The 57,355-nt window shown below is 71.4% G+C and carries 48 protein-coding genes (2 of these 48 running past the window's edge); 19 read left to right on the top strand and 29 right to left on the bottom strand.

The genetic code is table 11. The features are described 5' to 3' along the window. Together G6045_RS02790 and G6045_RS02785 are read left to right on the top strand one after the other, a co-directional pair. Positions 1-702: the 3' portion of an ABC transporter permease gene (locus G6045_RS02790; protein WP_165330127.1), read on the top strand. The gene continues 399 nt to the left of window position 1, outside the view; 702 of the gene's 1,101 nt are visible here — the last part of the coding sequence; the start codon falls outside the window, past its left edge; its stop codon occupies positions 700-702. 94 nt (positions 703-796) lie between these two features. Beyond that, positions 797-1,195 (top strand): putative quinol monooxygenase, encoded by a 399-nt coding sequence (locus G6045_RS02785; protein WP_165330126.1) that lies wholly within the window; start codon positions 797-799, stop codon positions 1,193-1,195. Positions 1,196-1,223: 28 nt separating this feature from the next. On the opposite strand, the gene G6045_RS02780 is transcribed toward G6045_RS02785, so the two are convergent. The 6 genes from G6045_RS02780 to G6045_RS02755 form a co-directional block, all read right to left on the bottom strand. After that, positions 1,224-1,541 carry a hypothetical protein gene (locus tag G6045_RS02780; protein ID WP_165330125.1) on the bottom strand — a complete coding sequence of 106 codons (318 nt, stop codon included), beginning with the start codon at positions 1,539-1,541 and terminating at the stop codon, positions 1,224-1,226. Continuing rightward, positions 1,538-2,926, bottom strand: coding sequence for a hypothetical protein (locus tag G6045_RS02775; RefSeq protein ID WP_328707632.1), 1,389 nt, complete (start codon positions 2,924-2,926; stop codon positions 1,538-1,540). The genes G6045_RS02780 and G6045_RS02775 overlap by 4 nt, the downstream gene beginning before the upstream one ends. 15 nt (positions 2,927-2,941) lie before the next feature. Beyond that, a complete protein-coding gene (locus tag G6045_RS41160) occupies positions 2,942-3,406 on the bottom strand; it encodes a hypothetical protein (protein ID WP_235967479.1) in 465 nt (154 codons plus the stop codon). A 129-nt stretch (positions 3,407-3,535) separates the two neighbouring features. Beyond that, the gene (locus G6045_RS02765; protein ID WP_165330124.1) at positions 3,536-3,754 is read right to left on the bottom strand and encodes a hypothetical protein; all 219 of its coding nucleotides are present in this window, start codon (positions 3,752-3,754) and stop codon (positions 3,536-3,538) included. Between the two features lie 212 nt (positions 3,755-3,966). Then, positions 3,967-5,598: an alpha-L-fucosidase gene (locus tag G6045_RS02760; RefSeq protein ID WP_165330123.1), complete on the bottom strand. Its 1,632-nt coding sequence runs from the start codon at positions 5,596-5,598 to the stop codon at positions 3,967-3,969. 18 nt (positions 5,599-5,616) lie between these two features. Continuing rightward, positions 5,617-7,461, bottom strand: coding sequence for a family 20 glycosylhydrolase (locus G6045_RS02755; protein ID WP_165330176.1), 1,845 nt, complete (start codon positions 7,459-7,461; stop codon positions 5,617-5,619). A gap of 406 nt (positions 7,462-7,867) precedes the next feature. On the opposite strand from G6045_RS02755, the gene G6045_RS02750 reads away from it, so the two are divergent. Then, a complete protein-coding gene (locus G6045_RS02750; protein ID WP_165330122.1) occupies positions 7,868-8,710 on the top strand; it encodes a hypothetical protein in 843 nt (280 codons plus the stop codon). Positions 8,711-8,725: 15 nt separating this feature from the next. On the opposite strand, the gene G6045_RS42120 is transcribed toward G6045_RS02750, so the two are convergent. Then, the gene (locus tag G6045_RS42120; protein WP_165330121.1) at positions 8,726-9,967 is read right to left on the bottom strand and encodes a PucR family transcriptional regulator; all 1,242 of its coding nucleotides are present in this window, start codon (positions 9,965-9,967) and stop codon (positions 8,726-8,728) included. Between the two features lie 178 nt (positions 9,968-10,145). Here G6045_RS42120 and G6045_RS02740 point away from each other — a divergent pair, with 178 nt between their 5' ends. The 3 genes from G6045_RS02740 (at position 10,146) to G6045_RS02730 (ending at position 12,892) form a co-directional block, all read left to right on the top strand. Continuing rightward, positions 10,146-11,021, top strand: coding sequence for an SGNH/GDSL hydrolase family protein (locus G6045_RS02740; protein ID WP_206343194.1), 876 nt, complete (start codon positions 10,146-10,148; stop codon positions 11,019-11,021). Between the two features lie 142 nt (positions 11,022-11,163). Then, the gene (locus G6045_RS02735; protein ID WP_165330120.1) at positions 11,164-12,051 is read left to right on the top strand and encodes a bile acid:sodium symporter family protein; all 888 of its coding nucleotides are present in this window, start codon (positions 11,164-11,166) and stop codon (positions 12,049-12,051) included. A gap of 121 nt (positions 12,052-12,172) precedes the next feature. Beyond that, positions 12,173-12,892 (top strand): hypothetical protein, encoded by a 720-nt coding sequence (locus G6045_RS02730; RefSeq protein ID WP_165330119.1) that lies wholly within the window; start codon positions 12,173-12,175, stop codon positions 12,890-12,892. 24 nt (positions 12,893-12,916) lie between these two features. Here the strand turns inward: G6045_RS02730 and G6045_RS02725 are convergent, their stop codons facing one another. From G6045_RS02725 to G6045_RS02665, 14 genes are all read right to left on the bottom strand, one after another. After that, on the bottom strand, positions 12,917-13,744 hold the full coding sequence (locus G6045_RS02725) for a class I SAM-dependent methyltransferase (protein ID WP_165330118.1): 828 nt from the start codon (positions 13,742-13,744) through the stop codon (positions 12,917-12,919). A gap of 89 nt (positions 13,745-13,833) precedes the next feature. Further along, positions 13,834-15,093, bottom strand: a complete 1,260-nt coding sequence (locus G6045_RS02720; RefSeq protein ID WP_165330117.1) for a GTP-binding protein — start codon at positions 15,091-15,093, stop codon at positions 13,834-13,836. A 5-nt stretch (positions 15,094-15,098) separates the two neighbouring features. After that, positions 15,099-15,269: a 50S ribosomal protein L32 gene (gene rpmF / locus G6045_RS02715; protein ID WP_165330116.1), complete on the bottom strand. Its 171-nt coding sequence runs from the start codon at positions 15,267-15,269 to the stop codon at positions 15,099-15,101. 102 nt (positions 15,270-15,371) lie between these two features. Further along, positions 15,372-17,123: an ABC transporter ATP-binding protein gene (locus G6045_RS02710; protein ID WP_165330115.1), complete on the bottom strand. Its 1,752-nt coding sequence runs from the start codon at positions 17,121-17,123 to the stop codon at positions 15,372-15,374. A gap of 34 nt (positions 17,124-17,157) precedes the next feature. Further along, entirely contained in the window at positions 17,158-18,897 is a 1,740-nt protein-coding gene (locus tag G6045_RS02705) for an ABC transporter ATP-binding protein/permease (protein WP_165330114.1), read from the bottom strand. Continuing rightward, positions 18,898-20,028 (bottom strand): nitroreductase family protein, encoded by a 1,131-nt coding sequence (locus tag G6045_RS02700; RefSeq protein ID WP_165330113.1) that lies wholly within the window; start codon positions 20,026-20,028, stop codon positions 18,898-18,900. It abuts the gene before it with no gap. 8 nt (positions 20,029-20,036) lie between these two features. Then, positions 20,037-21,416 carry a YcaO-like family protein gene (locus G6045_RS02695; protein WP_165330112.1) on the bottom strand — a complete coding sequence of 460 codons (1,380 nt, stop codon included), beginning with the start codon at positions 21,414-21,416 and terminating at the stop codon, positions 20,037-20,039. Further along, a complete protein-coding gene (locus G6045_RS02690; RefSeq protein ID WP_165330111.1) occupies positions 21,413-22,894 on the bottom strand; it encodes a CocE/NonD family hydrolase in 1,482 nt (493 codons plus the stop codon). The genes G6045_RS02695 and G6045_RS02690 overlap by 4 nt, the downstream gene beginning before the upstream one ends. Then, complete coding sequence (locus G6045_RS02685; RefSeq protein WP_165330110.1) at positions 22,891-23,760, bottom strand: hypothetical protein; 870 nt, start codon at positions 23,758-23,760, stop codon at positions 22,891-22,893. Before G6045_RS02685 ends, G6045_RS02690 begins: the two co-directional genes overlap by 4 nt. 101 nt (positions 23,761-23,861) lie before the next feature. Beyond that, complete coding sequence (gene amiA / locus G6045_RS41940) at positions 23,862-23,975, bottom strand: streptamidine family RiPP (RefSeq protein ID WP_268978362.1); 114 nt, start codon at positions 23,973-23,975, stop codon at positions 23,862-23,864. Positions 23,976-24,048: 73 nt separating this feature from the next. Continuing rightward, positions 24,049-24,852: an ABC transporter ATP-binding protein gene (locus G6045_RS02680; protein WP_165330109.1), complete on the bottom strand. Its 804-nt coding sequence runs from the start codon at positions 24,850-24,852 to the stop codon at positions 24,049-24,051. A gap of 102 nt (positions 24,853-24,954) precedes the next feature. Next, positions 24,955-25,962, bottom strand: a complete 1,008-nt coding sequence (locus tag G6045_RS02675; protein WP_235967489.1) for a FecCD family ABC transporter permease — start codon at positions 25,960-25,962, stop codon at positions 24,955-24,957. A gap of 104 nt (positions 25,963-26,066) precedes the next feature. Next, positions 26,067-26,987, bottom strand: coding sequence for a FecCD family ABC transporter permease (locus tag G6045_RS02670; RefSeq protein ID WP_165330173.1), 921 nt, complete (start codon positions 26,985-26,987; stop codon positions 26,067-26,069). A 113-nt stretch (positions 26,988-27,100) separates the two neighbouring features. Beyond that, positions 27,101-28,075 (bottom strand): ABC transporter substrate-binding protein, encoded by a 975-nt coding sequence (locus G6045_RS02665; protein WP_165330108.1) that lies wholly within the window; start codon positions 28,073-28,075, stop codon positions 27,101-27,103. A gap of 141 nt (positions 28,076-28,216) precedes the next feature. On the opposite strand from G6045_RS02665, the gene G6045_RS02660 reads away from it, so the two are divergent. Next, a complete protein-coding gene (locus tag G6045_RS02660) occupies positions 28,217-29,413 on the top strand; it encodes a hypothetical protein (RefSeq protein ID WP_165330107.1) in 1,197 nt (398 codons plus the stop codon). Positions 29,414-29,555: 142 nt separating this feature from the next. Here the strand turns inward: G6045_RS02660 and G6045_RS02655 are convergent, their stop codons facing one another. Next, entirely contained in the window at positions 29,556-30,386 is an 831-nt protein-coding gene (locus G6045_RS02655; protein WP_165330106.1) for a DUF4253 domain-containing protein, read from the bottom strand. Positions 30,387-30,450: 64 nt separating this feature from the next. Continuing rightward, entirely contained in the window at positions 30,451-31,245 is a 795-nt protein-coding gene (locus G6045_RS02650; protein WP_165330105.1) for an SDR family NAD(P)-dependent oxidoreductase, read from the bottom strand. 372 nt (positions 31,246-31,617) lie between these two features. Here G6045_RS02650 and G6045_RS02645 point away from each other — a divergent pair, with 372 nt between their 5' ends. Together G6045_RS02645 and G6045_RS02640 are read left to right on the top strand one after the other, a co-directional pair. Further along, on the top strand, positions 31,618-34,071 hold the full coding sequence (locus tag G6045_RS02645) for a carbohydrate-binding protein (protein ID WP_165330104.1): 2,454 nt from the start codon (positions 31,618-31,620) through the stop codon (positions 34,069-34,071). A gap of 2 nt (positions 34,072-34,073) precedes the next feature. Beyond that, positions 34,074-36,233: a ThuA domain-containing protein gene (locus G6045_RS02640; RefSeq protein ID WP_165330103.1), complete on the top strand. Its 2,160-nt coding sequence runs from the start codon at positions 34,074-34,076 to the stop codon at positions 36,231-36,233. A gap of 315 nt (positions 36,234-36,548) precedes the next feature. Here G6045_RS02640 and G6045_RS02635 read toward each other — a convergent pair whose 3' ends face one another. Further along, positions 36,549-37,187 carry a response regulator gene (locus tag G6045_RS02635; RefSeq protein ID WP_165330102.1) on the bottom strand — a complete coding sequence of 213 codons (639 nt, stop codon included), beginning with the start codon at positions 37,185-37,187 and terminating at the stop codon, positions 36,549-36,551. A gap of 112 nt (positions 37,188-37,299) precedes the next feature. On the opposite strand from G6045_RS02635, the gene G6045_RS02630 reads away from it, so the two are divergent. Together G6045_RS02630 and G6045_RS02625 are read left to right on the top strand one after the other, a co-directional pair. Then, the gene (locus G6045_RS02630; RefSeq protein ID WP_165330101.1) at positions 37,300-38,475 is read left to right on the top strand and encodes a sensor histidine kinase; all 1,176 of its coding nucleotides are present in this window, start codon (positions 37,300-37,302) and stop codon (positions 38,473-38,475) included. After that, the gene (locus G6045_RS02625; protein WP_165330100.1) at positions 38,472-39,128 is read left to right on the top strand and encodes a response regulator; all 657 of its coding nucleotides are present in this window, start codon (positions 38,472-38,474) and stop codon (positions 39,126-39,128) included. Before G6045_RS02630 ends, G6045_RS02625 begins: the two co-directional genes overlap by 4 nt. 30 nt (positions 39,129-39,158) lie before the next feature. Here G6045_RS02625 and G6045_RS02620 read toward each other — a convergent pair whose 3' ends face one another. After that, positions 39,159-39,797: a GntR family transcriptional regulator gene (locus G6045_RS02620; RefSeq protein WP_165330099.1), complete on the bottom strand. Its 639-nt coding sequence runs from the start codon at positions 39,795-39,797 to the stop codon at positions 39,159-39,161. Between the two features lie 504 nt (positions 39,798-40,301). On the opposite strand from G6045_RS02620, the gene G6045_RS02615 reads away from it, so the two are divergent. From G6045_RS02615 to G6045_RS02590, 6 genes are all read left to right on the top strand, one after another. Then, a complete protein-coding gene (locus G6045_RS02615; RefSeq protein WP_165330098.1) occupies positions 40,302-41,021 on the top strand; it encodes an MHYT domain-containing protein in 720 nt (239 codons plus the stop codon). A 75-nt stretch (positions 41,022-41,096) separates the two neighbouring features. Next, a complete protein-coding gene (locus tag G6045_RS02610; RefSeq protein ID WP_165330097.1) occupies positions 41,097-42,914 on the top strand; it encodes a sensor histidine kinase in 1,818 nt (605 codons plus the stop codon). 500 nt (positions 42,915-43,414) lie between these two features. After that, a complete protein-coding gene (locus G6045_RS02605; protein WP_165330096.1) occupies positions 43,415-43,828 on the top strand; it encodes a roadblock/LC7 domain-containing protein in 414 nt (137 codons plus the stop codon). After that, the gene (locus G6045_RS02600) at positions 43,825-44,193 is read left to right on the top strand and encodes a DUF742 domain-containing protein (protein ID WP_165330095.1); all 369 of its coding nucleotides are present in this window, start codon (positions 43,825-43,827) and stop codon (positions 44,191-44,193) included. Before G6045_RS02605 ends, G6045_RS02600 begins: the two co-directional genes overlap by 4 nt. Beyond that, positions 44,174-44,806, top strand: coding sequence for a GTP-binding protein (locus tag G6045_RS02595; RefSeq protein WP_165330094.1), 633 nt, complete (start codon positions 44,174-44,176; stop codon positions 44,804-44,806). The genes G6045_RS02600 and G6045_RS02595 overlap by 20 nt, the downstream gene beginning before the upstream one ends. A gap of 161 nt (positions 44,807-44,967) precedes the next feature. Continuing rightward, positions 44,968-45,516 carry a tellurite resistance TerB family protein gene (locus G6045_RS02590; protein WP_165330093.1) on the top strand — a complete coding sequence of 183 codons (549 nt, stop codon included), beginning with the start codon at positions 44,968-44,970 and terminating at the stop codon, positions 45,514-45,516. A 119-nt stretch (positions 45,517-45,635) separates the two neighbouring features. On the opposite strand, the gene G6045_RS02585 is transcribed toward G6045_RS02590, so the two are convergent. Continuing rightward, positions 45,636-46,001, bottom strand: a complete 366-nt coding sequence (locus G6045_RS02585; RefSeq protein WP_165330092.1) for a YybH family protein — start codon at positions 45,999-46,001, stop codon at positions 45,636-45,638. A 149-nt stretch (positions 46,002-46,150) separates the two neighbouring features. On the opposite strand from G6045_RS02585, the gene G6045_RS02580 reads away from it, so the two are divergent. Beyond that, entirely contained in the window at positions 46,151-47,041 is an 891-nt protein-coding gene (locus tag G6045_RS02580; RefSeq protein WP_165330091.1) for a LysR family transcriptional regulator, read from the top strand. 22 nt (positions 47,042-47,063) lie between these two features. On the opposite strand, the gene G6045_RS02575 is transcribed toward G6045_RS02580, so the two are convergent. The 3 genes from G6045_RS02575 to G6045_RS02565 all read right to left on the bottom strand — a co-directional run bounded on the left by G6045_RS02575 (position 47,064) and on the right by G6045_RS02565 (position 56,452). Next, complete coding sequence (locus G6045_RS02575; protein WP_165330090.1) at positions 47,064-50,297, bottom strand: family 78 glycoside hydrolase catalytic domain; 3,234 nt, start codon at positions 50,295-50,297, stop codon at positions 47,064-47,066. Between the two features lie 72 nt (positions 50,298-50,369). Continuing rightward, positions 50,370-53,825, bottom strand: coding sequence for a glycosyl hydrolase (locus G6045_RS02570; RefSeq protein ID WP_165330089.1), 3,456 nt, complete (start codon positions 53,823-53,825; stop codon positions 50,370-50,372). A gap of 35 nt (positions 53,826-53,860) precedes the next feature. Next, the gene (locus G6045_RS02565) at positions 53,861-56,452 is read right to left on the bottom strand and encodes a glycoside hydrolase family 127 protein (protein ID WP_165330088.1); all 2,592 of its coding nucleotides are present in this window, start codon (positions 56,450-56,452) and stop codon (positions 53,861-53,863) included. A gap of 329 nt (positions 56,453-56,781) precedes the next feature. Between G6045_RS02565 and G6045_RS02560 the strand changes: the two genes are divergently transcribed. After that, positions 56,782-57,355: the start of a glycosyl hydrolase gene (locus G6045_RS02560; RefSeq protein WP_235967477.1), read on the top strand. The gene runs 2,366 nt beyond the window's last position; only the first 574 of its 2,940 coding nucleotides appear in the window; its start codon is at positions 56,782-56,784; the stop codon falls past the right edge of the window.

The following is a 57,355-nucleotide window of genomic DNA, read 5'->3' as shown; positions in this document are numbered from 1 at the left end:
GACGTCGCCGGCGCCTCCGGCTCTTCCGTGGCCCAACTGCTCCAGCAGGCCGCGCCGAAGGTCGGCAAGCAGGTCGGCGTGCCCGTCACCGTGCGGGACATCAAACCGATGCAGCCCGGCGACCCGCGCGGCCTCGCGATCTTCTACATCTCGCTCGCGGCCGTGATCATCGGCTTCGTCGGCGCGATCCAACTGAGCGTGCATGCCCGCGATCTCAACCCCACGGAACGCATCGGCTTCACCGCCGCCTACGCCCTCCTGGGCGGATTCACCATCGCGGCCGTCGTGGACTGGCTGCTCGACGCGGTGGACCTGCCCTTTGTGCAGTCGTGGCTGATCCTCGCGCTGACGATGTTCACGTCCGGCATGGTCTTCACGATGTTCAACACCCTCTTCGGCAGGTGGGCGATGATCCCGACGTGGGGCCTGATGGTGCTGATCGGCAACCCCTCGTCGGGCGGGGCCGTCTCCTGGCCCCTCCTCCCGTCTCCGCTGGGCATCCTCGGCCAGTGGCTGCCACCGGGCGCCTCCGTCAACGCCCAGCACACGGCCGTCTACTTCGCCGGCCACCAGCACGTATTCCCCTACCTCGTGCTCGGTGCCTGGGCCGTGGTCTCCAGCGCCGTGTTCTGGACCTGGCGCCACCGACACCCCGGCGGCAGATCGCCGACCGCGGCTCACGCGGCGGTGGCCGCGGGCTGACCCTCGGCCACCGCCGCGTGAGCCGACGTTTGTGTGGGAGGGGCTCGGGCAACCGACACCCGGTCCGCTCACCACGACGAAGAAGGGACTGAGTATGTCCGAACCGGAAATCACCCGTCGTGAAGCGCTCCAGCTGAGCGTCGATCTGAGCGACCAGGCCGAACGGGAGCACCGCACCCCGTACGCGCTCTACGTCGTCTTCGAACTCCGCTCCCAAGCGGCCGCGGAGGCCTTCGACAAGCTCGTCGCCGACGCCCTCGTCGGAATCGAAGGCGAGACGGGCACACTCGTGTACACCGTGCACACGCCTGAAGGAGGGCCGCTGACCCGGGTGTTCTACGAGCTGTACGCCGACCGCGACGCGTTCCTCGAGCACGAGGCGCAGCCGCACACGCGTCACATGCTCCAGGCCCGTGAGCAGTACCTGACCTCCGCCCCGAAGGTCGTCTTCCTCCACCAGCACCAGGGCAAGCTGCCGCACGGTCCGCTGTAGACCGCGCGGCGCGTGAGGCGGGCCCCGGTCAGACCGGATAGGCGTACTCGACGTGGATCAGACGCGCGACGCCGGCCAGCAGGAACACCGCCGGCAGCAGCAGCCACCAGCGGGCGAGGGTGCCGCGTCGTACCGGTACGTACGTCAGGAGAAGGGTGAGCGTGCCGAGAACGCACAGGAAGACGGCGGCCGCGGCGATCCCGTCGATCGCGGCCGTATCCCAGCCGCCTTCGGGCCGGATGAACAGGGCACCGTAGCCGACATAGCAGCTGAGCAGATTCGCCAGGACGAGTACGACCGTCCACGATCCGCGCGCCGCACCGGTCACACGTCCTGCCTCGCTCACTTGATGGCGCCCCTCGCGTCGTCCAGGTTCCGGTCGAAGCCCCGGCCATAGGCCTGGGCCTGGTCATTCTGCCAATACGGCCCGCCGTTGTAGCGGGCGGCCAGTTCCTGGCGCTGTTCGCGGGTCATCTCCTCGGCCGGAACGTCCGCGAAGCCGCTCTCCTCCTTGAGCATCTTCAGATACTCGCCGGCGATGAACATGTTCTGGCCCGGGTCCTGAAGGGCGGCCTCGATGGTGTCGCGCTGGCCCTCGGTCAGGTTCTCGGGGTCGTAGCCGAGCACCTCCGCGCCGCGGCGCACCTGCATCGCGATCGGACCGAAGGATGTCTCGTCGGGCGGGCTGGCGAGCCGGTCGATCGGCAGATTCTCCGGCGTCCAGGGAAGCCAGCCGCTGTCCGAGATCTCCCGGATCGTGTCGACGCCGTCGTCCATCCACCCCCACTGCCCGCCGATTTCCTGCCACGCGATGCCCGCGACCATGTCCGCCGGCAGTCCGGAACGTTCGGCGGCCGCCTTGATGATCTCCTTGTTCGCGGCGATCCACTCGCGCCTGTCCTGTTCATCGGACGGCACCGACCAGTACGCGTCCTCGGCCTCCGGCAACTGGGTGAGCCGCATCCGGATGTCGCGCAGCGCAGGCGACTCGTCCTCCGTGCCCACCCGTTGCGTGAACTCGGCCTTCGGACCGCTGCCCGCCAGCTTCGCCAGCGGGTCGTTCCTGGCCTGCGCCGCCTCGGCCCGCAGCGCCGGTATCGAGGAGAGCAGGTCCTTGGCGTCCCCGAAACCTCCGCCACGGAAGTCGGGCAGCGCCTTGTACGCGGCGTCCATCGACGCCGTACAGCTGTCCCTGGCCTCCTTCTCGACGCGCTTCGCCCGGCCGAACGCGGCGCTCGCGTCGTCGTGCGCGCGGTTCGCCTCGTCCTCGATGTCGTCGATGTCGACGGTCACTTCCGCCATCCAGTCCAGGAAGCCCGTGGTGCCGCGCAGGTCTTCCCACTGCCGCATCGGCTCGGCGCGCTGCGCCGTCTCCGTGACCGCCTCCCCCACCTGAGCGACCAGGCCCTTCAGCGTCGACTCCGCGCGCAGCCCGTCCGAGTAGTGCGACTTGGCTATCTCCAGTGCGCGCGCGTAGTGCAACAGCGCGCTCTGTGCCTTGTCGTAGCCGTCGGACAGATGCGTGACCAGCTCGTTCGCTTCGCGCAGCCGGTCGTCGTACGGCTTGCGGTTCTCACTCACCCAGTCCGTCTTCTTCGCCGCCCTGGACGCCGACGGCTCGATGCTCAGCAACAGATCGCGCAACCGCCGGAATTCATCGGCGTTCCGCTCGACGAGCGCCGCATTGCACCCTTCGAGGAACTCCACATCGGCACGGTAGGTATAGGCCACGGGTATCCCTCTCCCTCACCGCTTCTCGGGCGGCACGTACACGCCCGTTTCCAGCAGGGCGTTCATCATTCCGCCCGCCACTTCGCCGTCGTACGACACGTAGTTGCTCTTGGTGTCCCGCAGCCGCGTCGACAGCGCGGCAAGCAGCGAGGTCAGATCCTGGTACTGGTCGTCCGCGAAGCGCGCGAACCGGTCCACCTTCTCGGCCACATCCGGATGCGAACGGGGTGCGCGCGCCGTCGTGCACAGGTCCCCGTCCGGACGGCCCTCGTAGAGCAGCCCGGCCAGCTCGATCAGCAGATGCGAACTGCCGTCGAGCGACTGATGCTTCACACGGAACCCGTCGCCGGGACCAAGGCCACCGGCCCCGCCGCCTCCCGGCTCCGGCGCCACCTGATTCAGCCGCATCCCGGATGCCGCGGCGGCCGCATGCCGCTCGGCCGCGGCAGCCTTCAGCTGCTCCCACTCTTCCCACGCCAAAGCGAGCCCCCGTTGCCCTCTGTCGAACTCTCAAGCGATCAAGGGTACTTGATCGAACAGGGGCGGCCTCAGCCGCGAGGGGGCCGATCGGCGCGCCGGCCGCACGGTGCCGGGCCGGCGCTCCCGAGCTCAGCGGCTCTCGAACGTCCAGCCCTGGTAGTTGTACGCCGAGGCGCTGTCGCGGACGGCGCCGACAATGGAGTCGCACATCTTCGCCGCGACGTCGCCGGACTCGCCCCGGGTGAGGACGATGCCGTACACCACGCCCCGCATCTCCTCGAGCGAGCCCACCGTCACACCCTGCCCGGTGCTCGCGTTCGTGCACTTGATCTGCATGCTGTTACCCACTCTCGTCAGGGCATCGGAAGGGCGTGTGCCTCGGCTGCGAACGTCGCAGCCGAGGCACACGCGACCATGTCCCATAACGTGGCGTCACCGCCGCGGTGCCGCATCCGCTGGTCGCCCAAACGGAGGCCGGTGGTCCCGCGACGACCCCAGCCGCGGCCCACCCCTTCAGCCCATTCCTCCGATGTCTGGCCGTTCAGGATCAGTGCCCGTCGTCACACGCGCGAGTGGTGGAGCTCGAAGGCGGCGATCGAGGCCGCCTCGCGGGATGCGACGATGCGCAGCCGCCACTGACGGGCCGTCACCACGGCGGGCAGGGCGAGGATCCGGGAGGCACCGATCGTGCCGACCGTCGCCACGTGATGCCAGCCCCCGGCCGTGCGTGCCTCGACGACCGCCGATTCGACCTGCTGGCCCTGGCGGATGTCCTCGGCGAGCCGGATCCGGTCGACCGCTTGCTCCCGGCCGAGGTCCAGCGTGAGTGTGCCCTCGGACGGCGCGGGCGACGTCCACGCGGTGTCCGGGTCGCCGTCCACCGCATGGCCGGGTCGGCGGCCGTCGCCCCGGGCCCGGGAGTCGCGGGCGAGATCCTCCGGCAGCTCGCGTGCCAGCCGCTCACGGAACTCCCTGAGGACGGCGACGTCGGCGTCGGGCAGGCGGCCCTGCTGGTCCGGGGGGATGTTCAGGAGCAGCACGGAGTTGCGTCCGACGGAGCGGAACCAGAGGTCGGTCAGCTGCTCCACCGACTTGGGCTGCTGGTCCGCGTGGTAGAACCACCCGGGCCTGATCGAGACGTCGCACTCCGCCGGCCACCACTGCAGGTGCTGGGCCAGCGGCTGCGCCTCCACCAGCGCCGCACGGCTGCCCTGGTCGGCGGCCTCGTAGTGGAGGGCATAGTCGGTGCGGCCGTAGTCCTTCTCCCGCACCGGGACGACGCTCCACTCGTCCTCGCGCGCGAGCCCGCCCTCGTTGCCGACCCAGCGGACGTCGGGACCCGACACGGCGATGGAGGCGTCCGGCGCGAGGGTGCGGATCAGCTCGTACCAGCTGTCCCAGTCGTAGCGCTCCACCTTGTCCGGGGGGATACGGCCCTGGGCGCCGTCGAACCACACCTCGTCGACGGGGCCGTACTCCGTGAGCACCTCGTAGAGCTGATTGAGCATGTACGCGCCGTAGTCGGTGGCCTGGAGGTCGAAGGTGCGCGGTTCCTCGCCCGCCCGGTCGTCGCCGTCGGTGAGCGTGGGCACGGTGTGCGTGGTGCGGGCGCTGCCGTTGGCGTAGACGCCGTGCAGGTACTGGTTCTCGTCGGCCGGGGAGATATAGACCCCGACCTTGATGCCGTGGCCGCGCATCGAGTCGGCGAAGGAGCGCAGCACGTCGCCGTGGCCGCCCTGCCAACTGCTGGAGACGACGCTGTGCCGGGTGTAGCGGGAGGGATAGAGGACGAAGCCGTCGTGGTGCTTGACGGTGAGGATGGCGAGCTCGAAGCCGCCGTCGCGCAGGGCCCGTGCCCACTGGTCGGTGTCCAGGCCGACGGGCTGGAAGACATCCGGGTCCTCGTCGCCGGTACCCCACTCGAGGCCGGTGAAGGTGTTGACGCCGAAGTGCAGGAAGGCGGTCTTCTCCAGGCGCTGCCAGGTGATCTGACGCTCCGTGGGCCGCACGCGGGCCGCTTTGGCGACGAGCTGCTCGGGTGTGTCGTCCGTGCTGATCGGTATGCGGTAGTGCGGCTCGACGGTCGCCGCCGAAGGGCCGGCGGACGCAGGGGATGCCGCGCCCACGGTGAGCGCGTACGAGGTGCTCGACGCGGCGACCGCGCCGACGAAGAGACGTCTGCTGATGGCCATGTGGGTCCTCCGGGACGGTCAGTGGGCGGCGAGGCGCCAGACGGCGGGCGGCTGTTGGTCGGCCGGGTACTGGAGCAGCCGGCCGTCCGCGGTGACGTGGAGGGCCATCTGCGTGATCGCGTTGGTGAGGCGGTAGCCGCCGCGGACCTTGGTGAGCTGCCAGCGCTGCAGGGTGTTCGTCGCCGAGCAGGTCTCCTGGGTGACCGGAGTGCCGGGCTGCAGCGGGGTGTTGAGGGTGAGCTTGCCGCTGCGCGTCTCGGCGCACCGTCCGGTCGCCGCAGAGGTCAGCGTGGCGTAGCCGTCGGGGGTGCGGCTGATCCGCCAGTCGGCCGGGGCGGCCCTGCCCTGGGTGTCGCGCAGGGTGTACGTGCCTTCGGCCACGGGCAGCCGGGTCAGGTCGCGGTGGCCCGGAGCGTGCCCCACGGTCTTGGCGCGGGCGGCGAACGCCTCGTAGGTGGCGTCGGGGTGGGGCACGCCCCACGTGGTCTGGGCCACGTAACGCAGCGGCAGGTCCATGGCCTCGGCGACTTCGTTCTCGGTCTCGCCGCGACCGTTGTCCGGCCAGAGGCTGATCTTCGCGCCGGTGATGCCCTCGCGTGAGGCCACCTTCTCTCCTTCGAAGCTGCGCGGGTCCCACCGCTGCTCGTACAGCGACTTGGTGTTCATGTGGAAGCCGCCGCGGACGAGGTAGAGCGAGTAGGAGGCGTTGAGCAACGGGTAGCCCTGGGCGAGGAGTTCGCTGGGTTTCGTCCGTACGTTCAGCCAGTGCTCGACGGTCGTACCGGGCTCGACGGGGACGGTGTTGTCGCCGGTGAGCCCGTCGTTCCAGATCCGCAGCCGCTTGCCCTTGGCCGCGGCGTAGTCATGGACCCGGTTGACGAAGTCGATGAACGCGTCCTGCGGGGTGGCGCCCGGCCCGTACTTCTTCCTCGCGTACTCCAGGACGTGCGGGTACTTGGCGAAGTCCGAGCCGAGCATGTATTCGTCGGCGCCCATGTGCCAGGAGTCGGCCGTGAACACCTCGCCGTACTCGTCGATCAGCGACGTGTAGTAGGCGAACGCCTCGGGTGAGGTGACGTCGAGCCGGGACGGCTGCGGCTTCCCGTCGCTGTCGGTGAGCTGGAGTTCGGGCCGGTTCTCGATCCAGGGGTCCATGTGCCCAGGGGAGTTGATCTCCGGGATGATGGTGACGTGGTACTTCTCGCCCAGTGCGACGAGCCGCCGGATCTCGTCCTTGGTGTAGTAGCCCCAGCTGTTGGCCTCGGGGTGGGCGTCGCTCTTCACCTTGAGTTCGAGCAGCAGCTGGTTGAGCTTGTGGTACGCCATGTCGCGTACGAGGTTCTCCAGCCACTGCGTGGTGATGTGGATGTAGCAGGCGCAGACCCCGACGCCGCGCTCGGCGTACTGCGGGACGTCGACGGTCCGCCCGGCCGGTATCCGGTGGCCCCCGGCCAGGAGTTGGAGCAGGGTGCGGGTGCCGTAGAAGGCCCCGGCCTCGGTGGCGCCGGTGATGGTGAGGGTGCGTCCCGCCGTGAGGGCGTACCCCTCCTTGCCCAGAGCACCCTCGCGGGCAGGGTCGACGCGCACGACCACATCACCGCCGCGGACGGCTCCTTGGCCGCTGTCCGCGACGGGTACGGCGCCGTGGCCGGCCTGGCGGAGGTCCTCGGCGAGGGTGGCGGCGACGTCGCGCGCCTCCTTGTCGTGGACGTCCACGACCAGGCGCGTGTGCCGCCCGAAGGAGTAACTCCCTTCCTGGGGCGTCCAGTCCGACAGGGCAGGCACGGTGACGGGCGGCGCGGCCGCGGCGACCGAGGCGGCGGAGGCCGAAGCGGCGGCGCCGGGCAGGGGGGCCGCGATCATCAGCAGGGCACCCGCCAGCGTGGCAAGCAACCAGGGGATCGATCGTCTGCGTAGCACTGCGACTCCTGTCGAAGTGTGAGGTACAGGGGCGGATTCATCGGATCTCTGCCCGCCGATCCAAGCCAGCGACGCAGAGTCGGTCAACATCCCGTACGGAAGAAGCGCAGAACATCCAATTCCGCTTGGACTTTCGGGCCGTACGTCGACCACGAGACGACGAGCCAGGTGTCTCCACCAGGCCTGCCGGGCCATTGCGTCGGGGCCGGTACGGGTGTTCGCTGCCCATGGCACCTGTGCCTCCGGGCGGCCACACGCCGGGCCCGGCACCGGGATCGCCGCTCACGCACACCTCAGTGGTATGTGGCGTCCGAAGGGACAGAGCATGCTCAGGTTCGACTTTCCCCGAGTGACGCGGCCTCCCGCCCCCAGGCGGCTGCTGCGGACCTCCGACGGCGACACCCCCGTCATCGACCAGCCGGTGCGCATGGTGTCGGTGGACACACCCGAGAAGGCGCACTACGCCGGGCTGCCCGCCACCGCCCAGATGAAGCTGGACCGTTGCCGGTCCCGCCTGAGCGACGGCACCTTCGACGCCTTCCTTCCCGAAAGGCTGCGCGCGTACCTGGCCGGCCGGCTGACCCCGACAGCCGCCGAACGGCACATCGCCGCGGGCAATCGCGCGAGTGCCGAGTTCGACGCCCTCCTTGACCGGCGGCTCACCCGACCGTCCGGGCCGCGGCGCAGAGCGGCGATCATCCCGACCGGCGAGATCCTCGACCGGTACGGCCGGCTCCTCGCCTACCTGGCACCCTGGTTCGACGCGGACGCCTCGGATCCCCTGCCACCCAGGGACCACCCCGACCGCCGTACGTTCAACCTGGACATGGTCGCCTCCGGCTGGGGCGCCATGTTCCTCGTCCACCCCTCACTCCCCCACAACACCGACCTGAACCGGCTCGTCACCGAGGCCGACCGGGCGTGGAGCGAACGGCGGGGCGCGTGGGCCGAGTTCGGCGAGGATCTACTGCTCGCGTACGAGTTCCGCGCCTGCGTCAAGCTGGGTTCCGAGAAGCTGGACGACCCCAAGGCGGCGGTCGACGACGCCTATCAACGCGTCTGTGTCGACCTGCGCGACCTGCGCGTCGTAGGACTGCACGGCTATCACGAAGTGCCGCCGTCACACCGCCTGTTCATCTGGGCCGACGAACTCGAGCAGGCTCGAAAGGACCTCGACCTGCCCGGCCATTGAAGGTGCTGCCCTACGTCAGTTCCCGAGGGTGTGGCAGGTGAGGGCGGCGTGCAGGGTGGGCAGGTCGGTGGGGCGTGTGGCGTCGAGTCCGGTGAGGGCGGTGATCTTGCGGAGTCGGTAGAGAACGGTGTTGGGGTGGACGTTGAGGGCTTGGGCGGTCGCGCGACGGTCCAAGTCGTGGCGCAGGAAAGCCGTCAGCGTGAGCAGAAGGTCGGCGTGCGCGTCCAGCGGGTCGAGGAGACCGGCGACGTGGGCGTGGGCGGGGCCGGGACGTGAGAGCTGGTACTCGAGGGCGAGGTCTTCAAGGCGGTAAAGGCCCGGTGGGCGTGCCGAGGCGGCGGCGATACGGGCCAGTTCGGTGGCGACGGGCCACACCTGGGCGACGTCGCCGGGCCGGGCCGGCACCGCCGCGGCGAGGACGGTGGCGCCCGCGGCGCGCTGCAGACGGGTCAGGAGTTGTGTGGTGCCGTCCCAATGAGCCGGGGTGAGTTCGGCGGGGTCGGTCTCGCTGGGCAGGAGCACCAGGCCGCCGGTGGTGGTCAGTGAGGTGAGGGCGGTTCCGCGGGTGTGCAGGGCGAGTTCCGTGTGCAGGCGCCTGAGTTTGCGCTGGGCCGCGGCGTTCGTGTCGACACCGGGAGCGTGTTCATCGGCGTGCGGCCCGGTGACCAGCGCGAGAACGAGGTAGCCGGCAGGGAGCGTGAGCCCCGCTTCCTTGGCCGCCTCCTCGTCGACGCGTCCTTCGCGCAGGGCGGTCAGCAGCAGTTGGCGGGCGCTGTGCCGTTCGCCGACGGTGGTCTGCATCTGGTGCACGTAGCCGGCGGTGACGGCGGTGGTGACGTGCTGAAGGTATGCGACGAGCAGGCTGTACATGGCGGTGAGGGCCGGAAGGTCTTCGGGCCGGGCCGCCGCGGCGAAGTCGTCCGCGCAGGTCCTGGCCCCGAGGAAGTAGGCGGAGACGATGGCTTCGGCCGGCAGCCCTTCCTCCGCCCGGCGGGTGGCCGAGCCGGTCAGCAGGGCGAGTTGCTCGGGACCTGGCATGGAGCCGCTTTCCATTACCCGCGCGAAGTCGTCGAGGCCCCGGCGGATCATGCGCGCCACATCGCCGGAGAGCTGTTCGGTGGGCAGCTTCCGGTAGACGGGGAGTTCCGCGGTCAGTCGCTCCAGGATCGCCGCCTCCAGCCGGTGGGCGGATCCGCGCAGGTACTGCTGCACAACCTCGCCGGCGCCGCCCGTCGTCTCGGCGTTGTACGCGGACACAAATCACCCCTCGGAATGCTGTTTCCCGGACCGGAAGCACGCCGAGCGTGTGCCGTCATGATGTATCGCACCACAAACTTACCGGCCGGTAAACAGTGCTGTCCGCCTGCCGGCCCGCCCCCGATCCCTGGCATTGCGGTGCGTTCGCGCGCACCGCCCTGAGTCGAAGGAGCCGCACGTGAACGTCAGCCTGCGCACGGCACTGGCCGCCACCGTGGCCGCCACAGCCCTGGCAACGACCCTGGTCTCACCGGCTGTCGCTGCCGAGAGCACCGAGCCCCTCGAGTACGTGGCCCTGGGCGACTCATACGCCGCCGCCCCTCTCGTACCGCCGATCGACCCCTCGAACCTGTTGTGCCTGCGCTCGTTGGCTGACTACCCGCACATCGCGGCCAAAGCGCTGGGTGCCGAGCTCACCGATGTCAGCTGCTCCGGTGCGACCGCCGAGCACTTCACCGCCTCCCAATACCCGGGAACCAAGCCTCAGTTGGACGCCCTCACCAAAGAGACGGACGTCGTCAGCATCACCATCGGCGGCAACGACGCGGGACTTGTCCCCGCCGCCCTGGGATGCGTCAACCTGCTGGCCAAGCCCCTCGGCAGCAGCTGCGCGGCCAGGAACACCAAAGGCGGCGTCGACATCGTGAAGGCAGGTATCGACGCCTGGGCCCCGAAGTTCGCCACCACCCTGGACCAGGTCCGGCAGCGAGCCCCGCACGCCGAGGTGTTCGTCATCGGGTACGGCAACTACATCCGCCCCGGCGGCTGCTTCCCCACCCAGCCCATCTGGGACGTCGACGCGACCTACATCCAGGGCGCCACCTCCCACCTCAGCGCCGTGCTCAGGACGACGGCCGAGCAGAGCGGCGCGACCTTCGTGGACACCTACTCCCTCGGCATCGGTCACGACTCGTGCGCGGCACCCGCCGACCGGTACATCGAGGGCCTCGTCCCCGCCCACGTCGCCACCCCGCTGCACCCCAACGCGAACGGCTCCAAGGCCATCGGCAGGGCGCTGGCCGCCGCGGTCCTGTCCACCCCGCGCACCGGCTGAGCCGACCTGCCCGCGTCCGGAGGGTGGTGGCGAGCGGCGCGGCACTCCACGATGCTCCCTGCGGTCGCACACCGGCCGCTCGCACCCCTCGCAGGCGCGGGAACACGCTCGCTGCCTGCACCCCTTCGACCACGGGACACCGATGAACGACTCCGTACTCATCACCACCGGCCTGCCGATCGCCCTGGCCATCATCATGTTCGGCCTCGGACTGTCCCTGACCACCGATGACTTCAGGAGGGTCAGCCGGACACCGAAAGCGGTCATCGTCGCGCTCGTGCTGCAGGTACTGGTGCTCCCGCTCGTGGCGTTCGGGCTGGTCAAGCTGTTCGACCTCGACCCGTTGCTCGCCGTCGGTGTGATGCTGCTCGCCGCGTCCCCCGGCGGGACCACGGCCAACTTGTTCAGTCACCTCTTCCGCGGAGACGTGGCCCTCAACGTCACCCTGACCGCGATCAACTCGGTACTCGCCGCCGTCACCATTCCGATCATCACCAACCTCGCCATCGACCACTTCGACGCCCAGGGCGACCTCGGCCTGCAGCTCGGCAAGGTGGTGCAGGTGATCGCGATCGTGCTCGTCCCGGTCGCCATCGGCATGGCGGTACGCCGGCGCTCCGCCGAGTTCGCGGCGCGCGCCGACCGCCCCGTCCGGATCTTCTCCATCGCCGTACTGGTGATCGTCTCGGTCGGTGCCCTGCTCGGCGAGCGGGAGAATCTGGCCGACTACCTTCAGCAGGTCGGCTGGGTGACCGGCATCTTCTGCCTCGCGAGCCTCACCCTCGGCTACGGCGTCACCCGGCTGCTCCGCCTCGACAGGCGCCAGGCGATAGCGAGCTCCATGGAGGTCGGGATCCACAACACGACCGTGGCCCTCACCATCGCCCTCAGCGTTCTGGACAGCACCGAAGTCGCGATCCCCATCGCCGTCTACTCGATCCTGATGTACGTCCTCGCGACTGCCTTCGGCTACGCGATAACGCGGCGGCACTCGGACAGCTCGAACACTCTGGACGAACCGGTCGGCTGACGACTCCGGTACCTCGGCGCACACCGTCGCGCCCAGGGTGCGTCGTCACCTCCCCTGGCTCGCGTTCATCGGAAATGGGACCCTTCGAGGCAGATGGGACGCGCCTGGGGGGGCATGACACATGGGGACTTGGACGGCCGGGCTGCTCGGCCCGCTGCTGGGCGGCGTCGCCGTCGCACTCACCACGTACTGGACGACCCGCGCGCGGGCGCAGGCAGAGGCGCGCAAGCTGGACGCGGAGGCCGAGAAGACCAGGGCCGAGACGACGAAGATCCTCGCCGAAGTCGGCATCCACGCCCAGCCGGTGCCCACGACTCATGAACTCCCCAAGGGCTGGGGTGCCTCGGGCGGAGTTCCTGAAGACTATGAAGTCGGGGTCGATTTCGACCTGCTCCCGTCGCGGCGCGCGTGTGCCTTCATCCGGTCCCGGGAGCAGGGTCAGTTCGAGTACGCGTCACTGCTGCAGACGATCAGGGCCGACGACTACCGAGGTGCACGGGTCGAGTTGTCGGCGATGGTGAAGGCGAGGGATGTGGCGAGCTGGGCCGGCCTGTGGATCAGGGTCGACGATGCGTCGGACAACATCCTCGCCTTCGGCAACATGTACCACGCGGAACGGCGCATCACGGGGACGCAGAACTGGCGAAGGTGCAGCGTGGTTCTGGACGTGCCCGAAGCCGGCGCGTACCTCAACTTCGGGCTGGTGATGCAGCGAACCGGGCAGGTGTGGATGTACGACGTCCAGCTCGAAGTGGTCGACGACGACGTGCCGGTGACGGACTTCTTGGCACTGCTGCCTCGGCGTCCGACGAACCTGGACTTCGAGGACGGCGTGAGCTGAGCCTGCGCTGAGCACGGCCCCAGGTCAGGGCAGTTGGAGCAAGGTGAGCCGGTACTCCTCGACCTGGGGCAGGCGCTGGGCGGCCAGGCCGGTGAGCATTTCGCGGTAGGGGGTGGGCAGTGCCTCGTACATCTGCTGCGGCAGTGTGGTCAGGGTGTGCGAGGTGAGCAGGCGCGTGCCGGGACGCCAGTCCTGGAGTGCGGAGGGGTCGGAGCAGGACCAGCGCATCCGGGCCTCGACCTTGCTCAGCGCGTCATGCTGGTCCTGGGTCGTGATGATGCCGGGGCCCGCGGTGTCCAGGGCGAGGAGTGAGCCGGGGAATCGTGCGGCGATCAGGTCCACGACGCCGCGGACGTCCGGCTCGTCGAGAAACGGCAGGACGGCTTCCGCGCTGAAGAAGTACGGACCGTCGGCGGCCTTTGCCACGGACGCGGCCCAGGACTCGTCGGTGACCGAGGCCGCGATCATGCGCCTGCGTTCGGTGTCGGTGAAGAACGCCCGGCGCAGGTCGATGACGTCGGGCAGGTCGAGCTCGAACCAGCGGGCCCGGCCGTTGTCGACGCGCTCGTACCGGGTGTTCAGGCCGGTGCCGATCTCGGCGACGGTGCCCTCGGGGTGTTCCTCCAGGAAGCTGCGTACCCAGTGGTCGAAGAGCGAGGTGCGCAGCACCGTGCCGATCAGGCTGGGCAGTTCGTCGAAGCGGGCGAAGTCGTAGTCGATCGCGCCGGCGATCTCCTCGGCCCGCGGATCACGCAGGGCCGGTTCGGGCTTGCGGTTCTCCACCGCGCGCCCGTACAGCGGGATGAGCAGGGTTTCCTGGACTGTGCCGAGTTGTACGCCGTGACCGGTCATGGTCGCCTCCGTCGTCGTCGGTCGTGGTGGTCCCGGATCATGCCCGGGGCGGGCGGCGCCGTGGCTGCGACCGTCGCCCGCCCCGGAGTTCAGGCCCGCGTCGCCGCGAGCGCCAAGTGCTCGTGGTCGCCGTCGGGTTCGTGTGCGTACGAAGGTTCGTGCGCGTACGCCGGCTGGTCTGCGTGCTCGTGCGCGCAGGCCTCGTCGATGCCGGCGGCGTCCCAAGCCGGGAACGGGTCGGCCGCGGGTAGGCCTTCCCCCTCGGCCATGAGGCAGCTCTCCAGTGCCGCCCGCAGCGCCTCCACGCGCAGCCCCACGCCGATGAACACCAGCTCCTGCCCCTCGGCGGCCCCGGGCTCGCGGGCGCCGGACGGCTCGAAGCGGGCCACGGACCCGGCCTGCGACCACAGACCGGTCACCCCCGGGCGGGTCGCCAGCCAGAAGAAGCCCTTGGAGCGCAGGATCCTCCCGTACGCCCCGCTGTCCAGCCCTTCGGTGACCAGCTGCCACAACCGGCCGGGATGGAAGGGCAGTTCGGAGCGGAAGACCGTGCTGGAGATGCCGTACTCCTCGGTCTCCGGCACGTGATCGCCGTTGAGTTCCATGACCCAGCCGGGTGCCTGCTGGGCGCGCTCCAGGTCGAAGAGTCCGGTGCCGAGCACCTGGCTCAGTTCGACGCGGCCCTGGACGGCTCGGACGATGCGGGCGACCGGGTTGAGGCGGGTCAGCGTGGCGTGCAGCCGGTCGGCGGCCTCGGGGTCCGCCAGGTCGAGCTTGTTGAGCACGATGACGTCGGCGAACTCGACCTGGTCCATGAGGAGATCGCTCACCGTGCGCTCGTCGTCCTCGTACGGTGCGAGGCCTCGCTCGGCGAGTTCGTCCCCGCTCGTCAGCTCCGGCAGGAAGTTCACGGCGTCGACGACGGTGACCATCGTGTCGAGCCGCGCCAGGTCGCCGAGGGTGGCGCCGTCGTCGCGGGGGAAGGCGAACGTGGCCGCGACCGGCATCGGTTCGGAGATTCCGCTGGACTCGATGAGCAGGTGATCGAAGCGGCCCTCGCGAGCGAGGCGGTCGATCTCCTCGAGGAGATCGTCGCGCAGGGTGCAGCAGATGCAGCCGTTGGTCATCTCGACCAGGCGCTCCTCGGTGCGCGACAGGGCCGCCTCACCGCCGCGTACCAGCGCCGCGTCGATGTTGATCTCACTCATGTCGTTGACGATGACCGCGACGTGCAGGCCTTCGCGGTTGCCGAGGACGTGGTTGAGCAAGGTGGTCTTGCCCGCGCCCAGGAATCCGGAGAGCACCGTCACGGGCAGCCGGCCGTCGACCGCGTCCGCCTTGTGTGTCATCCCGGTCAGCCCTCGGGGTGCAGCAGGCCGCGCTCGTACGCCTTCACGAGGCGCTGCGGCACGAGGTGCGTCGTGCCGTCCACGGTGACCGGCACGAGCTGCGCCGTCGTCGCCTTCCACTGGGCCCTGCGGTGGCGGGTGTTGCTGCGGGACATCTTCCGCTTGGGAACGGCCATGGGTGGCTCCTGATCTCGGTCGGGCGTGCGTCGCTCACGCTACATGAAAATGGTTCCCATTAACAATGAGAGGGGTTCCGGACATCAGAGGGGTTCCGGACATCAAGGAGTGGACTGCGCACGCGAGAGCGCCAGCACGCGGGCGAGCGCTCCGTCGGGCCGTGCGGTGAGCTGGTCCCAGGTGCCTTCCTCCGCGATGCGGCCGCCTTCGAGTACGGCGATGCGGTCGGCCCGGCGGATCGTCGCGGGCCGGTGCGCGATCACGATCGTGGTGCGGTGCTCATCGGCGAGTACGGCGCCGAGTTCGGCGTCGGACACGTTGTCCAGGTGGGCGGTGGTCTCGTCGAGGACGAGGACGCGGGGCCGGGCCAGGAGGGCGCGGCCGAGTGCGATTCGGGCGCGCTGGCCGCCGGAGAGGGTGGCGCCGCGCTCGCCGACATGGGTGTCCAAGGGCGCGATGCGGTCGATGCCGCACAGCGCGGCCGTTTCGGCGAGGGTCCTGTCGTCCGCGTCGGGTGCGGACAGACGCAGATTCTCGGCGAGCGTGCCGTGGAACAGCGGGGTGTCCTGGCCCACCACGGCGACGGCGGTACGGAGGTCCGCGTCGGCGAGGTCGCGCAGGTCGACGGGTTCGCCGCTCTCCGGGGTGAGCTGGACAGATCCTGCCGAGGGGTCCCAGAAGCGGGCGATGAGGTGGGCGCAGGTGGACTTGCCGGCGCCCGAGGTCCCGACGAGGGCAAGGGTCTGTCCGGCCGGGACCGTCAACTCGGTGTCCTGGAGTACGGGTTGGTCGCCGTACGCGAAGCTCACGCCGTGCAGGCGGACACCGAGCGGTCCTGCGGGCAGGGAGCGGGGGGAAGTGGGTGGCGGCGCGAGGGTGGGGGCCTTGATACCGGACTCGACCCTGGCTGCCGCGATCCGCAGCCCCATCGCCTGGCTGAGTGCCCGGGCGGATTCGGCGACCGGGCCGAGCATGGACAGGGCGAGCGCCATCGCGGCCGGGGCCCACGCACCGTGCAGTCGCCCGGCGGTGACGGCTCCCGCGGCGGCGGCCACCACGCCGAGTACGGCGAGCACGATCAGCAGGTCACGTACGGCGGCGGCCATCGCCTCCCAGGTGGCTTCCGCCCGTTGGGCGGCCCCGAGCTTGCGTCCGCGGGCGGCGAGCTCGGCGCGGCACTCGCCGAGTGCGCCGAAAGCCAGCAGGTCGCGCAGCCCGTCGACGGTCTCCACGGTGTCGGCGGACAGGGCGGCGGCGGCCTGACGGGTGCGAGTGCCTCGGGCGGTACGTCCGCGTGCGTCGGCGAAGGGTGCGGTGGTCAGGAGGACGGCGACCGGCACGACGGCGAGCAGGAGCCAGGGCTCCACGGTGGCGAGCAGCCCGGCGCCGCCGGTGAACACGACGCCCGAGGCGAGGAGTTGGGCGGTGGTGTGCGCGTAGAAGAACTCCAGCGCCTCCACGTCGGCCATGGCCGTGGCGGCCAGGTCTCCGCTGCGCTTGCCGGCGACGCGGGCCGGGGCGCTGCGGGCGAGCCCGTCGAAGAGCCGTACGCGAAGTTCGGCCAGGACCCGGTAGGCCAGATCGTGCGAGAGGTCCATCTCGCGCCAGGTCATCAGGGCGCGCAGCACTACGAGGAGGCCGATCGCCGCCACGGTGGCACCCGAAGGCGCAGCACCCGTGATGACCGCGGCGCCGACCGTGTGCGCGGACAGGGTGACCAGCGTGACCAGCGACCCCTGTTCGAGCAGGGCGGCCGCGCAGGTACGGGCCATCATGACGCGGTGCCCGGCGAGGGCAGGCAGCAGGGCACGCAGCGAACCACGCGCGGGAACAGCGGTGTCGACGGTGCTCATGCGGCGGGTTCTCCTCGGTGCAGGTGGACGATGCTCATGCGGCGAGCCCTCCTTGCGGCATACGGCCCGCCTCGACGAGCTCCGCGTAGACGCCCCCGGCGGCGACGAGCGCGGCATGGTCGCCTTCGGCGTCCACGCGGCCGCCGTCGAGGACCACGATGCGGTCGGCGTGCCGTACGGCCGCGAGCCGGTGGGCGACGACGAGGACGGTCCGCTCCCCCGCGGCGTCCAGGAGTTCGCGGACGATGTCCGCCTCGCGGCGCTCGTCGACGGAGCTGGTGGCCTCGTCGAGAACGAGGACGGGCGCGTCGGCGAGCAGGGCACGGGCCAGGGCGAGGCGCTGGCGCTGGCCGCCGGAGAGGGTGGCGCCGCGCTCGCCGAGGACGGTGTCGTAGCCGTCGGCCAGCCCGGCTATCTCGTCGTGGATACCGGCCGCGCGGGCGGCGCGCCGCAGCTCCTCGTCGGTGGCCTCGGCACGGGCCAGGCGCAGGTTGTCGGCGATGGTGGCGTGGAAGAGGTGGGTCTCCTGGGAGACCACGGCGATGCCGACCCGGAGAGCGTCGAGGGTGTACGAGGTGATGTCCCGGCCGTCGACGGTGATCCGGCCGCGCTGCGGGTCGCGGTGGCGCAGGAGCAGGGCGATCAGGGTCGACTTGCCGGCGCCCGAGGGGCCCACGATCGCGGTGGTACGGCCGGCTTCGGCGGTGAAGGAGACGCTCGTGAGCGCACTCGCCTCAGCGCCGGGATAGGCGAACTCGACTTCCTCGAACCGCAGTTCGGGCGGCGTGCGCCAGTCGGCTTGCTCTGTTCCCGTATCGGAGACGGCTGGTTCGGCGGTGCGCAGGGCCGCGAGCCCGTCCGCAGCCGAGACGCCCAGATAGCCGGCGTGCCACTCCCTGGACAGATCGCGTACGGGACGGAAGCACTCCCCGGCGAGCAGCAGCACCAGATAGGTGCCGGTGGCCGTGGTGGACCCGGTCGCCGTCGACCAACAGGCGAGCAGGGCGGCCGCCGCCGTGCCGCCCTGGATGGCCAGGTCGGTGATACCGGTGTCGACGAGCGAGACGCGGAGCTTGGTCACGGTGGCGCGGTGCAGCGCGGCCGACCGTTCCTCCAGGCGCACTCGTGCGCGCCCGACGGCACCCGCGGCGCGCAGCGCGGGCATGCCTTGCAGGGCCTCGAGGTAGTCGGCGCCGAGTTGTTCGTACGTGTCCCAGTGCTCCTTGCCGCGTCGGGCGAGGAGCCGGTCCCAGGCGCGCGGCCCGGCCAGGGCGAGCACCAGCGCCGGTACGAGGCCGAACAGGGCGAGCGGTTCGATGACCGCGACGGCGATGAGCAGGAGCGGTGGTGCGGTGAACGTGACGATCAGCTGAGGAAGGTAGCGGGAGACGTACGCGTCGACGCCTTCGACTCCGTCGACCAGGGTGGTGCGGACCGCTCCCGTGCGGGCCGTGGTCAGGTGGGCGGCGCCGAGGAGGCCGAGATGGGCGAAGAGCTCGTCGCGCAGCCGGACCCGGACCCGTGCTCCGGCCCGGGTGGCGATACGGCGCTGCCACAGGCCGAGTCCGGCGCGGACGACCACGGTGGCCGCAACTGCCGTGAGGAGACCCGGCAGTTGGCCGGTGTCACCGCGGGCGATGGCGGCGAGGGCGAAAGCGAGCAGGACGGCCTGGCCGAGCCAGCTGAGGGTCACGGCCCCCTGCAGGGCGGTGGCCGCGAGCAGCTCACGGCGTGCGAGGCGTGCGGCACGGCGCAGCTCCGGGTGGACGATCACTCAGGTCCCCTCCTCGGGTCGGCCCAGAGCCAGGCCGTGGACGATCCAGTCTTGTTCCGGTGCGCGGCCGAGCGCCGCGCCCAGGTCGGCCTGTTGCCAGGAGCCGACGGGGCGGGACGCCAACCCTCGTTGCAGGGCCGCGACGTGTGCGCGGCCGACGGCGAAGCCGGCGCGCAGATGGGTGCGCCGGATCCGCTCGGCGTCCGCGTCGGACGGACAGCCGTAGCCGATGAGCACCGCGCCGGCGTCCGCGATCCACCGCTGACCCGCGGCCCAGGCGGCCAGGGTGGGCCGCGCCTCCCCCGCGGCCAGCCGGCGCAGCGCACCGTCCGGCGCCAACTCGACGAGCTCCGGCTCGGGTGCGCCGACGGCCACGCACCAGCTCAGTTCGCCGGCGTCGGCTTGTTGCGCTGTGGTGAGTACGGCGAGCAGGTCGGCACGCGTGAGGGTGCCGTTCAGCGGGGGCGGGGTGCTGCGGCGGGCCAGGAGGTCGCGGGGCTCGGGTGCCTGATGCGGGTTTCGGTCCGCCATGCGCCCCGCGCCCTCGCCCTGCCGCAAACCGTGCTCCCCTCTCCGCCGGCCACCCCAGTCCGGCGCGAAGTGCACGACAGCCAGCGGCTGTTCGCCTGCACCCTCCAGATCGAGGGCGGGCGCTCCGGCGCCCAAGGCCCGACCCGCGAGCCACAGCGCCGCAGCCGCATGCCCCGCGTCGAGCAGGATCAGCGGCCAGGCGCGGTGACCGTAGTGGGCTTCCGTGCGCTGCGGAATCGCGTACAGCTCGACCGCAACCCCGGGCAGCACATCGCCAGGCGCGGCGCCGAGACGATGCACCCGGTGACACAACGGGTCGTAGCCGTACCGCCCCTGCTCCATCGCGCAGTTGTCGCCCACGACAAGCTGGGCGTCGACGGGGTGCAGCGCGCCTGCGGAGGGCGCGGGCCGCAGCCGTCCGGTCCCGTCGGCGGCGGCCAGCGAAAGGCGCAGCAGCTCGCGCAGGTCCAGCTGTCCGAGCTCGGCCCGCGGCAGACGGCGAGCGGGGCCCGGCCAGTCGGGCACCATCGGCGCGGCGGGCATGTCCGGGCCGGGCACTTCGTCCGTACGGGCTCTGGCGAGGGCTTTCCCTAGGTCCATGGCGCGGCTCACATGTGCGGCGGCGGGGCCAGCGTGAAGTCATCGGGCGCGCCCGGCGCGGCGGTACGCCAGCCGCGCGCGAGGGCGGCTTCGGCGAGGCGCGGGCACCCGAAGTACCCGAACGCGGCCGGTGCGTTGGGCAGCAGTCCGGACACCAGAACCCGGGCGACCCTCAGCTGTGTCTCGGCCACGTCCTCGGTGGTCAGGTCGAAGGTCATCACACGGTGGCCGCCCTCGCGCAGGGCTGCGGCCATCCGCTCCCGGCTGCCCGACGCGACAGCGCCGAGGGGTACGACGCCGTGCGCCGGCTCCGTGAAACGTCTGGCCTCGGAAGCCATCCGCGGATCGAGCCACACCTGGACGTGGGCGCCCAAATCCCTTACGCGTTCAAACTGTTCACCGCAGGCATCGAGATAGCGACGGTCCTCCCGGTGGTCGAGGTAGAGCCCCTTGGCGAGCAGTCCGGCGTCGACGGCCTGGAAGACCCAGCCGTCGGGGTCGGTGAGCCCCTGGGTGAACACCCAGGTGTGCACCGCTTCGAGTACGGCCTTACGGGCGGCGTCGGCCGGGTCGTACTTGCAGGCGAACCCGGCGGCGTACAGATCGAGCCGCGGGTCGTACACGAGGGCGGCCATACAGGGCGCGAACTCGGAGGGCATCTCGACGATCCACACGGTGAGCCCGCATCCGGCGAGGTCCTCCGCGAGACCGGGGACCGTCGCCGCGTCGATGCCGCGCGTGGGCCCGTCGAGGTGCCACCACACCTCCAGGGCGTCGCGTTCGGCGATCTCCAGAAGGCCGCGTTCGACGGCGTCGTCGAAGCCCTGGCCGGTGGCGATGCCCGCGTAGTTGAGGTGGTGGGTGCGCGGCAGTGAACGCAGCTCGCCCTGGCGCCAGTTGAGGTGGGTGAGCGCGACAGGCGCCCACACCTCGTCCGTCGTGCCGTCGGGCAGCTGCTCGACTCCGCGCGTCCACAGGGCCGGGGTGTCGTGCGTGAGCCCACGGTAGGGGAACTTCTCGCGGGCGTACTGCCAGTCCGCGTACGAAGGCAGCGCGTCCGGCCCGTACAGCCGCAGGCCCTTCCCGGCGAGTTCGCCGGCGGTGGCGCGCAGGGGAGCGTCCGGGTGGCCCGGCGGCGGGACGCGGTTGCCGCAGTACCGCTCGATTCCCTCGGCTATGGCGGCGATACGGGCGGTGTCGGGGTCACCGAAGGCGGTGCCCAGCGAGACACGGTCGGCGGGCCACAGACCGAGCCTGCGGGCGTCCGCGACCTCGGCGGTCATCGCCGTGTACCGCGGCGGCGCACCGGCCGGATGGTCGACGGGCTTGACCTTGCGGACGATGCCGCAGACGGGGTCCACGAGGGCTTCGAGCGGCAGCGGCGTCATCGGGGGATCTCCAGGGCCGGGTCGGTGGGTGTGGGTCGGGTACGGAGCGCAGCGAGGCGGAGTTCGAGGCCGGTCGGGTCCACCCTGCGACGGGAGGCGATCAGGCGGGTGGCCGTGATCGGGTCGTCGCCGGTGTGCGGGTTGCGGGCGTGGGCCGGGAAGTGGTGTCCGGCGATCTCGAGACGGAGCCGGGTGCCGGCAGGCAGTCGTCGCGCGAGGCGTCCGATGGGGATCGTGAACTCCTTGCTGCTGTACGGAGGTTCGGCGCGGCGGACGATGCCAACCCCGATCCGCACCGCCCGCCCTTCGGGGCTCAGCGCGACAAGTCGGGCGACCCAGTCGGCGGACGGCGTGTCCGCGGTGGCGCGCAGACGCACTTCCGCGGGACCGAACGCGTCCAGCGGGCGCGGGAGCGGCGGGGTGACGAGCACGCAGCGGTCCGGCTCGCCGTCTGCGGGGACGGCCAGTTCCACTGAGCTGACCGGGCGTTCAGGGTCCGCGGTGAAGGCGGCCCCGCGCAGCAGGCGCAGATTCGGAGCGTAGGAGTCGCCCATGATGTCCGGTGCCACCCATAGTGGGCCCCCACCGAGGGCGAGCGCACCGGCCCGCCCTTCCCTGAGCCGCCCTTCGAGAGCGGCGCGGGCCCAGTCCGCATACAACTCGCCTAGCCTCAGGCGATGTTCGGGATAGGCACCGGGCCCGGGCGCGGCGACAAGGCCGTGCCCCCAGGGCCCCATCAGCAGGCGCGCGGACGGCCCGCCCCAGCGGCGCCACAGTTCCACCGTGTCCTCGGCGAAGTGGTCATGGTGCCCGCCCACGGCGAGCAGCGGCATCCTCGCCGCCGCCGCGCGGGACACAAGCCGCCCGCGCTCGCGTCGGCACCACAGCCCCTCCCAGGACGGGAGCTCCCGCCCCAGCCTCCCGGGCAACTTCACCAACGGCAGGTGGGACAACAGATCCGGATCGGCGGCGAGCGCCTTGGCCAGGGCGCTCTCGTCGGAGTCAGGCCGGTCGCCGTGGGCGGCCCACCACCCAGCGCGGTTCCACAGCCGCTCCACGCCCGAGGGTTCACGCGCCGTGTCGGCCGCTCCGAGCGCGGGTACGGCGGCGATCACGGCGTCGGGGCGCGCGTCTTCGGGCCCTTCCAGCGCGAGCGCGAGGGCGCAGTGGGCGGCGTAGGAGGCACCGCAGGCCACGAGCCGGCCGTCGCTCCAGGTCTGCCGCCGGATCCAGCGCGCGGTGTCCGCGCCGTCGGCGGCCTCCCTCTCGTACGGTCGCCACTCCCCCGGCGACGCGTACCGGCCGCGTACATCCTGGGCGAGCGCGGCGAATCCGCGCCGCGCCCAGCCGCGCAGCTCAGCACGGTGGCTGTGCCGGTCGTAGGGAGTGCGGATGAGGACGGCCGGGAAAGTGACCTGCCCATCCGGCAGTTGGACGTCGGTGGCGAGCCCGCTGACGGACGTGGTGAACGAAGTCACCGGCTGTGCCCGGACGTTGCCGCGCCCTGCGCACCAGGACGGTGCGTCCGCACCTCAGGCATCGCTGCCACATCGGGCACGGGCAGGACGGGGTGCGCGGTGACGGTCAGGGTCCGCAGATCGACGCGTCGAAGGCGCCGCCGCGCGGGCAGTCCGTCCTCGTCACGGGCCCCGGTCGCCCACCAGGTGAGGTCATCCGCAAGGAGCGCGGCAAGCAGTCCCGCGGCCGGCTCGGCAAGGCGTACGGGCGAGCCCGTGCGCGGTCCGTGCCAGTAGGCGGCCAGTTCGCGGTGGGCGGGCGTGGCGGCCAGGCGCCGGGCCCGGACCTGCGCGGAGGTGACATCCCCGGCCACGGCCGCGAGCGGCTCGACGTACGCCTGCCAGCCCTCGAGGTGGCAGCGCGACCAGGCGATGCCGCGCTCGGGCAGCCGGTCGGCGGCGTCCCACAGGCCTTCGGATACGGGACCGTCGAGGCACCACACCACGGCGGCGGGCTCGTCCGTTTCCCAGTCGCCCGGCCGACCGAACCGGGGCGCGGCCCCCGCCGCCTCCAGGTACCCGGCCAGCGGCTTCGTCAGTACGGGAGCACCGAGCAGCAACACGTCCCGGCGCTCCACAGGCCACATGGCCCGGTCCGCCCCACCGCACTCCTCGGCGTACCCGGCCCCCTCGAACGCCGCCACCAGCCGGTCGACTTCGGCGTCCACCCGCTCGGCCGCGCCGCCGGCGAGCCGGGCCAGCAGCTCCCCCCGGTGCGCCTCGCCCGCCGCGACCCGGAGGAACTCCCCGTCGGCCGTACGGACGGCCAGGCCGCCGTCGGGGACGGCGACGACTTCGACACCCGGTGCGAGCTGACTGCGCGACACGTCACTTCTCCCGTGAACAAGGGGCTTACACACAACAGGACTTGGAACGCGGGCCCGCCGAGAGGCAGTCGGCGGGCCCGCGAGCGAGGGTCAGACCTCGGTCACTCCTCGGTGTCGTCGAAGGGGTTCTCGACGAGAGCGTTGGAGTGGGAAGCCGAGTCGTGGGCCAGCTGGCCGGGGTCGGCGATCGGCGTGAAGACCTGGTCGTCCTTCATGAACTTTCCTCCATCACAAGGGAGTTGCGGCGATCGGTCGATCACCACGCGAGAACGTTATTGAATATGATTGTCATTTGGAAGAGGGCAGTGGGTGATCTGGGTAACACACCGGCCAGTCCCCCTCGGGGTCCCGCCCGACGCGGCCCGCGACCCGCAGCACGTCCGCGAGGAACCCGGGCGTGACGACCTCCTTCGGCGCCCCGTCGGCCACCACGCCGCCATCCCGCAGGGCGACGATCCGCTCGGCGAAGCGGGCGGCGTGCGCAAGGTCGTGCAGCACCATGACCACGGTCAGGCCGCGCTCCTCGCGCAGCCTCACCACCGTTTGCAGCACGTCGAGTTGATGGTGGAGATCCAGGTAGGTGGTGGGCTCGTCGAGCAGCAGTACGCGGGTGTCCTGGGCGAGCGCCATGGCCAGGCGCACGCGCTGGCGTTCGCCGCCGGAGAGCGAGTCGACGGGCCGTTCGGCCCAGGCCGCCACGCCGACGTCGTCCAAGGCGCGGCGCACCACGGCGTCGTCGCCTTCGCGCAGCATGCCGAGCGGGCCGCGCGCCGCGTACCGCCCCTGCCGTACGAGCTGGCGTACGGTCATCCCCGGAACCGCCGGGGCCGACTGGTGCAGCAGCGCCACATGGCGTGCGGTGGCCCGCCGCGAGCGTCGGGCCAGGTCGTGACCGCCCACCAGGACCCGCCCCTCGCCGGGCCGAAGCAGCCCGGCGACGATCCGCAACAGGGTCGATTTGCCGCACCCGTTGAGGCCGACGAGGGCGGTCAGCTCTCCCGGTTCGACAGCCACGTCCACGCCGCGCAGGACGGGGCGGCCGGGGTATCCGAAGTGGACTCCTTCTACGCGGATGCCCACGGGTTCACTCATGCTGTGTCCTTAACTGTCCTTGGCGACAAAGGCCCTTGAGGGTGCCGACCGACCGCAGCGAGATGCGCCGCTGCGGCAGCGGGCCTTGGCAACCGCAGCGGCCTAGAAGTCCTGGGCGGGCGTGCGGCGTACGACGATCAGCAGCAGCACCGCGCCCACACACGCGGTGAGCGCTCCGACGGGCACGGTCAGCCGGTCGGAGTCGAGGGCCAGGGCGAGCAGTCGCGAGAGCGCTTGTGCGGTGGCGTCCGCGCCGCACACCACGAGCGCCCCCAGCAGCGCCGCCCCGGGCAGCGCGCAGCGCAGGTCGGCGCCGAAAACGGCCACGGCGACATGCGGCACGAGCAGGCCGACGAAACCGAGCGCACCCACGGAGGCCACGGCGCCCGCCGTCAGCGCCACGGCACACAGCAGCGCCAGGGACCGGGCCCGTACGACCGACAGGCCGGCCGCGGCGGCGAGTTCGTCGCCGCAGCGCAGCAGGGTCAGCGGCCCGGCACACAGCCAGGCCACGACTGCCCAGGCGAGCGCCCAGGGCCACAGGAGATGCCAGTGCTCCCATACGCGGCCCTCTGTAGTGCCGACCAGCCACTGGACCACGCTGCCCAGTTCGCCCGGGGCGACGAGCAGCACCATGGCGGTGAGTCCGCCGAGTACGGCGGAGACGAGCACTCCGTACACGGCGGTCTGTGCGGGATCCGCACGGCCGCGTCCGGCGAGGAGCCACAGGAGTCCGGCCCCGGCCAGACCGCCCGCGAGGGCCGCGACGACCACGGCGAGTGGTGACTGCCAGCCCGCGAGGCCGAGTCCGGTCGCCGTGACCGCTCCGAGTACGGCGCCAGGCGTCACACCGGTGACCTCGGGTCCGGCCAGCGGATTACGGAGCGCCGACTGGAGGACCAGACCCGCGACACCGAGGCAGCCGCCCGCCCCGAGCGCCACAAGGAGACGGGGCACCCGGAGGTTGAACAGCACGTGCCGGTCCATCGCGCCGCCCCCGCCGGACAGCACATCCCAGGCCACGGACGGGGACATGGCCCGCCCCGACATGAGCGATGCGCAGACGGCGGCCAGGATGAGCCCGGCGAGTACGCCGAAGCGCCGCGCCATGTGTGCGGGCCGCCCCATCGGATCCGGCTCGTTCGATCGCACGACCCGTGCGGCCTGCACGGACCCGGCCATCGACTCCCTCTCCGCCACCTGAACCTTGTCCGTCATCGCGCCCTCCTCAGCAGAGCGACCCCGGCCGGCACCCCGAGCAGGGCCGTCCAGGCGCCGACCGGGATCTCCACCGGTGCGAGCGCGAGCCGGGCCGGTACGTCGGCGAGGGCCACGACGACCGCGCCCCATGCCGCCGACCAGGGCAGCCAACCCACCGCGTCGGAGCGGGGGTTGAGCCTGCGCGCCAGCTGCGGCGCGAGGAATCCCACCCACGCCACGGGCCCGCACACGGCGGTCACGGGCGCGATCAGCACCACGGCGACGGCCAGCGCCGCGAACCGGGCCCGCCGTGCTCGTACGCCCAGAGCTTCGGCGTCGTCGTCACCGAGCCGGAGCACCGCGAGCACCGGCGCGCACAGCACGAGCGCCGGAACGGCGATCAGGAGCCACGGCCACAGGCCGGTGACGTCCTCCCAGGTGCGCGCCGACAGTGAGCCGAGCAAATACCGGTAGATCAGCTGCAGATCGAGCTGATCGGCCATGACCATCAGGACGAGCAGCGCGGCCTGCAGCGCCGCCGCGACGGCGGCCCCGGTGAGCAGCACGGCCGACGGGCTGCGCCCGAGCCCCGCCGCGAGCAGCGTGAGTCCGCCGCCCAGCGCGGCCCCGCCGATGGCGAGCAGCGGCTGGACGGCAGCGGGCACGGCCACGGCGAGCACCAGCGGTGCGGCCACCCCGAGCGCCGCGCCGGACGAGACGCCCAGCATCTCGGGGACCGCCAGGGGGTTGCGCAGCGCCTCCTGGAGCACGAGTCCGGCCGCCCCCAGGCAGGCGCCGGCGAGCAGCGCCAACACCAGCCGGGGTACACGGAGTTCGGACACGACCACCTGAGTGATCTCGTCGCCCCCGAACAGCCGGTGCAGCGGCACATAGGGGGTGCCAAGACTCAGCGCGCACCATGACGCGACGGCCAGCAGGACACCGAGGACCAGCAGCTGGACCCCCGACCGCCGCCGCGCGGGCTTGCCCGGATGCCCGTCAGGCCCGGCGGCCGGCGCCCCCGTATCGGATATCGCCGCCTGCACGCTCACTTCAGCGCGGCCACGGCCTCGTCGAGGACGATGCCGAGCGAGCGGGTGCCGCGGCCCTTCGCCCAGATCTCCGAGTTGACCTCGTGGACGTCACCGTTCTTGACGGCGGGAATCTTCCCCCACAGCGGGTTCTTGGCCAGCTTCTCGGACAGCTTGCCGTCCGCCTCGCCGAAGCTCATGGTCTCCACGAAGAGCACGTCCACGCCCTGCGCGAGAATCTCTTCGAGGCTGTAACTCCCGTCCACACCACGGGATTTCCAGGGATAGTCGGCCAGCTTCGGGAAGAGTCCGGCGGCCACGTCCGCGCCCGGGGTGGCGACGCCGAAGTTCTCGTCGCTGCCGTAGATGATGAGCGCCGTCTTGTCGCTCCTGGTCCGCTCCGCGTCGGCCAGCTTGGTACGGAACGTCTTCTCCGCCTTCTCGCCCTGTGCCGTACGGCCGGTGAGTGCGGCGACATCCCGCAGATAGCTCACGCTGTCCTGCCACTTCTCGGGCTGTACGGGCCAGAAGGTGGTGGCCCCCTTCAGCGCGGGCGCGAGCTTGCCGTGGGTGTCCTCGAGGCCGATCACCAGATCGGGCTTGTGGGACAGGATCGCCTCGACCTCCGGTGCGATGAAGCCGCCGGGGATCACCTTGACCTGCTTCGCCTTCTCCTTGCCCAGGAAGCCGGGCTGGGCGAGGAGTTCGTTGTTGGTGGCGGTGGGGACGAGGCCGAGCTCGGTCAGGATGTCGTCGCACAGCGCGACCAGACACACGATCCGCTCCGGCGTCTTCTCCAAGGAGACCTTGACGCCGTTGGCATCCGTCAACTCCCGTGTCGCCTTGATCGGTTCGACCGTCACATCGGTCTTCTCCCCCTGCGCCTTCGCCGTCGTGGCCGGCTCGGCGTCGCCGCCGCATCCCACCAGGACGGAACCCAGGACCGCGGCGGCGATCCCGCATCGGACAGCTCTCGAGATCGAGCGCAGCATCGATGCCCCCACTTTCTTCTCGCATGTTCGGAACGCGGCCGACCATACATGATAATCATTTTCATATACATCCCCGATCGTCTGCCCTGCGATGCCGCGAAGGGCTGACGGTCCGCACCCGAACACCGACGGAGGCTCGCCATGACCACCGACCCGCTGCTCCTCGTCTCCGACCACATCGAGGGGTGCGTCCACGTGGTGACGGTGCCGGACGGCATCGAGGCGGGCCGTCTGACAGGACGTCATCTGTCCGAGCACGCAGGGTTCTTGACGTTGCCGGGCGGACGGGTCGCCTGCGTCGATGACCGCCGCGGCGAACTCCTCGTACTCGACCCTTACGGTCGCGATTTTGTGGCGGTCACCGTCCCGGTGGCGGTGCCGGCCGAGCATCTGGCGGCGGACCCGAGCGGGCGGTGGGTGGCCGTCACGACGGGCCTCGGCAAGAACGCCGAGCCCTGGTCGGACCTGCTGACCCTCGTCGACCTGGCCGCGGGGGACGTCGCCCGGGTGCGTACGCGCAGAGGCGAGCCCGGCGTGACGGTCCTCGGGTCCGACGACCCGCTCGTGGTCCTGCGCCACCGGGAGCCGGGCGCCCTGTCCGTCCACCGTTTCGCCGACCTGCTCACCGCGCCGCCCGGCTGCCCGCAGGTCGAGCCGCTGGCCTCGCTTCCGCTGCCGGACGACGGTCACGGAGATGCCCAAGACCCCGTCCACGAGTGGGTGTTCGCGGCTACCGGTGCGGGGGTGCACCGGGCGCGCCGGGGAGGTGACGGCCTCGTCGCGGAGCCGGTGATCCCGTGGGGTGGGCCTGCCCGCGGCTGGTATCTGCGCCTCGATACGCGGCGCAGGGCGCTGTGGTCGACTCTGCGCGGCGGCCCCGCCGATCCGTTGCGCTGGCCGGAGTGGACCAATCACTCATGGACGTACGAACTGGACTCGGATGTCACATCGCTGACCGACCTCGGCCCGGGGCTGGTCTTCCGGCTGGCCCTCGCGAAGGAGCATGCGGCGTTCGCCCGCATCCACCCCGACGGCGATGAACTGATCCTGCTGGGCGACGACGGAGCCGGCCGGCACACCGCACTGCCGCCCATGGAGGGCGCCCCGGCCCGCGGCTCCACCCCCTGGGAGGGCGTCCAGCGCCGCGCCGTGGCCGCTTCACCGGGGGCGGACTGGGTGGCGGTCACCCGCGGGGGTCACGGCGAAGTCCATGTCGTGGACGCCCGGTCCGCGCACGAGGCCACCCGCCTGAAGCTGGACACCCCGCTCCATCACGGCGGGCACCTTCTGCTGCTCGCGCAAGGGGATGGCGCCGACGGAGATCCGGTCGGGCGATGAGGGCGCTCCCTCCGAAGGCGGTCCCGGAGCTGAGCCACCCGCCGTCGTGTCCAGCACCCGGCGGTGTGCTCGTCAACGCGGATCACTTCCGGGCCGAGGAGGCGGACTTGTCCGCGCTCCGGCCCTGAGCGGCGCTTCCGGCTCAGTCCCACCCGAAGGTCCAGTACGGGGCGGTCAGCAGGTGGCCGGCGTACTCGCGGATGGTGCTCAGGCCGAAGTTCGCGAGCGCGTCCGGGCAGAACGCCATGTGCTCGGCGGCCAGCAGCTCCGCCTCATCCCGCGTGGCCGGCGGGGCGGCGACGGACACGATCAGTGCGCAGCCCACCGCCACCACCCGGGCGCCGAACCGGTCCTCCCACGTGCGCAGGACTGCGCACAGGCGGGCGACGTCGCGTTCGTAGTTGGCGGCCCAACTCCAGCCGATGACGGCGGGTATGTCGGCACTCCGCGGCGCCGGCACCAGCGCGATGCACGAGGTCTGCCCGTCGAAGTCGTACCGGTCGGGGCCGGGCTCGAGCATCAGCCGCGCGACGCGCTCGGCGGCGGTCTCCGGCGCGTCGGGCGCGTGGCGTACGGCCTGGGCGAGGCCGGGCCATGCGGCGCCGAAGGGTGCGCGGATGTGGCGGTAGGCCGGTCGGACCGGACGCCGCCCCCAGTGCCCGGCCAGCACCTCGCGGGCGTCGTGGTCCCCGGGGCGCGACACGGCTTCCGGGGCCAGGTCGCTGCCTCCTCGTACGCTCATGTCGGGGCCTATGAGCACCGGAAGGAGTCCGAGTGCCCGGGCGGGTTGCAGTGCGGCCCAACTCCCGGATGACGCGGGCGAGTCGGACACCCACAGCAGCGGTTCGTGCCAGGTGCCCTCGGTGGTGTCGCACGTCGTCGAGCCCGCGGGCAGCGACAGCCCGAGGGACGCACCGGTGGGGTCCGATACAAGGCGATGCAGCGGGTTCGAAGGGCGCGTCGGCGTGGTCATGCGGGGACTGTAGGGCGGCGCGGCTTCGCTCCGGGCAGGATCGGACCACACCGCGGTCCCGCCGTCAGGGCAGGATCGAGTCCACATACCCCCCGTCCACCCGGAGCGCACCCCCGGTGGTGGCGCTCGCCTGGTCCGACGCGAGGTACACGACCATGTGGGCGATCTCCTCGGGTTCGATCAGGCGCTGCAGCAGCGACTGCGGGCGGTGCTCGCGCATGAAGGTGCGCTGGGCCTCGTCCCACGGCAGGTTCCGGTCGACCAGCTCGTACACGAAGTCCTCCACGCCGCCGGTGTGCGTGGGCCCGGCGATCACGGAGTTCACGGTCACGCCCGAGCCGGCGGCCTGCTTCGCGAAGCCTCGGGTGACCGCGAGCAGCGCCGTCTTCGACATGCCGTAATGGATCATCTCCGCGGGGATCACCACCGCGGAGTCGCTGGCGATGTTCTGGATCCGGCCCCAGCCCCGCTCGGTCATACCGGGCAGGTACTGCCGGATGAGCCGTACGGCGGCCAGCACGTTGACCTCGAAGTAGCGCCGCCACTCGTCGTCGGTGATGTCCAGCGGGTCGGCCGGTCCGAAGATGCCGAGGTTGTTCACGAGGATGTCCACCCGCGGCACCGCGTCCGCGACCTGGCGCGCGCCGTCCGCGGTCGTGACGTCGGCGGCCACCGGCACCAGGTCTGCGTCCGGTACCGCGCCCCGGATCCGCCCGATGGCTCCGTGGACGCGTTCCTCGGTCCGGCCACTGATGCCGACGCGCGCTCCCGCGCGAGCGAGCTCGGTGGCGATGGCGGCGCCGATGCCCTGGGTGGAGCCGGTGACCAGGGCGGTACGTCCCGTCAGATCGATGTGCATGGGAAGCGGTACTCCTCCGATGTCGACAAACCTGTGGCAGCCCTTACCCAGTCTTGCCCGCGGCAACAGGGTGCGCTCCCCGAACCTCAGCCGCCACCTTCCCCACAGTTCCGTGCACACAGCACTTTTGACAGGCCCTTGACAAATGACGGATGGCATCGCCAGCATGCAAGACGCTCACAGTTCTGCGTAACGAGCCGCACTGAATGCGCAATTCACGTATCGCCTGCAAGGCGCCCAGTCGCCGCACCCGCACGGCACACCCCACAGCACTCGCAAGGCACACCCCCAGCACCACCACGGCACACCCGCAGCAAGCGCGGCCGGCGCGCGCCCTGCCTGACACACCCCCAAGCGTCAGGAGGATGCCCCATGCCCTCACGCCCTCGTACGGGGCTGAGACTGCTCAGCGCACTCACCCTCGTCCTGACCGGCGTCTCCGTCGCGTCGGTCCCGGCCTCCCCGGCCGCGCGGGACATTCCACCCGCGGACTATCAGCAGGTCCAACTCGCCACCGGTGGAGCAGAGTTGGGCGAGCCCATGTCGCTCACCGTGCTGCCGGACCGCTCAGTCCTGCACACCGCGCGCGACGGCACGATCCGCTTCACCGATGCCGCGGGCAACACCACGACGGCCGGGAAGCTGGACGTGTACACCCATGACGAGGAGGGGCTGCAGGGCATCGCTGCGGCTCCGGACTTCGCCACGAGCCGCCACGTCTACGTGTACTACTCCCCCAAGCTCAACACCCCCGGTGGCGACGCCCCGGTGACCGGCAGCGCGGCCGACTTCGAGGCGTGGAAGGGGCATCTCAACCTCTCCCGGTTCACGCTCAAGTCCGACAACACCCTCGACATGACCAGTGAGAAGGTCGTGCTTGAGGTGGCCAACGACCGGGGCCAGTGCTGCCATGTGGGCGGCGACATCGACTTCGACGCCGCCGGGAACCTGTTTCTGACGACCGGCGACGACACCAACCCGTTCGACTCCAGCGGGTACGCGCCGATCGACGAACGCGCCGACCGCAACCCGCAGTTCGACGCCCAGCGCTCCTCCGGGAACACCAACGACCTGCGCGGCAAGCTCCTGCGCATCAAGCCGACCGCCGACGGCGGCTACACGATCCCGTCCGGCAATCTCTTCGCCCCGGGGACGGCGAACACGCGGCCCGAGATCTACGCGATGGGCTTCCGCAACCCGTTCCGTATGAACGTCGACAAGGCGACGGGCATCGTCTACCTCGGCGACTACGGTCCCGACGCGGGCGGCGGAGACGCGAACCGGGGCCCGGGCGGCCAGGTCGAGTTCGACCGGGTCACCGGGCCCGGCAACTACGGCTGGCCGTACTGCACCGGCACGAACACCGCCAACGAGACGTACAACGAGTTCACCTTCCCCAGTGGCCCTTCGGGCGCCAAGTACGACTGCGCGGGCGGGCCGGCGAACAACTCCTTCCGCAACACGGGGCAGGCCAAGCTGCCTGCCGCGAAGGCGAGTTGGATCAAGTACGGCTGGGAGGGTTCGCCGCCGGAGTTCGGCAGCGGCTCCGAGTCGCCGATGGGTGGCGAGGTCTACCGCTACGACCCGGCGCTGAACTCGGACGTGAAGTTCCCGCAGTCCCTCGACGGCCGGTTCTTCGCCACCGAGTACGGCCGCAAGTGGATCAAGGCGATCGAGGTGAGGAGCGACGGCTCACCCGGCGTGATCGAGGACTTCCCGTGGTCCGGCACCCAGATCATCGACAGCGACTTCGGCCCGGACGGCGCGCTGTACGTCCTCGACTACGGGACGGGCTCCAACAACCAGGCGCTGTACCGCATCGAGCACCTGGCGGGCAGCAACCGCAGCCCGATCGCGAAAGCGGCGGCCGACAAGACCTCCGGCGCACTGCCGCTGAACGTGGCGTTCTCGTCCGCGGGCAGCTCCGACCCCGAGGGCCGACCCCTCACGTACCACTGGGACTTCGGCGACGGCTCCACCTCGGCCGAGGCCAATCCCTCGCATACGTACACCACGCAGGGAACGTACCGCCCGACGCTCACCGTGAAGGATCCGGAGGGCCTGACCGGCTCCTCCAGCCTGGTGATCACGGCGGGCAACACGGCGCCCGCCGTCACCCTGAACAAGCCGCTCGACGGTCAGCTCTTCTCCTTCGGTGACACCGTGCCGTTCGAGGTGACGGTGAGCGATCCGGAGGACGGTGCGGTCGACTGCGCGAAGGTCAAGGTCACCTATCTGCTCGGGCACGACAGCCATGAGCACGCGATCACCTCGAAGAACGGCTGCAGCGGCACGATCACCGTGCCGCCCGACGGCGAGCACGACAGCGCGGCGAACCTGTACGGCGTGTTCGACGCCGAGTACACCGACAACGCCGGTCTGACCACGCACAGCAAGCGCGTCCTGCAGCCGCGCCACCGGCAGGCCGAGCACTTCTCCGCCCAGTCCGGCATCCAACTCGCCGCGCACGGGCCCGCCGAGGGCGCGAACACCGTCGGCTTCACGGACAACGGCGACTGGATCTCCTTCAATCCGTACGCGCTGGGCAACGTCACCTCGTTCACCGCCCGGATCTCGTCGGGCGGCGCGGGCGGCAGCCTCGAGATCCGCGCCGGCTCACCGACCGGGACACTGCTCGGCTCGGTGAACGTGCCGGTGACCGGCGGCTGGGAGAACTTCCAGAACGTGTCGACGAACCTGTCCGGAGCGCCCTCGGGCACCACGGACCTGGTGCTGGTCTTCAAGGGCCCGACCGGTCAGGGCAACCTGTTCGACGTCGACGCCTTCACGCTCGCCACCAACCCCGCGAAGAAGAAGGGACGTTGACGATGAGGAGCCTCCACACACGTCTGCGGCGCGGGCCCGCCGCCTTGGTGCTCGCACTCGCCGCGACACTGATCGCACCCGTGTCCTCGGCCGCACCCCTGCCCTCGCCCGCCGCCGCGCCCTTCGAGATCCTGGTCTTCTCCGAGACGGCCGGGTTCCGGCACGACGCGATCCCGGCCGGCATCGACGCACTCCGCACGCTCGGACAGCAGAACGAGTTCACCGTCACGGCCACCGAGGACTCCTCGGTCTTCACCGAGCAGAGCCTGTCCGGATACGAGGCCGTGGTCTTCCTCAACACCACGGGCGACGTCCTCACCGACCCCCAGCAGAGCGCCCTGCAGTCGTACGTGGATTCCGGCGGCGGTTACGTCGGCGTGCACGCCGCGGCCGACACCGAGTACGACTGGCCGTACTACGGACAGCTCGTCGGGGCGTGGTTCAAGAGCCATCCCGCGATCCAGCAGGCCACCGTCGTCACCGAGGACCGCGACCACCCGGCGACCGCGCACCTGGGCGCCACCTGGTCACGGACCGACGAGTGGTACAACTACCGCGCCAATCCGCGGGCCGGGGTGCGGGTGCTCCAGTCGCTGGACGAATCGACGTACAGCGGCGGGGAGATGGCGGGCGACCACCCCATCACCTGGTGCCACGCACAGGGCCAGGGGCGTTCCTTCTACACCGGGCTCGGGCACACCGCCGAGTCGTACGCCGATCCCGCCTTCCGCACGTTGCTGCTCGGCGCGGTCCGGTATGCGGCCGGGCAGGCGCCGGCGGACTGCTCGCCCAAGTCGGGCGCGGCGACGGTGGAGGCCGAGTCGTTCACGTCGGGCTCCGGGGTGCAGAGCGCAGCTCATGCACCGGCCGGCGGCGGACAGACCCTCGGCTACATCGACAACGGTGACTGGGCCGCGTACGCGACCGTGTCCACCGAGGGCGCGCGCCGCTTCACCGCGAAGGTGTCCTCGGCGGGGGCGGGCGGCACCGTCGAGATCCGCTCCGGGACATCCGACGGGACGCTCCTCGGGTCGGTGCAGGTGCCGGTGACCGGCGGCTGGGAGACGTTCACGACGGTGACCACGGAGCTGAGCGGCGCCGGGTCCGGGCCGCTCGTCCTGCGGTTCACGGGCGGCTCGGGCGCACTGTTCGACCTGGACACCTTCTCGCTGACCACCGAACCGGCCACCGAGGCCGGGTCGGAGAACGTGCATCTCTTCTACTACCCCTGGTACGGAAGCCCGGCGGTGCACGGCAGTTGGCGGCACTGGCCCCAGGGCGGGCACACTCCGCCCGAGGACATCGGCGCCGACTTCTACCCGGCGCTCGGCCCGTACGACTCCGGCGACATGGCGGCCGTCGTGGCGCAGCACATGCGGTGGGTGAAGCAGTCCGGCGCCGGCGTGATCGTGTACAGCTGGTGGGGTCGCGGCGGCTATGAGGACCGGCTCGCGAAGGGGGTCCTCGACGCGGCCGCGAAGGACGGCATCAAGGTCGCCTGGCACTTGGAGCCGTACGGGGACCGGACCGCCGCCTCCACGGTGGCCGACATCGAGTACATCAACGCCACGTACGGCGGCCACCCGGCCTTCTACCGTTCGGCGGCGCACGGTGGGAAGTCCGCGTTCTACGTCTTCGAGAGCCTGAGGATCTCCGACTGGTCGGCGCTCGACGAGGTGACGGACACCAGCATCGTGCTCGCGCAGACCACCGACACCACGAAGATCGCGCACTTCTCCGGCCTCTACACCTACGACGGGATCGCGGGGGCCACAGCCCCCGGCTGGAAGCAGGCCGGTGACTACGCGAAGGCCAACGGTCTGGTCTGGGCGCCGTCGGTCGCACCGGGATACCTGGACGACCGTGCGGTCCCTGGCAACACCACGCCCACGGTGGACCGTGCGAACGGCGCGGCCTACGACAAGCAGTGGAGCAACGCCCTGGACCCGGCGATCGGCGGCTCACCGTCGTGGGTGTCGGTGACGTCGTTCAACGAGTGGCACGAGGGCAGTTCCATCGAGCCCGCGGACAGTTCACCACCGGGCGGCCACGGCTACCTGACCTTCGACGGGGCGTACGGGAAGGCGGGCGAGGCGGCGGAGACGGCGTATCTGGACCGTACGGCCTACTGGGTGGGCCGGTTCGAGGGGGCTCGCCGCTAGAGGTTCGATCAGCGCGGACGCGAGGCTCTCGCGCTCGAAGGCACGGCGCCCGCACCGAACAGGGTGCGGGCGCCGTCGCTGTCCCGGGCTTCCGGCACGGGGGACACGGGGTGCCCGGGAGCGCCGCCCGTGTGCTTCTGGGGCAGAAACGCACAGCGGGTGGGCCAAGCGCCGCACGACGGGTCCTTGCGGGGAGCAAGGCGCCGTGCGGTGCCTTTCCAGTTTCGGCGGGCGCGCCGGGGCGGCCTGCTGTCGTACGGCGGGCCGCACCTGTCGAAAGTCACCCCTGGTCAGGCAGTTCACTGGTCGCACAGTTCACTGGTCGCACAGCCCGGCGCGATAGGCGATACGCGCTGCCGCCACTCGGTTGGCGGCGCCCAGGCGCTCCAGGATCTGCGAGACATGGCCCTTGACCGTGCCTTCCGTCATCCCCAGTTCGGCGCCGATCTCCTGATTCGACAGACCGTGCGCGAGCAGCCGCAGCACGTCCAGCTGGCGGTCGGTCAGCGACTGCACCAAGGCCGCCTCCGGACCGTCGCCGGTCATCACGTCGATGACCTTGCCGGTCACGGCGGGAGCGAACACCGCACCGCCCTGCGCCACATTGCGCAGCGCGCCCAGGAGTTCACCCGGCGGGGTGTCCTTGAGCAGGAAGCCCACCGCGCCGGCGGCCAGGGCCTGCTCCACATACGCGTCGTCGCCGAAGGCGGTCAGCGCCACGACCGCGGGCGGCGCGGGCAGACGACGCAGGGCCCGCGTGGCGGCGATGCCGTCGGTGCCCGGCATCCGGATGTCCATGAGCACGATGTCGGGCAGCAGCACCCTCGCCTGGTCGATCGCGGAACGCCCGTCCCACGCCTCGGCCACCACCCGCAGATCGCCGCTGGAGTCGACGATCGTCCGCAGGCTCTGCCGCGCGGCGGAATCGTCGTCGGCGAGCAGGACAGTGATCATGCACCCCATCGTCGGCCCGCCGACGCCGGGCACTGCGCGGCGACGGGCCGAACGGGTGAGCAGCGCACGGTCCGGCGGCCCCTGCGCGACGCGACTGATCTACGTTGGCGGCATGCACGGCCCTTCGCCGTCCCGCTGGACGCCGCGCCGGATCGACGCGGTGGTGACGGCGGCGGCGGTCACCATCGGATTCGCCGACTCCTGGGTCAAGCCCTACAGCGGTCTGCTCACCGGGCTGCCCACCCCGGTGATCGCCCTCGGCTCCGCCGCCGTCGCCGGCGTGCTGTGGTGGCGTCGGCGCCGGCCGGGCGCGGTCACCGCCGTCGTGATGGCGGCGTACGTGGTGGCCTTCACTCCGGTGACGCTGGCCATCGCCATGTTCACGGTCGGCGGCGCGTACCGCCGGCGCCTGCGGGCGCTCGCGGGCTTCGCCCTCGCGGGTTTCGCCGTCGGTCTGATCGGGCTGCGCGGGGGGCTGCCCGAGGCGGGGGTGCGGGAAGCCGCGTACTCCCTTGCGATGATCATCGGCCCGCTCATGGTCGGCTACGCCGTGGGGGTGCGACGTGATCTGGTGGCCGCCGCCGAGGAGCACCTCACGGACCTGCGCCGGCAACAGGAGCTGCTCGCCGAGCGGGCCCGGGCCGATGAACGCGCGGGCATCGCACGGGAGATGCACGACGTGGTGGGCCACCGGGTGAGCAACATCGTGCTGGCCGCGGGCGCCTTGCAGGTGGGACCGGCCGCCGACCGGCCGGAGATCACACAGACCGTCGAACGCATCCGCAGGGACGGCCGCCAGGCGCTCGAAGAACTGCGCGAGATCCTGGACGTACTCGATCCGGCCGGGCGGGAACGGCCCGGGGCCCTCGAACATGCCGACACCGACCTGCACACCCTGGTCGACGGGGCCCGCGCGCACGGCCAGGCGGCGGAGCTCGCGGTCAACGGCCACCCCGAACTCCTGCCGTACCCGATGCGGCGGGCGCTGCAGCGCGTGGTGCAGGAAGCGCTGACCAATGCCGCCAAGCACGCGCCCGGGGCGCCCGTACGGGTGGAGGTGGACTGCCGCAGGGACGGGGTCGCGCTCCGTGTCCTCAACACCGCACCCACACGGCCCGCGTCGCCGGACCTGCCCAGCGGGGGCCGCGGTCTTGCGGGGCTCGCCGAGCGGGTCGGCCTGCTCGGCGGCACGCTGGTCACCGGACCGCAGGACGGCGGCTACGTGGTGGAGGCGTTCCTCCCGCACCACCGGCCGCCCACCGCCCACGACCTCTCAGGAACGCCATGACGATCCGGGTACTCATCGCCGACGACAGCGCGATCACCCGCCGCGGACTGACATGGATCATCGACTCCAGCGGTGACATGGAGGTCTGCGGTGAGGCCGCCGACGGCGCCCAGGCCGTCGCCCTCGCCGCGGAACTCGGCCCCGACGTGGTCCTCCTCGACATCCGTATGCCGCAGGTCGACGGCCTCGCCGCGCTGCGCGACCTGCTGCACACACCCCGCCCGCCCCGGGTGATCGTGCTGGCCACCTTCCACGAGGACGCCCAGGTGGCCGAGGCGCTGCGCACGGGCGCGGTCGGCTTCCTGCTCAAGGACACGCCGCCCGACGACCTGCTGCGCGCCATCCGCGAGGTCCACGCCGGAAACGCCACGCTCGGTCCGGCGGTGGCCCGGCGCCTGCTGGACGCGCGCGCGGGGCGGACCACCTCGGCCACACCCGAGGAACAGCGCCGGCTGACCACGCTCAGCGCCCGGGAGCGCGACGTACTGCGCCTGCTCGCGCGCGGTCTGTCGAACGCGGACATCGCCGCCGAACTGGGCACCACCGAGGGCACGGTGAAGGGATACGTCAGCAACGTGCTGGCCAAGCTCGACGCGGACAGCCGCGTACAGGCGGCGACTCTTGCGTACCGCGCGGGGCTTGACCGGGACTGAGCGTCGGCTCGGCTCCCGCTCCCCGCCTCCTCAGTCCGCTCCCCCGCGGCAAAGGTCCGCGACGCTCAACAGCCGCCCGTGCTGGTCGACCACACGCCGCCGCGTCCACTTGGACCGGATCCGGCTGGGAGTGTCGTAGCGCGAGGGGCGCAGTCCCGCTTCGAGGATCCACTCGTGGATCTCCCGCAGATCGGGCTGACGCGGTTCGTCGATCTGCCGGATCCGCTGACGCAGCCGGGGCACCTCCGCGATCAGCACAGGTGACAGATACGTCGTGGCGACCGGTGCCGGCGGCGCCCCGCCCATGTGCACGGTGCGCCGGTGGACCAGGGTGGCGTCGCCCGGCGCACACAGGAAGAGCTTCGCCATGTCCGGCGGCGGCGCTTCGTACCGCAGCCGGCACGACACCGACATACCGAGCAGTCCGGCCACGCCGGTGCCTGGCCGGATGACCTGTGCGTAGGCGTAGGTGCCGTCGTGATCGCCGTAGACCCTGCGCCGGGCCCGCAGATGGCGCAGCGCCCGCCGCACGGTCTCGCGGTGGACGCCGTACTCCTCCGCGAGGTCGCGCTCAGGGGGCAGCCTGAGGTCACACGCGCCCTTTTGCTCCTCGATCAGACCCAGGATCTTGTCCGCGACTTCGAGGTAGCGCGGTAGTGCGGGAGTCATCGCGGTCGTTCCTCGGGAGCTCGTATGCCGATAAGTGAGTCCTTTTGAGTCTGAAAGCGGAGCTAAGGGGCAGGTGCTGACCGCGGAAGGGGGCGCACCTGACGAAAGTCAGGGGGCCGGAGCAGGCGCGGGGTGGACCAGAAGTGCGGGAGTGCCGGGTTTGTACCGACCACGCCGTAGTGGATCTCTCGGACGCCGCACTGAGCGACGCAGGCGCACGGCTCAGCTCCGACCGCGCACCCCGCCGCCCCCACGCCCGGGCATTCCGGCCGAACGCGTCCCGCCCGGAATCCCCGGCATCACCAGACGCACAAGTAACTAAGCGCAGAGTCAAGAGAATCCGCTTCCGGCGCCTGAACAGCCTTGGATTCCAAGGCATTTACGCGTGCTAACTTCCTCGCCGCCGCGCCGGGCCCCCGGCGTCCGCACGACCAGGAAAGGGACAGCGTTGGCCACCTCGAGCATTTCGGCGCCGGCTGGATATCACCCGTCGTCGCCTACGCCATGGCCACCGCGGGAGCCGCCCTCGGGCTGCGCTGCACGGTGCGGGCCCTGGCGGCCGAGGGCGCCGCACGGCGCAACTGGCTGCTCACCGCGTCCGTGGCGATCGGCTCGGGCATCTGGACGATGCACTTCATCGCGATGCTGGGCTTCGCCGTGGGCGGCAGTGCCATCCGCTACGACGTACCGCTCACCCTGCTCAGTCTGCTGATCGCCGTACTCGTGGTCGGGGCCGGGCTTTTCGTCGTCGGCCTGTTCGGCCGGGCGCGCCGCCGGCCGCTGCTCGCGGGCGGCCTCGGCACCGGACTCGGCGTCGCGGCCATGCACTACCTGGGCATGGCGGCGCTGCGGCTGCACGGAGGGATCGTCTACGACCTCACGCTGGTCTGCGTCTCGGTGGTCATCGCCGTCATCACCGCCACCGCCGCCTTGTGGGCCGCGCTCACGGTGCGCGGCGTGACGGGCACGATGCTCGCCTCTGTCGTGATGGGCGCGGCGGTGAGCAGCATGCACTACACGGGCATGGTCTCCGTGAGCGTCGAACTCACCCCGGGGCACGCCCCGTTGCCCGGTGCCACCGCGATGGAATTCATCTTCCCGCTGGCCGTGGCGGTGGGCTCCTTCCTCTTCCTCACCTCGGCGTTCGTGGCCCTCTCGCCCGCCGCACGCCGGCGTCCCGCGTACGCCGAGCCGTTGGACGACGTGGAGCTTCCCGCCCTCTGAGCGTCCGGCGCCCGCGGGCTCCCAGCCCCCGGGCCGTTCCCCCCGCACACCACCGAACCGTCGATCGAGGCACCCATGCGCCTGCGCGCGCTGGGGCGGATACGCCCCAAGTCCGTACGAGCGAAGATCATCTGTCTGCTCATGGTCCCTGTGATCTCCCTGATGGCGCTGTGGGCCCAGGCCACGGTCTCCACCGCACGCGAGATCTCCGACCGGGGCCGGCTCGACGAGGCCGCCACCACACTCCTCGAACCCGTCGGCCACTTCGTCGCGGCGGTGCAGTACGAACGCTCCGCGACGGGCCGCCATGCCGCCGATCCCGACGCCGCACACGACAAGCATCTGCGGTCGGCGCAGCGTCTCACCGATCAGGCGAGCAGGGCCTTGCGGGACGGGATCAACGAGGGCACGACCGACTCCGGCGACTTCGGCCCCGAACTCCCATTCCGTATCGAGAGGTTGCTGCGCTCCGTCGACGGACTTCCCGCCCTGCGCAAGCGGCAGGACATCGGCTCGTACGGCGGCTACACCGCGCTCGTCGATGCCGCGCTCGCCGTCGACGGGGCGCTCACCCAGGTGCGTACCGTCCATGCGCCTCCGGGCGCCTCGGAGGCGCGCGCCCTGCACGATCTGGCCCGTGCGGGCGAGCTGCTCGCCCGTGAGGACGCGCTGTTCGGTGCCGCGCGAGCGGGCGGCCGGATGCCGCGTACGGCCCATGAGGAGTTCGCCGGCACCGTGATCGCCCGTCGTGAGCTGATGCGCGCGGCGCTCGCCGATCTCAACCCCCGTGATGCGCGCGCCTATCGGGCAGTCCTGTCAGGCGACACCTCTCGCGCGCTGACCGCCGCGGAGGACGCGATACGCGCCGCGGGGCCGGGCCGTGCGCCGGCCGCCACGACGGCCACGGCCTGGGAGCGCTCTGCTAGGACCGTCCTCGACGGTCTGCATGAGGCAGGGGTCGGCGCCCTGACCCGACCGGCCGCGGAGCACGACCCGTACTCCTTCGACGAACTCGGCGGAGCCGGTGTCGCCGTCGTCCTCGGTCTCTTCGCGGTGCTGCTCTCGCTGCTGATCTCCGCCGGTATCGGCCGTTCGCTCGTCGTCGAGCTCGTCGGCCTGCGCGACGAGGCGCTGGATCTGGCACGGCGCGAACTCCCCTCCGCCATGCGGACGTTGCACCAGGGCGAGGACGTCGACATCGACACGCTGGCCCCCTCACGTACACCCGGCGAGGACGAGGTCTCGCAGATCGGCGCCGCCCTGGTCGCCGTGGAACGGGCCGCCCTGCGCTCATCCGCCCAGCGCGCCGAGGTCCTCGCACGGATCGCCGACGTGTACGTCTCTCTCGCCCGGCGCAGCCAGGTGCTGCTGCACCGTCAACTCGGCCTGCTCGACGCCCTGGAACGGCGCGTGGAGCGTCCCGAGGACCTGGAGGACCTGTTCCGTATCGACCATCTGACCACCCGGATGCGACGGCACGCCGAGAGCCTGATCATCCTGTCCGGCTCGACGCCCGGGCGCGGCTGGCGGCATCCCGTGCCGCTGCTCGATGTCGTACGGTCCGCGGTCGCGGAGGTCGAGGACTTCGCCCGCGTGGAGACCGGCGAGGTGCCTGACGTGCGCGTGCCCGGGTCCGTGGTCGCGGACGTCGTCCACCTGGTGGCCGAACTCGTCGAGAACGCCGTGTCGTTCTCGCCCCCGCACACCAAGGTCACCGTACGCGCCGACCGCGTCGGCTCCGGAGTGGCGCTGGAGATCGAGGACCGCGGGCTCGGCATGAAGCAGGAGGCGCTCGCCGAGGCCAACCGCCGGATCGAGGACGCCGCCCGGGTCGACCTGCTCGACAGCGAACGCCTCGGCCTGTTCGTGGTCAACCGGCTCGCCCACCGGTAGAACATCCGCGTCACCCTGCGCGCCTCGGTCTACGGAGGGGTGTGCGCGATCGTCCTGCTGCCCGAAGACCTGGTGACCGCGCCCGTACCCGCAAGACGCCGAGCGGCCGACACGGGACTGCCACGACGCCGCTCGGTGCCCGGCGTACCGCCCCATGATCCGCCCCCGGACGCTCCGACGCTCATCCTCACGCCCGTCACCGAGGCAGGCACCGGACCTGCCGGAGGACCGCCACCCGCCGCAACGCTTCCCGCCGCTACGGCCGGGCTCCCCCGACGCATACGCCAGACCCATATGGCCGCGCCCCTGCGCGCGGAACCCGTCGAACCCCGGCCGGAACCCGGCGGCGCACCACCGCAGCGGACGCCGGATCAAGCCCGCGCCACGATGTCCGCCCTGCGCAGCGGCTGGCAGCGCGGCCGTGCCAACCCGCTGAGCGACGACAGTCCGTCCCCGTACCCCAGCCCGTCCCCGTCCCCGTCCCGAGGAGAAGACAACCGATGACCGGCGCCACCCCCTCCAGCGGTGAACTCACCTGGCTCATGGACGAGTTGACCAAGCGGGTCCCCGAGATCCGCGAGGCCCTGGTGCTCTCCTCGGACGGGCTCGCCATGGCCGTGTCCTCAGGGGTCCGTCGCGAGGACGCGGAGCGTTTCGCCGCCATCGCCTCCGGGTTCCACAGCCTCGCCAAAGGCGCCGGCCACCACTTCGAGGCCGGTCCCGTCGTGCAGACCGTCGTCGAACTGGGTGAAGGCTTTCTGTTCGTCGTCTCGGCCGGCCGGTCCTCCTGCCTCGCGGTGTTCGCCACCGCCGCCGCGGACGTCGGTCTGGTGGCCTATGAGATGGCCCGGCTCGTCCAGCGCGTCGGCGAACATCTCGGGACCGGCGTCCGCGGCAGCTCGGGAGCCACGTGAACGACTCCGTCCCGCTGTGGTTCGACGACGAGGCGGGGCCCCTGGTGCGGCTGTACGCCATGACCGGCGGCCGGGCCGGCGCGAGCGGCAGGTTCGACCTGATGACCGTGGTGCGGGCGGTACCACTTCCTGGCCACGGCCCGCCACTGCCGCCGGAGCAGCGGGAGTTGCACCTCCTGTGCGCACGCCCGCGCACCGTGGCCGACCTCGCGTCCGACGCCGGACTTCCGCTCGGTGTGGTCCGCGTCCTGCTCGACGACCTGCTCACCTCCGGCCTGATCGGCGTGGGCCCGCAGGTCCAGCCGGCCGGCCTGCCCGACCCGCACTTGCTCAGGAGAGTGATCGATGGACTCCGCGCGCTCTGACGCCTTGCCGGACTCGGCTCCGGACGACTCCGCGGCCGACAACCCTGCCGGCTTCACGGTCGACTTCACGGCCGGCTACGCGGCGCTGAAGATTCTGGTGGCCGGCGGCTTCGGGGTCGGCAAGACCACGTTGATCGGCGCGGTCAGCGAGATCCGCCCGCTGAGCACCGAAGAGGTGCTGACCGAGGCGAGCCGGCCCGTGGACCATCTCGACGACGCGGGCGCCAAGACCACCACCACCGTCGCGCTGGACTTCGGCCGCATCACGCTCGGCGACGACCTGGCGCTCTATCTGTTCGGGGCGCCGGGCCAGGACCGCTTCTGGTTCCTGTGGGACGAACTCGCCCACGGCGCACAGGGTGCGGTGGTGCTCGCGGACACCCGCAGGCTCCAGGACTGCTTCCCGGCCGTCGACTACTTCGAGCGCCGGCATCTGCCCTTCGTCGTCGCGGTCAACTGCTTCGACGGCGCACGCGCCCACACGACGGCGGCCATCACCGCCGCCCTGGACCTGGATCCGGGCACACCGGTGGTGCTGTGCGACGCCCGCGACCGTACCTCCGGCAAGGAGGTCCTGATCGCCTTGGTCGAGCACGCCGGGCGTCCCCGATAAGCCGCCGTGGGGGGTGAATCGGCGGACTCATCCCCCACGGCTCCGCCGGTCCGGCATCGATGTCCGCATCGGGCCGCGGAACTTTGCGAAGCCCATGAACGTTTGGCTGGGACGCAAGAGAGATTCGCGTGAATCGACGAACGACAGCCGAGGTGGCATGGATGGCAATGTGGGACCGGCTCAAGGATCAGGCCAAGGGGCTGCAGCAGGCGCAGGGCGGGCGTAGCTCCGCCGGCCACGGCGGGTCTGCCGCACGGACGGGCGGTGGATCGAAGGCTCAGCTGGTGGGTGTGCTCAAGACCCAGCTCAGCTCGCTCAAGACAGAGCTGAAGAGCGGCGCCTTCCGGGACGCCACCATGGCCATGTGCGCGCTGGTCGCGGCGGCCGACGGCTCGGTCGACCCCGCCGAGCGGCAGCATGTGGAATCGCTGATCCTGCAGAACGATGTCCTGCAGAATTTCCCGCCCGAGCAGCTGCGCGAGCGCTTCAACAAGCACGTCGACCAGCTGTCGTACAACTTCCAGCAGGGCAAGACCACGGTCATGCAGGAGATCGCCAAGGCGGCCAAGAAGCCGGCGGAGGCGCAGGCGGTCGTGCAGACCGGGTTCGTCGTCGCCGGCGCGGACGGGTACATCGCCCCGGCCGAGGAGCAGGTGCTGCGGGAAGCGTGCGCGGCGCTGGGCGTGAACCCGCAGCAGTTCGGTCTCTGAACCGGGTTCCGGCCGGAGTTGGCGTCGCCGCCCCGTCCTTGGTCGTGTGCTGATCAAGGACGGGGCGGCGACGCCGCGTTCAGGCGTCGTGGCAGCTTCGCCCCGCGTGCGTGCGCCGTTCAGGTCGACGGGGGCACGAACTCGGGCTGGTCGAGCACCCGCAGCCAGCTGCCGTCGGGCTGGCGCCTGACGACCTGGGCCCGCGCGCCCGCGCCGTCCTTCGGCGGCGTCGAGGTGAGGGCGATGTCGCCGCTGATGAGCGTGGGCAAGGGCTGTTCCGCCTCGAAGCGGGGGCCGTTCGCCAGCACCTTCGCCCAGAGCTCGCGGATCGCTTCCCGTCCCACCGTCTGCCGGCCTGGCGGATAGGCGAGCACCGCGTTCTCGTCGTACAGCGCGGCCACCCCGGCCGCGTCACCGGCGTTGGACCGCTCGACGAACAGACGGGTGATGTCCTCGGGCCGCATGGCCTTCTCGTACTCCGGCATGGCTTCCTCCTGACCTTGGCGGGCATCGGCTGGTGCCGGTCTGCCGCTCCGGCAGTGCTGCTCCAGCTCCGGCAGTGCTTCTCCAGTGTCCGCAGGCTCCCCGCCAGAAGTCCAACAGATGGTTCTTCTGCCGACTAGAATCTCCAGTCATGGAACTGAGGCAGCTGGAGTACTTCGTCGCAGTCGCCGAGGAGCAGAACTTCACGCGCGCGGCCGAGCGTGTGCACATCAGCCAGTCCGGTGTGAGCGCCCAGATCCGGCGACTTGAACGGGAAGTAGGCGCCGAGCTGTTCGACCGGTCGGGCCGGACCGTCACGCTCACCGTCGCGGGGAAGGCCGCACTCGCATACGCCCGTGCCGCACTCGCCGCGGCCGAAGCCGTGAGCGAGTCGGTGGGCGAGGTGGCCGGGCTGGTCCGCGGGCGGCTCACGGTCGGCATGGTGATCGGCTGCACCCTCACACCGTTGTTCGACGCCCTCGCCGCCTTCCACACGGCGCATCCCGGCGTGGAGATCGCGCTCCTGGAGGACAGTTCCGACCGGCTCGTCGAAGGCGTACGGACCGGCACGATCGACCTGGCGCTCATCGGGGCCGCGGACGCCGCCCCCGAGGGTCTCGGCGCGCTGACCCTCATCAGCGAACGGCTCGTGGTAGCGGTCCCGGCCGGGCACCCCTTGGCGAAGCGGCGGCGCGTCATGCTGCGCGATCTGATGGCGCACCCGATCGTGTGCATGCCGCCCGGCACCGGGTTGCGCGCGGTGTTCGATCAGGCGTGCGCGGCGCAGGGCCTTCAGCCGTCGATCCCGCTGCAGGCCGGCGCCGCGGACGCCATCGCCGAACTCGCCGCCCGCGGTCTCGGTGTCGCCGTCCTCAGCGACTCGATGGCGGACGGCCACCGCGACCGGCTCACCGTCCACCGCATCGTCGACGCGAGGACACCGGCGCTGCTCGCGCTGGTCTGGAAGAACGCGGACCATCCGCCGGTGCGTGAGGTGCTCAAGGACTGCCGACGTGCGTTCAAGGGAACCGGTCCCGTATGAGGAACCGGCCCCTCGTAGCCCGTCAGCCCGACTCGGGCGCGTAGACCGACTCGAAGGCCCACTCCCCCGAACCCACCGCGTACACCGCCCTGTTGTCCCCCTCGGAGACCAGCCGCGCACCTCGCGGCGCCCGCACCTCTCCGGAGGTCGTCGGTACCTCGACCGTGGCCGTGCTGCCCGCGGGCACGCGGACGTTCAGGCGCAGGGTGCCGCCTTCGCGGCGCCAGTCGCTGACCGCCTGGCCGTATGGCGTCGTGTACGTGCCGCGGGCCGAGGTGAGGTCGCCGACGACGGCCGGGGCGATGCGCAGTTCGCGGTAGCCGACCGAGCCGGGAGCCTGGTCGAGGCCGGCAAGCCGGGTGGTGAACCAGGCGTCGATCGCGCCGAGCATGAAGTGGTTCTGCGACTGGCCCGAGCCGCCGTCCCAGGTCTCGCCGAGCGCGGTGTTGCCGGCGACGACCTGGAAGCCGTAACTGGGGGACGTGGTCTGCGTGGCGATCTTGTAGACGAGGTCGTCACGGCCGGACCGCGACAGCACGCGGATCGCGGCCGGCAGGGAGATCTCGCCGAGCAGCAGATGGTGGTCCGCCGCCTCGATGGACGACACCAAGTGGCCGAGGAGACGGTCGCGTTCGCCCTGCGGGTGGGCGCCCATGTCGAGGGCGAGTGCCTCCGCGCCCTGCCCGCCGCCGCCGAATGTCCCCGTCGCCGGGTCGTAGAACTTGTCGGAGAGCGCCCGGGCGCTCGTGTCCGCCTTGGAGCGGTACGTCGCCACGTCCTCGTCCTCGCCCAGGACCCGTGCGATGTCGCTGAGCCCGTTCACCACCCGCCAGTAGCCGTACGTACCGGACACGGCCTTCGGGAAGGTGCGGTCCGGGGTGAACCAGTCGCCGAGCGAGTAGTCGAGGATGCCGTCCACGACCTTCTGCTCGAGGAAGGCCACGTACTTCTTCATCTGCGGGTAGTACGCGCGCAGCGTCTCCTTGTCGCCGTACGTGGTGTACAGCTGCCACGGGACGAGGACGAACGCACCGCCCCAGTTGGCGTCGTTGCGGTACGTGCCCGCCAGCTGCACGTAGTCGGGGACGGTGGAGGGGATCAGACCGTCCTCGGTCTGCGCGTCCGCCATGTCCCGCACGATCTTGCGGAGATACGCCTCCATGTCGTAGTTGGCGGCGAGGGTGGGGAAGACGAGCTGGTTCTGTTCAAGCCAGCCGAGCTTCTCGCGGCTGGGGCAGTCGGTGAGGACGCTCATCATGTTGCCCTCGACGGAGCGGCGGATGAGCGAGTGGATGCCGTTGACCAGCTCGTTGGAGCTGCTGAACGAGCCGGCCGAGGCGTTGTCGGCGCGCAGCACCTTGCCGCGCACCGACACCTCGGCGCCCTCGGGCAGCCCGCGGATCTCGACGTAACGGAAGCCGTGGTAGCTGAACTTGGGGTGCCAGGTCCCCGGACCTGATCCCGCGCCGGTGGTGTAGCCGTCCCACAGGGGTGCGCCGACATTGCTGATGGATTGGTGGGCGTGGCCGTCCTTGAGGCTCTCGGCGGGGTACGCGCGGACGGCGGTGCCTTCGGGTGCCGTGACCGTGATCTCCGGCCAGCCGGCGATGTTGCGGCCGAGGTCGAAGATGCGGCTGCCCGGTGCGGCCTCGGGTACTTCCTTGCCGTTCAACGTCTCGACGACGCGGACCGGTTCGGTCTCATGGGCGCTGAGCGCCGGCGGGTCGTCGTCGAGGGCAACACGCGTGGCCCCCTTCCACTGCGAGCGATCGGCACCCGGCTTGTTCCACCCCGGTATCGCGCGGCGCGCGTCGTAGTCCTCGCCGCCGTACCAGTGCGACGACGTGGTCGCACCGAGCGTGGTGCGCCAGTCGGGTCCGCTGGAGATACGGCGTACGGTGCCGTCCGCGAGCGTCACCTCCAGCTGTGCGATGAGCGCGGGGTCGGCCTTGTTGCCGTACAGCTTGCGGTAACGGTCGGCGGTGCTGAGCTGGTTGGAGATCCCGTTGCCCAGCTCGACGGCCACCGTGTTGGCGCCGGGCCGCAGTTGGTCGGTGATGTCGTACGTCGCGTACTGGACGCGGTCGGCGAAGTCGGTGTTGGCGGGCTCAAGGACCGCGTCGCCGACCGCCCGGCCGTTGATGTCCGCGTCGTACACCCCGAGCCCCGCCATGTAGAGGCGCGCCTGACGCACCCCCTTCGGCAGGGTGAAGTCCTTGGCGAACAGCGGGAGTCCGGAGGGCAGATACGGCTCGGGCGGGCGCTGTCCGGTGACGTCGGCGACCGTCTCGTACGGGCCGTCGGCCGCCGTGGCGGTGGCCAGCGTGTAGTCGACGGGGAAGCCCGGCACGCGCCCGTCGTCGGTGAGGACGTCGGCGCGCGGGTGGAGCACCACTTGGTCGAAGGTCTTCGCCTCCTTGAGGTCGAGGGTCACGGTGACGGGCTTGTCGCGCACGTCCGTTGTCGGGTGCGGCAGGCTCGCGTAGCCGGCCGCCTGGCTCCAGGCGCTGTTGGTGACGCCGTCGACGGCGAGTTTCGGCTCCCAAACCTTGCGCTCGGTGTCGGACTCCGAGGCGGTCACCGTGGCGCCCTGGGCGAGTTCGGTGTCCGGTGCGGCAGAGTCGCGTACCGCTATCTCGGCCAGCTGCAGGCGATGCGCGAGCGCGGGGAACTCGTCGGCGAGCGGCAGTCCGAGCCGGGTGACGTCGAGGCGCAGATAACGCGCCGTGGTGCGGGGGACGGTCACGGTGACCGGCTGCACGGAGCGCTCGCCCAGCTGCCAGTCCTCATGGGTGATCCAGTCCGCGGACCAGTCACCGCTCTTGGTCAGGCCCGTCTCGAAGACGGCGGGCGCGCTCCAGCCGGAGGCGCGGTCGGACCCTTGGGACCAGACCTGTACGCGCCAGTGGACGCGGGTACGGGAGCCGAGGGTCTTCCCCGCGTACGTGGTTCCCGGGACGGCCGAGGTGACCTTGTCCGAATCCCACAGGTCGGGGCGGTCGCGTTCCAGGGCGGCACGGCTGGTGGCGGCCTGCACCCGGTAGGCGCGCTGGACGGCGCCGGGACCGCGGGCGGTGAGCTGCCAGCTGAGGTCGGGTGTGGTGTCGTCGATACCGAGGGCGCTGCCCAGGTGCTGGGTGCGCAACGAGGTGGCGTTCAGGCCCGCCGCGGTGCCGGCCGCGGACGGTGCCGCGGACGGCACGACCGTGACCAGGGCGGTCAGGGCGGTGGCGAGCAGGAGGGTGCGTCTGGCCATACGAGGTCTCCGGTTCGGGTGGGGCGGGCGGCGGCGTTGCAGCACGAGGCAGGCGTCAGGCGGAGGCGGGCGTCAGGCAGAGGACGGCTTCAGTTCCACGGTCAGCGGCCGGCGCGGACGCAGCGTCACCGGCCCCAGGAGGCCGGACGGCAGGGGCTTCTTGCGTTCATTGGACAGGGTGTTGGACACGCGGACCGCGAAACGGTTCACTCCGGGCCTCAGCCCCTCGGTGACGTCGAGGACATACGGAGCCCACACCGCCGGACCGAACTCCTTGCCGTTGAGCGTCACTTGGGCGACCTCGCGCACCGTGCCGAGATCGAGCAGGATGCGCCGCCCGTCCAGGAAGGCCGCGTCGAGGGTGATGTCCTTGGTGTAGGTGGCGCTCCCGGAGAACAGCGGGTCGAGGTCGACCCAGCTCGCCGGCGGCCGGGTGACGGGCTCGGCGCCTTCCTTCGCGAGCGTGACGGTCCAGTCGCCGTCGAGCGTGAGCGGCGTCAGCGGATCCTCGACCTTCGCGGTGCCCCGGTAGGTGCGTCCGCCGTCGCGGCCCGTGAGGCGGAAGGTGCCGGCCGCGTCGGCGAGTGCGCTCACGCGCAGGGTGCGGCGTTCGCGGGTCACCGCGGTGACGGGCAGGCCGTCGGCCTCGGTGAGGTGGGGCGTGGGCGCGGTGTTCCTCCGTACGACCACGGCGAGCGTCTCGTACGGGGCGAGAGTGAGCGGCACCCGGACGGCTCCGCGCGTGCTCGGCCCCTGCACCGGTGCGGGCCGCGCCTTGCCGGTGGCCGGGTCCCACAGCTCGGGCCGGCCGTCGGCGGGCAGCGTCGCCAGGGTCCTGACCGCGGCGCCGCTCTCGTTGTTGAACAGGAACGCCGTGTCCGTGCCGCGCGTCGTACGCAACACCCTTACCGCATCGGCGGAGGGCTCGAGGACGGCCGCGGCCACCCCCTCCTCGTGCGCGACTTCGCGCAGCCCGTCCACCGTGGCGATGTGCACCGCACGGCCCTTGCCGAGGCGCCGCACCCCGTCCTGGGGCAGGAGCTTGGCGAGTTCCGCGACGAGCGCCGCGTCATCGCCGTCGGCCGCGAGCTTCGGCAGCTCGCCGACGGCGACGACGGTCCCGCCGGAGCGTACGAAACGGGCGAGCGCACGAACGGTCGCCGTGTCGAGGACGGGCGTCGTGGGCAGCACGACCAGCTGGTACGACGCCTCCCCCACGTGCAGGGTGCCGTTGACCGCCTCGGCCTGGGCGAGGAGTTCCTCGTCGCCGCTGAGCGCGCCTTCGTGGACGAGGTCGAAGTCGACCTGGGCCCGCTCGAGCGCGAATGCGGCCGCGGGCAGCCCGTCGTCCACCTCGTCCTGCCGGTCGGTCCCGGCGAACTGCTCGGCGGCGCGCTGGGGTTGCAGGATCGCGGTGCGGGCCTCGGAGGTTCCCCGCGCGAGCTCCATCACCCGGCCGATCCACGCGGAGACCGGCGGCATCGCCCACCACCACGGGTTGCGCGGTCCGAACGGCGGCGCGAAGAACACCCGCTGCTCGTCGGTCCACAAGGCGTGCAGCACCGTGAGGTTGATACCACGGGCCGCGAAGGCGCCGAGCAGGGCGCGCATGAAGTCGGGGGCGATCTGCCAGCCCATGTTGCCGAACGCCTCCATCAGGACGCGCGGCCGGCCGGTCTGGTGGGCCACGGAGGCGGGGTTGCGCGGGTCCATCGTCGGGGTGTCCAGCTCGTACTCGGCGGTGATGCAGTCGCCGCCGGGCACCTGCGCCCACTGGTTGACCTTGTGCAGATCGCCGGTGGACAGGATGCGCTTGGACATCCCCACCTCGTCGTACAGCGGGTTGGTGACCAGGCGTACGCCCCACTTCGCGTACTGCTCCGCCTGCTTCTCGAAGTAGCGCGAGAAGCGGTTGGAGACGGCGCGCCAGTACCGGCCGCGCAGCACACGCCCCCGGTCGCCGAGGTCGTCGAACGCGCTCGCGTACGCGGCCCCGGGCTCGGCGCCGGTCTCGGCCAGGGCGGCGGCGAGCGCGGGCGACCAGGGGCGGCGCTTGAAGGGGTGCGGACCCGCGGAGGCGATGAAGGGTTCGTCGTCCCAGAAGCCCTTGACCACGCTGCCGAAGTGGCGGCCGAACCGGCGGTGGTACTCGCCGGGCACGATGTCGAGGAACAGCTCGACGGGCTCGTCGTCCAGGAGGTCGGTGTAACCGCGCACGTAGCCCGAGGAGTCGTCCACCAGGTCGACGCCGCCGAACAGGTCGATCTGCCAGCGTCCGGCCGGTGCCTGCCAACTCCCGCCGTCCGCCTGCGCGGTGAGCTCGATCAGGTCGTCGGCGTCCGCGGAGCCCACCGGGCGGGCGGTGGCGGCCATGGCGCGCGGGACGCCGTCGGGTACGGCCCGGTTGACGAAATCCCCCGCCGCGGCAGGGGTGTCGAAGGTCTGGGAGTACAGCGTGCCGCTGCCGTCGGTGACCGTCAGGTCCTCCCACAGGGCGCGCTGCCCGTCGCGGGCGTGCACGCCGACACCGCCGCGCGTGAGCGTCTCGTCGGTGACGGTGCCCTTGTCCTTGCCGTCGAGGGTGACGGAGCAGACCGGGCCGCGCAGGGTGGCGGTGAGCGCGTGGAACTTGGTCTTGTTGAACCCGTCCGTACGCGTCGATCTGGCCAGCTGGGTGACCTTGCCGCCCGCGACACGGGAGAGCGTGACGACACCGCTCTGGTCGAACTCCACGAGCAGTCCCTCGCGGCCGTCGGCCGAGGCGCGCACGAGCATGCCGCCGGCCGCGAGGTCGGCCTTGATGGTGCCGGTGACGGTCACGTCGCCCCACTGCGCACCGTCGCGCAGTACGGCCGGTCCGGCGAGCACCGCCGCGTCGGCGACCAACTGGCCCTTGTCCACGCCGACTCCGGTGGTCTGCGCCAGGCTGACCTTTGCCGGTCCTTCGACGACCGCGGTGGACCGCCACAGGCCCTTCAGGGCCAGTTCGGGCCGGGGCTTGTACGTGCGGGAGCCGACGGTGCCGCCCTTGGTGATGAAGTAGCCGGCGCGGCCGCTCGGGAAGTGGTTGTCGTTGAACAGCCAGACCTTCATGCCGGTCCGCGCGGCGGTCTCGATGACATGGCCGACGACGCCGAACCAGCCTTCCGTGAAGAAGGCCGGCTGCATGTCCGCGTTGTCGTAGGGGAAGACGACGACCTCGTACATGCCCTTGTCCCGCAGGTCGGCCATCTGCCGCTCCACGAGCTCGTGGGTCACGGGGCCGTTCCAGTACCAGTAGACGGCGGGTCTGCTGTCCCGGCGCGGATCGACGAATCCGGCGGGGTCGAAGCCGCGCGCGCCGGAGGCGGCGTCGAGGCCGAGCACCCCGGCCGCGGGGACGTCGGCGAGCGCGGCACCGGGGACACCGGCGGTGACGGCCGCGGCGGTCAGCGCGGACAGAGCGACGAAGCTGCGCCGGCTCACGGCCGGAGCATCACCGTCCGGAGCCTGCTCGAACGGCTGGGCGGGCTGGGGGTGCTGGGGCATCTGGGAACTTTCTGTTCAGGGGTGGAGAACGCGGGTCAGGAACGGGCGAGTGCGGCGATCTCCTGCGCGCTCAAGGCGTGGTTGTGCACACGGAATGCGGCGATCGCGCCCTGCAGATACGGGTGGGTGGAGTTCTGCGAGCGGCCCAGATAGGCGCGGGGCGTCACGCCGAGAAGCAGCGGGGAGGAGACGAAGGACTCGTTGCGCCCGGACTCCGCGCCGTCGACGTAGAGGACTCCCCCACCGGACCCGAGCACGAGCGCCACGTGGGCCCACTTGCCGGTGGGCAGCGGTGCGTCACCGTCGATGAGGTCCTCGCCCTCCATTCCCGCGATCTTCAGGGCCGCCCGGGGCCGCCCGGTCCCCGTGCGTGCGGCGAGGAAGAGGTAGGTGCTCTTGTGGAAGCCGAGGTCGAAGATCCGGGCCGAATTGACCTGGGCGTCGACGCGGACCCACGTGCTGAGCGTGAGCGCGGTCAGTCCCGTGATCAGCCCGGAGGGCAGCACCACATGCCCGCCCTGCCCGTCTAGCGCGACCGCGGGGGTGCGGCCGTCGCGCCCTGTCGTCCACGAGGCGCCGTCGGCCAGCGCGCCCGCGGGCCGTATGCCGGTGGTGTCCCGCACCGCGGTACCGGACCCCTCGTCGAGGAGGTAGCGCGCCGTCTCGCGCGGTGGCGCGGGAGGCGGTTCGGTCGCGAAGTAGACGTTGTAGTGCTGGTGGTGGATCTGGTGGAACGGCAGCAGGGCGACGTCGCCGCCATCCGTCTGCGACGCGCTGAAGCGCACCGGATCCGTCCCGACGCGGCGCAACGACGAGCGCACCAGGGACGGGATGGTGGGCGACTTCACGTCCCCGTACGCGCCGGCGAGCACCAACGGCCCGTACGACAGGGCGTGCACGTGCGGGTTGTCGGGTGCGGGACGCCAGGTCAGCGCGCGCGGGAAGGACAGTTCGACGGTGTCGCCCGCACGCCACAGGCGGTCGAGGGTGAGGAGACCGCCCGGCTGCACGAGCTCGGGGGCGACGGGCCTCGAGTTGACTCTCACCTGCGCGGTGAGCGGCCGGTCCGCGTCCGCGAGCCAGCCGGGGATACGGACCTTGAGGCGGAAGCGGGCGGTACCGCGGCGCACGGTGATGCGCACCGGGCCCGAAGCGTCCGGATGGCCGCCGGACTGACGGAGGGTCACTCCCGTTCTGCGCCAGGTCAGTTCGGAGGGGATGAAGAGGTTGACGTACAGCTCGGGCAGGCTCTCCGGGTGAGAGTCGGCCGACTCGAAGTAGATGCTGTCGGCGAACTTCGTCTGTGTTTCGAGACCGGTGCCGTGGTCGCAGGAGAAGTTGTCGTAGTCGCTGCTGTAGCTGCCCGGCGCCGCACCGAGCCCGCCTTTGGGCTGCCGCCGCGAACCGGCCCACAGGCCCGTGTAGTAGGTGACATAGCCGTGGGCGGAGTCGGGGTCCTGCTCGCCGAGCATCTGGTTGCACAGCGCCCACTCGTAGTGGTCCATGTAGGCGGTCCGCTCCGGATCGTGCAGGAACAGGCCGCGGCCCAGCTTGAGCAGGTTGTACGTGTTGCAGTTCTCGCAGGTGTCCTCGGAGAGCCGGCTGACGAGCTCGCCGGGCGGCCCGAAGAACTCCTGGTTGGAGTTGCCGCCGATGGCGTAGGTGTGATCGCGGACCACGATGTCCCAGAAGTGCGCGGCGATCTTCCGGTAGCGGTCCTCGCCCGTGGCCTCGTAAAGCCGCGCGGCGCCCACGATCTTGGCGATCTCCGTGTTGGCGTGCCGTCCGGCCAGCTCGTCGCGGCCCTCGGCCAGCGGACCGAACAGGTCCTCCTGGTCGAAGCGGCGCGCGGTGCGCAGCGCCACCGCATCGCCCGTGGCCAAGTGCAGCGCGGCGAGCACGTCGTTCATGCCGCCCCACTCCACGCGCAGCACATTGTTCAGGCCGCTGCGGTCGAGTGCCGCGAGACGCCGCTCGGCCCAACGGGCCATGCGCTGAAGGACGTTGAGCGCCTCCTCGTTGCCGCAGAGCCGGTACTGGTCGAGCAGCCCGGCCATGATCTTGTGGATCGTGTAGTACGGGGCCCAGGGTTTGCCGCCCGCTTCCAGGTCCGCGAACACCTGCTCGGGAAAGGCGGACAGGTAGCCCTCCGAGAAGCCTGCGGCGGGGGCCGCGCGCTGGCAGGCCGCGAGGGCGCCGACCAGGTAGCGGCCCTTGTCCGCGTACTCCTGGTCTCCGGTGTTTGCGTACGCGAGCGCGAGCCCGGACAGGAGGTGGCCGGTGGTGTGTCCGCGCAACTGGATCGTCGGCGCCTCCCAGCCGCCGCAGGGTTCCGCGTCCGAGTCGAGGCCCACGGTGACGCGGAAGGTGTGCAGCAGGCGGTCGGCGTCGACGGCCTTCAGGTAGGCGCAGGTGCGGAGCATGTTGGCGCGGAACGGGCTCTCGAGAAGCCTGACGTCACCGAGGGGCAGTTCGGCGAGCAGGGGGCGTCGCCCTGTCGCGGCCGCGGGGACGGCAGGCGCACGGACGGGGCCGGCGGCGCTCGCGCTCCCCATTCCCGACACGGCGGCCACGGTCACCCCCGACAGGGCGACGAAGGTGCGTCTCGGAAGGGGTTGACGGGTCATGGGGCGGCTCCGTTACGGCGGGTGCGGGGCGGCGGCGGGTGCGTCACCGAGGCGTGCAGGAGGCCGCACAACGGGCGCGAGCTGGTCGGCCCATCTGCTGGCACCCTCAGGCGAGTTGAATCGTTTCGGGTCGCATCGACGGCCACTCTGCGCGAGCCCGCAACGGCCGTCAAGACCTCTGTACGGGGAAAGTTGACACCCACCCCTTGCCTGGCGCTTCACCTCAACGTAGGTTCCTCGCGCACTGATTGAATCGTTTGAACCGTTCAATCCGTCCCGGACACTCAACGAGGAGAGCCATGAGCCTGCGACGCCGGACCCTGCTGAGAATGAGCGCCGTGGCAGGCGCCGCGACGGCTCTGCACTGGGGCGGCGCGACGGGCACCGCCACGGCGGCTCCCTTTGCGGGCGCGGTCCCCGGCCTCGGCGCTCCCGCGTCCTCGGTGCGCCCCAAGTTCCGCTGGTGGTGGCCCGACGCCCTGGTCGACACCGCCGAGATCGCCCGCGAGATCCGCGCGATCGCCGAGGGCGGCTTCGGCGGTGTGGAGATCGCCGCGGTCACGCACAGCATGACCGAGCAGCTGGACACGGTCCGCTACGGCTGGGGCACCGCCGCCTGGCGGGCCGCGATCGAGGCGGCGCTGCGCGAGGCGAAGAAGCGTGACGTCGAGGTCGACCTCACGATCGGCCCGGCCTGGCCCGCCGCCGTGCCCTCGATCACGCCGGACGACAAGGCCGCGGCGAAGGAACTCGCCCACGGATTCGCAGTCGTGACGGCCGGCTCGACCTACGACGGCCCCCTGCCGGCCGCCCCGGCCCCCGAGGAGGAGGGCGTCATCGAGCAGCGGCTGCTGACCGTGCAGTCCGTCCGGGTCTCGGCCGGCAGTTCACCGGAAGCCGAGC

The sequence above is a fragment of the Streptomyces mesophilus genome (assembly GCF_011044995.1).
GTDB classification, from domain to species: Bacteria; Actinomycetota; Actinomycetes; order Streptomycetales; family Streptomycetaceae; genus Streptomyces; species Streptomyces mesophilus.
Note: the sequence above shows the minus strand (reverse complement) of the source record. Positions and strands in the feature narration are given on the sequence as shown.

Excerpts from the sequence above, each read along its gene's own strand:
- G6045_RS02785 (WP_165330126.1), top strand. The coding sequence starts at position 797 with ATGTCCGAACCGGAAATCACCCGTCGTGAAGCGCTCCAGCTGAGCGTC.
- G6045_RS02760 (WP_165330123.1), bottom strand. The coding sequence starts at position 5,598 with ATGGCCATCAGCAGACGTCTCTTCGTCGGCGCGGTCGCCGCGTCGAGC.
- G6045_RS02755 (WP_165330176.1), bottom strand. The coding sequence starts at position 7,461 with ATGATCGCGGCCCCCCTGCCCGGCGCCGCCGCTTCGGCCTCCGCCGCC.
- G6045_RS02735 (WP_165330120.1), top strand. The coding sequence starts at position 11,164 with ATGAACGACTCCGTACTCATCACCACCGGCCTGCCGATCGCCCTGGCC.
- G6045_RS02730 (WP_165330119.1), top strand. The coding sequence starts at position 12,173 with ATGGGGACTTGGACGGCCGGGCTGCTCGGCCCGCTGCTGGGCGGCGTC.
- G6045_RS02725 (WP_165330118.1), bottom strand. The coding sequence starts at position 13,744 with ATGACCGGTCACGGCGTACAACTCGGCACAGTCCAGGAAACCCTGCTC.
- G6045_RS02720 (WP_165330117.1), bottom strand. The coding sequence starts at position 15,093 with ATGACACACAAGGCGGACGCGGTCGACGGCCGGCTGCCCGTGACGGTG.
- rpmF (WP_165330116.1), bottom strand. The coding sequence starts at position 15,269 with ATGGCCGTTCCCAAGCGGAAGATGTCCCGCAGCAACACCCGCCACCGC.
- G6045_RS02710 (WP_165330115.1), bottom strand. The coding sequence starts at position 17,123 with ATGAGCACCGTCGACACCGCTGTTCCCGCGCGTGGTTCGCTGCGTGCC.
- G6045_RS02700 (WP_165330113.1), bottom strand. The coding sequence starts at position 20,028 with ATGGACCTAGGGAAAGCCCTCGCCAGAGCCCGTACGGACGAAGTGCCC.
- G6045_RS02695 (WP_165330112.1), bottom strand. The coding sequence starts at position 21,416 with ATGACGCCGCTGCCGCTCGAAGCCCTCGTGGACCCCGTCTGCGGCATC.
- amiA (WP_268978362.1), bottom strand. The coding sequence starts at position 23,975 with ATGAAGGACGACCAGGTCTTCACGCCGATCGCCGACCCCGGCCAGCTG.
- G6045_RS02680 (WP_165330109.1), bottom strand. The coding sequence starts at position 24,852 with ATGAGTGAACCCGTGGGCATCCGCGTAGAAGGAGTCCACTTCGGATAC.
- G6045_RS02675 (WP_235967489.1), bottom strand. The coding sequence starts at position 25,962 with ATGGCGCGGCGCTTCGGCGTACTCGCCGGGCTCATCCTGGCCGCCGTC.
- G6045_RS02665 (WP_165330108.1), bottom strand. The coding sequence starts at position 28,075 with ATGCTGCGCTCGATCTCGAGAGCTGTCCGATGCGGGATCGCCGCCGCG.
- G6045_RS02660 (WP_165330107.1), top strand. The coding sequence starts at position 28,217 with ATGACCACCGACCCGCTGCTCCTCGTCTCCGACCACATCGAGGGGTGC.
- G6045_RS02655 (WP_165330106.1), bottom strand. The coding sequence starts at position 30,386 with ATGACCACGCCGACGCGCCCTTCGAACCCGCTGCATCGCCTTGTATCG.
- G6045_RS02650 (WP_165330105.1), bottom strand. The coding sequence starts at position 31,245 with ATGCACATCGATCTGACGGGACGTACCGCCCTGGTCACCGGCTCCACC.
- G6045_RS02645 (WP_165330104.1), top strand. The coding sequence starts at position 31,618 with ATGCCCTCACGCCCTCGTACGGGGCTGAGACTGCTCAGCGCACTCACC.
- G6045_RS02640 (WP_165330103.1), top strand. The coding sequence starts at position 34,074 with ATGAGGAGCCTCCACACACGTCTGCGGCGCGGGCCCGCCGCCTTGGTG.
- G6045_RS02635 (WP_165330102.1), bottom strand. The coding sequence starts at position 37,187 with ATGATCACTGTCCTGCTCGCCGACGACGATTCCGCCGCGCGGCAGAGC.
- G6045_RS02630 (WP_165330101.1), top strand. The coding sequence starts at position 37,300 with ATGCACGGCCCTTCGCCGTCCCGCTGGACGCCGCGCCGGATCGACGCG.
- G6045_RS02625 (WP_165330100.1), top strand. The coding sequence starts at position 38,472 with ATGACGATCCGGGTACTCATCGCCGACGACAGCGCGATCACCCGCCGC.
- G6045_RS02620 (WP_165330099.1), bottom strand. The coding sequence starts at position 39,797 with ATGACTCCCGCACTACCGCGCTACCTCGAAGTCGCGGACAAGATCCTG.
- G6045_RS02615 (WP_165330098.1), top strand. The coding sequence starts at position 40,302 with ATGGCCACCGCGGGAGCCGCCCTCGGGCTGCGCTGCACGGTGCGGGCC.
- G6045_RS02610 (WP_165330097.1), top strand. The coding sequence starts at position 41,097 with ATGCGCCTGCGCGCGCTGGGGCGGATACGCCCCAAGTCCGTACGAGCG.
- G6045_RS02605 (WP_165330096.1), top strand. The coding sequence starts at position 43,415 with ATGACCGGCGCCACCCCCTCCAGCGGTGAACTCACCTGGCTCATGGAC.
- G6045_RS02595 (WP_165330094.1), top strand. The coding sequence starts at position 44,174 with ATGGACTCCGCGCGCTCTGACGCCTTGCCGGACTCGGCTCCGGACGAC.
- G6045_RS02590 (WP_165330093.1), top strand. The coding sequence starts at position 44,968 with ATGGCAATGTGGGACCGGCTCAAGGATCAGGCCAAGGGGCTGCAGCAG.
- G6045_RS02585 (WP_165330092.1), bottom strand. The coding sequence starts at position 46,001 with ATGCCGGAGTACGAGAAGGCCATGCGGCCCGAGGACATCACCCGTCTG.
- G6045_RS02580 (WP_165330091.1), top strand. The coding sequence starts at position 46,151 with ATGGAACTGAGGCAGCTGGAGTACTTCGTCGCAGTCGCCGAGGAGCAG.
- G6045_RS02575 (WP_165330090.1), bottom strand. The coding sequence starts at position 50,297 with ATGGCCAGACGCACCCTCCTGCTCGCCACCGCCCTGACCGCCCTGGTC.
- G6045_RS02570 (WP_165330089.1), bottom strand. The coding sequence starts at position 53,825 with ATGCCCCAGCACCCCCAGCCCGCCCAGCCGTTCGAGCAGGCTCCGGAC.
- G6045_RS02565 (WP_165330088.1), bottom strand. The coding sequence starts at position 56,452 with ATGACCCGTCAACCCCTTCCGAGACGCACCTTCGTCGCCCTGTCGGGG.